The sequence below is a fragment of the Chryseobacterium mucoviscidosis genome, from assembly GCF_002177115.1.
GTDB classification, from domain to species: domain Bacteria; phylum Bacteroidota; class Bacteroidia; order Flavobacteriales; family Weeksellaceae; genus Chryseobacterium; species Chryseobacterium mucoviscidosis.
In genome coordinates, this window is record NZ_MVAG01000103.1 from 1 (window position 1) to 57,671 (window position 57,671).

Here is a 57,671-nt window from a genome sequence, read left to right on the forward strand (position 1 = left end):
GATATTTTGGAGAAAAGTTATTTGAAAGGCTGATTATTGCTAATATCACAGCTTTAGGTTAGAAAACGGATATTCAATAAAACTTAAATAAAAAGCTCCGAATTTACGTTCGGAGCTTTTTATTTAATAAGTCTGTTTAAACTTTTTATTAACCACAAAAGTCACAAAAGATGACAAATTTTTATTTAAAGCTGATCATTATAAATGAAAAAGTTCACAATAATTTTTTTAAAAATCTTTGATTTTTATTCTTTTGAGCGCTTTTATTATTATAGAAATTGGCTTTAAAATTGTCTTTTGTGGCTTTTGTGGTTAATTCTGAAATTAGTTTAAACAAATTTAATATATTCAACAGTCTTTTGTTATCATTAATGAGCATGACTGTGAAAAAGATGCATAACCAACGCCAATGAAACTCCTAAAATCACAAGCCCTATTTTTAGCCAGTCGATGTTATGGTTTTTATTGCTTTCAAAAATAATTACCGAAGAAATATGCAGGAAAATTCCTCCTACGATCGCCAGAAAGTAAGGCTGAAGATCGGGATTGAAATAATTTCCGAGCAGCATTCCCATTGGAGAAGCCAAAGCAAAAAGGGCAACAATAAGGAGCGAAGGATAAGAAGGATTGGATTTTGATTCATCTTTTCGGTTAAATAAAAATGCACCCAAAATAAACGATATCGGAAGATTATGAAAAACAATTCCCAAAAGATAAGGCGATAATTCCTGTTCTTCGTTCGCTAAAGGAATTCCTTCAATAAAAGCATGGATAAAAAGTCCCACCATTAAAGCAACAGGCAAAATATTATGTTCGCTGTGATGATGGAAATGCCCATGTTCGAAACCTTTGGTTAGAGCTTCAAGAATCATTTGCAGTAAAACTCCGGCAATCACGAAAATTCCAAGACTGTTTCCTGTTTCTGAGGTATAAACCTGCGGAAATACTTCATTCAGACAAATGGTAATCAGAAATCCGGCACTTAAAATCAACAGATTTTTTGCCAGTTTTTCTTTTTTACCGAAATGTTTTCCAAGAAATACACCTGTAATAACGCTTAACACCAGTAAAAGTACGGTAATCATTATCTTTTCTTGAATAAATTAATGCAACGCGGAGAAGTTTCTTTGTTGAAATCGTTAAGCTGGTAATCTCCCCAGATTTTTATTCTTTCGAAACCGCATTCAGTTGCATAGGAATTGATGGCGTCCAACGTATGAAGTTTTACTTTTTCGAAGAAATGATAAGGTCTTCCGTCTGCTTCAAATCGAATGTCTTTTACAATATGTCTTCCCTCAATTTTCTTTTTTATTTTAAACTCAATATCTCCGCGAATAATAATAGATTCCGGAACAATGCTTTTTCTTACATATTCCTCATTCAGATAATCCAGAACAAAATATCCGCCCGGTTTTAATACATTATAAACGGACTGAAATACTTTTTTGTCGTCATTTTCATTATCAAAATATCCGAAGCTTGTAAAAAGATTGAAAACAGCGTCCATCGGATCTGCATCAATCGGGTTTCTCATGTCGTGAACATCAAAAAGCAAGGTCTGATTCTCAAACTGCTTATCAAATTCTATACTCTGTCTGGAAAGATCAAGTCCCAAAACATCATACCCAAGCTTATTAAGAAAAACCGAATGTCTTCCCTTACCACAAGCCAGATCGATGATTTTTGAGTTCGGCGGAAGCTGCAGTTCTGCAGTAAGTTTTGTGATGAAATTTTCCGCTTCTGTATAGTCTCTGTTGCTGTACAGTACATGATAATAAGGGGTATCAAACCAAGATTCAAACCATTCCATTCTGCAAAAATAGTGTTTTTTGGGCGATTGTCTGTTGTTGCAAACCCATGGTTTTTGTAGTTGCAGTGATTTGTATAAACTATAAACTGACAACCAACCACTAAAATTGCTATTTTTGCAGAATGAATACAGAAAATATACAGATTCAGATAAAAACATTTTTCGGACTGGAGCAGATCTTGGCAGAAGAGATTAAAAAACTGGGCGGAAGGAATGTTGAGGTTAAAAACCGTGCGGTAAACTGTGAAGGAGATTTAGGCTTTTTATACAAGATCAATTACTCTGCGAGAACAGCTCTAAAAATTTTGGTTCCGATTCATGAATTTAAGGCTTTCAATCAGCACCAGTTTTACGACAGGCTTTTTAAATTCAATTGGGAAGAATTTATGGATGTGGATCAGTCTTTTGCAATTGATTCTACGGTAAATTCCGAAACATTTAAGCATTCTCAGTTTGTAACGCTGAAAATGAAAGATGCCATTGTGGATTATTTTCAGGAAAAATTCAAAAAGCGCCCGAATGTAGAAACTAAAAATCCGGATATTAAATTCCACCTTCATATCGACAGAGAATTGGTTACGATTTCTCTGGATTCTTCGGGAGATCCTTTATTTAAAAGAGGATATAGAAGAGAGCAGGGAGAAGCTCCGATTAATGAAGTTCTGGCAAGCGGAATGCTTCAACTGGCTGGTTGGGACGGAAAAGGTAATTTCCTTGATCCGATGTGCGGTTCGGGAACACTTTTAATAGAAGCGGCAATGTTTGCTTTGGATCTTCCGGCGCAGATTTTCAGAAGGAGATTTGCTTTCCAGAACTGGAAAAATTATGATGCGGATCTTTTTACCAAGATTAAAGAATTCAGAATCAACAGGGTGAAAGAATTTACCGGAAAGATCGTTGGCTACGATATTGATGCAAGAATGCTGAATGCGGCAAGAATGAACATCGAAGCAGCAGAAATGGAAGATGTAATTGAAGTGAAGAAACAGAATTTCTTTGATTCCAAAAAAGAACTTTTCCCTTTGTTAATGGTTTTCAATCCGCCTTACGACGAAAGAATTTCTATTAATGATGATGATTTTTACAAGAAAATAGGCGACACTTTCAAAACTCATTATCCGAATACATTGGCATGGCTGATTTCTTCTGATCTGGAAGCGGTGAAGAAAATCGGTCTTCGTCCGTCAAGAAAAATCAAGCTTTTCAACGGAAAACTGGAAACCAGATTTTTGCAGTATGAAATGTATGAGGGAACGAAGAAAGTTCATAAATTGGATGGAAAATAATATTAAAACCTTCCTTTTTACGGAAGGTTTTTTATTTTTGTCAAAAACTCAAACTATGAATTTCGATTTTCTAGACGTTTTTGGCGTTGTAATAGATGTTGTGGAATTATTAGGCAGCAATTCTTCAGATTCAAACTATAATGAAAAATCTAAAATAGAAAAAAAGACAAAATATTTAACGGAAAAAGTAAGTTCATTGTTTCTTTTTATTTCTGCAGTCCTACTTTTTGCTGTCTTCAAGGATCCGTTACCCTCTGAAAATTATGTTCAAACGTTGATTATTACTTTATTGATTGGTTTGGCGATATCTTTTTTGCTGTTTTTTATTCTGTATATTTTGGAAAAATACTATTTTAAAAATGTCTTTCAATGGCTGTTTTTTAGTTTTTCAGCAATTGTGATGATAATTTCAGCAGTTTTGTTTATCTATTATGATTTAGGAATATTTATATAATGTATGATCCCTTTTCAATGTTATAAACGATAGAATGATAATATGAATAAGTAAAATTATTGCAATTATAATCATGCTGGAGGATATTTCATCTTTAGCTTTTTTTTCTACGGTTTCCTTTACAGGTTTCAGGAAAACAAAATTGCCGACTTTTGTTTGTGTTGCAGATAAAAAATCGTCATAATCATAAGACATCATAGTAATGTATTCAAAGTTTTTAATCTTTTGAAAATCATATTGTTTTAAACTGTTTTCTGCCTGTTTCAGTAGTCTGTTGAATTCGAAATTTGTTTTCTTTTCATCTGTTTCAAAATCTAAATACTTTTTAAATGTTAAAGCATAATAAATATTTTTTTTCTCTGATCTAAATGGATAAAGAAATACGATCTGAATAATTTTTTTCGAACTCTTGAGTAATTTTACCTGCCTTTGAATAACCGGATTTTCTACAATTTTAAAATTTTTTATTCTTACACCGGAATTTTTCACAGTGTAGATTTCTTCAATATTATTTATTTCTTGAGTTTTTGCCCAAAAATTTGATACAATATTGCTGTAAAAAAGCAAACTCAAAAATAGGCAGGAATTTACCAAAGCAGTTACCGTATTTTTTCGTTTAGATGGAATATCAAAATGAGCAATCAGAAATTTCGTAATTAAAAGTGTTAATGCTGTAAGAATCAGTATTGTGATAATTAAAATATCTCTTTCAAATATTGGCGGAAAGCGACGGATATTGAAAAACCAGTATAGAGCTGAAATAATAGAAATATTAATGATTAATGCACAGATTAAAGTTATTACTGAATATTTAAATTCTCTAAAACCGCTCATCATATTTATGTTTAAAGATCAAAAATACTTAAAAATCAATTATTGAGGTGTAATGTTGCTATTTATCATCTAAAATAAGCGGTTAATTTCCAAAATCTTTTTGCTCATTCCTTCCCGAATAAGTAATTTTGAAAAATTTTCAGATTTGAAGCCTACCATTTCCATTATCGTTGCTATTTTTAACCGTAAAGACGAACTTTTTGAACTCCTGAATTCTCTTACTGCGCAGACAGACAAAGAGTTTGAGATCATTATCGTGGATGACGGCTCATTAATCGATTTAAAACCAACTATTTCAAAGTTCGAAAATTTTTTAACCATTAAATATTTTCGGAAAGATAATTCAGGACCCGGTTTATCCAGAAATTACGGGGCAAGAAGAGCCGAAAACGAATGGCTTGTTTTTGTAGACAGCGACGTGATTGTAGAGAACGATTACATCGAAAACATCAAAAAAGATATTCTTGAAATTCCCTGTGATGCTTTTGGCGGAGCAGATAAGGCGCATAAAGGTTTTAATTTAATGCAGAAAGCCATTTCTTATTCCATGACTTCTGTTTTTACGACCGGAGGAATCAGAGGAAGTAAAAAAGCGGTTTCAAAATTTCAGCCCAGAAGCTTTAATATGGGCGTAAAAAAAGAGGTTTTTGAAAAAGTAGGAGGTTTTTCAGAAATGAGAATAGGAGAGGATCCGGATCTTTCTATGACGCTTTGGGAAAATGGTTTTACGACTGCTTTTTTCGATGATATTGCAGTCTATCATAAACGCAGAGTAGATTTCGGAAAATTTTCAAAACAGGTGTATCAGTTTGGCTGTGCAAGACCTATTCTTAACCAAAGACATCCGAATTATGTGAAAATTTCGTTCGCATTTCCTACTTTATTTATGTTGGGCTACATCATGGGCTTTGTAGAATATTTCATTTTGGGAAAAGGCGTTATTCTTGCGTTCTACGGGCTATATACTTTTATGGTACTTTTCCATGCTTTGTGGGCGACCAAAAATATAAGCATTGCAGGAATGGCGGTAATTTCCACCTACATCCAGATGTTTTCTTACGGGTATGGCTTCTTAAAATCGTGGGTTTTACTGAATATTTTCAGGATGAAACCCGAAGATGCTTTCCCGAAACATTTTCATAAAGTTTGATTTTACCACTAAAATTTTTGATGCATTACTTTTTAGCGTAAATTTTTTGACGCAAAGATTTTTTAGCAAAGCTTTAATTTTAGTCAGCAAAGGTAAATACATTTGCTACCCAAAGCTTGAAAAATACGCTTCATCAAAGCAACTTGTTGATTCTTCTTTGCTCCCTTAAATAATGAGTATTTAAAATTAAACTTTGCGTTAAAAAAAACTATGATTTTCGATTACAGTAAATATTGCTCTGTAGGCGCGAAGCTTATCTAAAAAAAATAAAAGCTGTTGAATGAACAACAGCTTTTTTACAATAATTAGGATATGGAGATGGTTTCATGGCTGAGAACGCCTGTTTTGAGCATGCATTCTCTCATCTTTTCATACGTTCGTTCGATGTCGTGATCCAGACCTATTGAGAATCTGATCAGTCCATCGGAAATTCCCATCGCAGCACGTTCTTCCTCCGGGATTTCAGAAGAAGTGGAGCTTCCTGAGCATGAGAATAAAGTTTTATAAAAACCTAAACTTACCGCAAGATAACCTAAGTTTTCCTGCTGCATCAGTTCTATCAGTTCATTGGCTTTATCTGTGGTTCCCGCGTCTAAAGTCAGCAAACCACCGAATCCGTACTCTTTGTGCATCATCGTTTTCATCAGTTCGTGGTTTTTATGAGATTTTAATCCGGGATAAGAGACACGCAATCCGTCTTCTTCAAATCTTTGAGCAAGATACATTGCGTTATAACTGTGCTGTTTCATTCTGATGTGCAGCGTTCTGAGGTTTTTAAGAATACTTGCAGAACGAAGACTGTCCATCGTAGGTCCCAACAGCATACATGCTCCGTTATTCACGTTTTTCGTATCGTTAATGAACTCCTGAGTTCCACAGTACACTCCACCTACGGTATCGCTGCTTCCGTTGATAAATTTCGTTAAAGAATGGATCACGATATCTGCGCCCAAAAGCTTTGGCGAAATAGAGAGAGGAGAGAACGTATTGTCTACGATCAGTTTCAGATTATGTCTTTTACAGATTTCAGAGAGTTTTCTCAGGTCAGCAACTTCCAGAAGCGGATTGCTTACACTTTCACAATAGATGATTTTTGTGTTTTCAGTAATTGAGTTTTCAACAGATTCAAAATTATTGATGTCTACAAACGTCGTCTGAATATTAAATGGCGGAAGAAAATTTTTCATAAAAGCATACGTTCCGCCGTAAATTGTTCTGCTCGAAATAATATGATCTCCGCTTTTGCAGACCTGCATCAGAACCGAAGTAATCGCTCCCATTCCCGATGCGGTAACGTTTGCCGCTTCTGTATTTTCAAGTTTGGCTAAAGCCTGCGCAAGATACAGATTCATCGGAGAAGAATGTCTTGAATACAAATAGCATCCTTCTGCATTTCCTTCGAAAGTATCGAACATCGTTTTCGCAGAAAGAAAAGTATAAGTAGAACTGTCGGAAATCGATGGGTTTACTCCGCCAAATTCACCGAAATATTGCAAATCCTGTATTTCGTTGGCTGCGTTAAAGTCGTTCATATCGTTTAAGTTTTTATGCTATAAATATGAATAACCTTCAGAATTATTACAACAGAAATTTAAATTATCAGATTATAAATCTATCATATTTTTAAATGATAGAAAAAAAGTTTATTATATTTGAATTTAATAAACATTTAACTAAAATTTATCTATGAATTTTGATGAAACGGATAAAAAACTGCTCCTTTTTCTGCAGGAAGATTCCAAACAAACCACCAAAGAACTGTCTCATAAGTTAGGTTTGTCCGTTACGGCTGTTTATGAACGCATCCGGAAACTCGAAAATACGGGAGTGATTTCAAAATATGTTGCGATTCTGGACAGGCATAAAATCCAACGAAATTTCATTGTGCTTTGTCACATCAAACTCGCTCAGCACAAAAAAGAATACGTCCTTCAGTTCGAAAAAGAAGTGATGAATTTAGAAGAAGTAACCGAATGTTTTCACGTAAGCGGAGACTACGATTATATCTTAAAAATCGGCGTAAAAGATATGGAAGACTACCGCAATTTTATGCTCACAAAACTTACCACATTGCAGCATATTGCAAGTACACACAGCTCTTTCATGATCTCTGAGGTAAAAAATACAACGGCAATTGTTTTGTAGAGGAAAAAGTTTTTTTCAGGAGCTTTTTCCCGCTTTCCGCAGTCGCTATTTTCAGGGATTTGGGGTTGCGGCGGCTTAGCCGCCGCAACCCCAAATCCCTGAAAATGAGCTCAGACAAAGCTGCAATCGGGGCTAAACTGCGGTCTTAATTTCAATTGAAGACAATTAATTAAACCAGAACCCCATTCTTAGAAGCAATAGGATCAGGCAAATCCGTTTCTCCCGTCATTTGCAGAAGATCAATCTCAATCGTCCGGCAGATCGAAAGCATTGGAATATCAAACATCAGACCTTCAAAAGGATTTTCAGAATAATCTCCAACCAGCTCCATAATAATATAAATCCAGCCAATCGTAATACAGAACGGAATTGAGACCCATATTCCCCAGTCTCCCAATTTGGCAAATTCACTCACCAAACCTAACGGAAGAAGCATAATGAAAATGATATTAAAAATAAAAGCAGTACTTGCAAACTGTCTTGGCAAAGGAAACTTTTTTATTCTTTCCGCCTGTCCCTGCAATGTATAGAATTCATTGAGACAATCCTGCAATTGCTTTTGATTAAAATCAGAAATCGCACTCATATTTTTAAGCTCATTAACATCTTTCGACTGCTGAGCGATAAGGTAAGTCGCAAAATTTTTATACTGAGACTGCAATTCAGTTTCCTCTTCAGATAAATATTTATTCAGGAAAATTGGCGTTCTTCCGTAATCCGGAAAACCTGCTTTTATCAGTCGGTTACGCTTATGGTCTACATTTTTAAGCTGGTCTTCTTCCACTTTAATATGTTCCCATTCGGTAGGAATCAGGAGTTGTTCCCTTAACTGATACAGCCATGCAATATGACGGAAAACAATTTTTTTTCTGCGGTCTTCCAGATCAGATTTCCCCGCTTCTTCATTGGAAGTATGAAAAGCATATACCATCGATCCGAGCATTCTGCTGGAATTTACGATTCCGCCCCAAATTTTTCTTGCTTCCCATAATCTGTCGTAAGCCTGATTATTTTTAAAACCAACTAAAAACGCTTCCGCAGTACCAATCAATGCTACCGGAACCCAGGGAATAATCATCCAATCCCAATGAAAAAAATGAAAAAGCACAGCAATTAAAGTACACCAGATTGAAATCAGAATCACATGAAATCCTGATAAATTGAGAACCTGCCTGTAATTGACGTATTTTGTTGTAATCATATTTGTGCAATTTAATTTCGAATCAGCAAAAGACTAAGCAAAACAGATACCATATTTTTGAAACAGAATTTCAAAAACCTTTTGCTAACAATACATAAATATAAGAAATTAAGGCGCAAAAAAACCTCTAAAAAATTTAGAGGCTTACATTTTTATTTTAAACTGAATTAATATTTCAGCATTTCTTCAATTTTATTGGAAAGCTTTTCCGCATTCGGAAGCATTTCCTTTTCAAGTACCAAGTTAATAGGAACGGCAGGAACATCGAGAGAACCCATCGTTTCTACCGGTGCATCAAGATACTTAAAACAGTTTTTCGAAATTCTGTGTGCGAAAGCTTCCGCAAAAGAATTATTCAACTGCTCCTCTGTTAAAACGATACATTTTCCGTGCGCTTTTACTCTCTCAAAAACCAGTTCTTCATCCAGAGGAATTAAAGTTCTTAAATCAATCACCTCAACTCTTCCGTTGAAATTTTTCGCTGCTTCTTTTGCCCAGTAAACGCCCATTCCGTAAGTAACGATCAATAAAGTTCTTCCTTTTTCGGTTTCCTCTTTATCCGCTTCAATAATTACTTTTCCTTTTCCGAAAGGTAAAATATAATCTTCCGCAGGTTCTATGGTTTTTGCATCCTCCGTTCCCGGAACCTTGCTCCAGTACAACCCTTTATGTTCAAGCATTACCACCGGATTCGGATCGTAATAGGCAGCTTTTAATAAACCTTTGAAGTCTGCCGCGTTGCTCGGATAAGCAATTTTAATCCCTTTGATATTCGCTAAAATACTTTCAACACTTCCGCTGTGATAAGGACCGCCACCTCCGTAAGCTCCGATCGGAACACGGATGATATTGCTTACAGGGAATTTCCCCTGACTTAAATAACTCGATTTTGAAATCTCTGTAATTAACTGATTGATTCCCGGATAAATATAATCCGCAAACTGCACTTCAACAATCGGTTTTAATCCTACTGCACTCATTCCCGCTGTAGAACCGATAATATAAGCTTCCTGAATCGCGGTATTGAAAACCCTTTTGCTTCCGAATTTTTTTCCTAACGTTACCGTCTCACGGAAAACCCCGCCAATTCTTTCCCCAACATCCTGTCCGTATAACAAAGCTTCCGGATGTTTCCACATCAATTCCTGAATGGCATGAATCGCAGCATCTACCATTACAATTTTTTCTCCGCCTTCAGGTTCTCTGGTTCCAACTTCTTCCGTAATCGGAGTTGGCGCGAAAACATGATTCATTACACTTTCAGGCTTCGGATCTTCTGCATTTTTAGCCTTTTCAAAAGCTTCTTCAGCTTCAAGACGGGCCTTTTTCGTAATCTGTTTTAATAATTCTTCATCAACTCCGGATTCAATCAAATGATTTCTTAGAATATTTCCCGGATCCTTTGCTCTGTGTTTGGTTAAATCTTCCTCGTCTCTGTAAAACTCTCTTCGTACTCCGGATGTGTGGTGACCAATTAAAACTGTTTTTGCGCAAACCACTAAAGGTTTTCTTTCAGTTCTTACAAAATCCACCGCTTTTTTCATTACTTCAAAGCTTTCCACGAAATCAGTTCCGTCCACTCTCATTCTGCTTAAACCTGTAAAACCGGCTACAAAATCATAGGCATCACACGTCCTTGCTTCCTCCTTGGTTACGGAAATTCCCCACTCATTATCCTGAACAAGGAAAATAATCGGTAGCTGATGTAAAGCAGCAAACTGTAAAGCCTCACTTACTTCACCTTCCGTTACAGAATTATCTCCCAGACTGCAAACCACCACCGGATTGTTTTCAAAATCCTGCAATTCAAAATCCTGAATATATTTAATTCCCTGCGCAACTCCCGTTGTAGGAATGGTCTGCATTCCTGTCGCAGAACTCTGGTGAATAATTTTAGGTTTATTTTCGTCCCTGCTGGAAGGGTGAGAGTAGTAAGATCTACCTCCGGAAAAAGGATCGTCGGCCTTTGCTAGTAACTGAAGCATCAACTGATAAGGTTCAAAACCAATCCCGAGAAGTATACTTTCGTCCCGGTAATAAGGAGAAACCCAGTCTTCTTTTTTTAACTGATAAGCTGTTGCCAATTGAATGGCTTCATGACCTCTTGATGTACTATGAACATATTTACAGACATTTCTGTTTTCTTCATAAATATCCGCCATTGCTTTGGCAAGCATCATATGGTTATAAGCCTTGAGTAATATATCTTGAGAAACCTTTTCGTGAAGTGTATTTTCCATAGAAAGCAAAGATAAACAAAAAAACAAAACACTAACAAGCGTTAGTGTTTTGAAGATTTTTTATTATTGAAATAACATCGTGGTTATTCTTTAATTACTTTTTTAGAAACAGTATCCTTGTCTGTTTTAACCTCAATGATATATATTCCTTTGATGTAAGAAGTCAGATCAATGCTTTCTTCCTCATTTTTAATGGTTCCACTCTTAAGTTTTTTCCCGGAAAGATCGTATACATTATATGTTGATCTCTTAGGAGACTTTATTACTTTTACATAATCTTTTGTAAGAGTCGGAGCTATTATTATTCCATTATCTTTTATAATATCGCTTGTTGATAATGAGGACTGTGTTTGTCCTGTTACCATGATGGAATAGTTCTGTGGAGCCGCAACTCCCGAATCATTAACTAGTGTTCCTTTATTTGTAATCTCAATTTTGTAGCTTCTGCCAGAAATAGGATTGTCTATTACAACCTGCTCAACATTATCAACAGTATTATCTGCTTTTGTTGCAGGGGTCAAAGGACTGTTAGCATCAAGTTTCCACGGATAATACACCGTATTGGTAGTAAGATCTATAATTCTCAGATCAAGATCGTTAATCAGTTTAGATGTTCTGTTATTGAAAACATCAGATACAAATTGGTAATTAGGAGTATATTTAGGGTCGATCCAGCTGATGGTAACCTTTAAGGGTTCGCTTCCGGTTGCAGTAAGTGTTTTACTATTTTTAACTCCGCTGTTCAGCGTTTCATCTGCAAAGAAAACAGTATTGTTAGATTTGCCTACCAATAATTCCGCTCCTTTTTTAGCATTAATAAAGCCCCATCCGAACCATGGATCAGGTCCGATATTTCCGGCCTCAGATGCAGAATGAATGGTAAGTACTTTTGCTGAAGCCGCGTTTAGTAAAGCGTTATTGAATAATTGTTTATATATCTGAGTCCATAGTCCGATAATTCCCGTTACAATAGGGGCGGAAAATGATGTGCCGCTTCCTGCTGCCCATGTGTTACTACCGGTTGCGGATGTGGCTGCATATAAAACATCTGTTCCAACTGTGGAGATATCCGGTTTTATTCCGCCGTCATCTCTTGGACCAGCACTGCTATAGTCGGAATGTACAACATCAGTTGCGCTTGTGTATCGGAAATTATTGGTACTAATTATATCTGTAGCACCTACTACAATAATATTTTTTGCCAAAGATCCTGTTCCTATGCAATCATATCCTTGAGAACAATTGTTAGGCGGGATTGTATCACTGGAACTGAATGCTAATGGACCGCTTGAGGAGGAATAATATTTTGGAATGGCTGAGGAAGCACTACCTGGTCCCATATTAAAATAGTTCCCCGAGGATTTTACAATTATAAGAGAAGGGTTATTGTTTACCAGCATATCATAATTATAATCATTGGTATTATAAGTACCCTGAAGATCATAGAATGTATTTCCTGCTTTAGAACCATTGTAAACATAAGAACTGATATTGCCATTATTATCGTAATTTTCTGTCCATCCTGAATTTACCCCATATGAGTGGTTAGAAATGTTAGGTTGAGAAACCAATATTTTTTGAAAAACATTGCTTGTTGAAGTATCACCGGGTAAAGTGGTTGTACTAAACATATAGCTATCCATTGTTGAATTTACAGCAACTCCCTTAGTATTCCCTACAGCAACACCTCCGCTGGACAAATTAACACTTTTCCCGCCGATGAAACTTCCTACGCCTGTAGAATGGTCAGAATAGCTTTGTGTGCTGGCCTCTTTATTGGTAATTCTTCCTGTTGCATTATTGAAAGCTGTATGAGATTCGTATATTCTTCCGCCGTCAAATACTGTATACTTTATATTTTCTCCGTTAAAAGCACCAGTAAGGCCAGCAACTCCTCCAGACAAATTCAACTGGTCGGAATTGGAATTCATTAATTGTCTTGTATCCTGTTCCTGCAAAAAAAAAGGAATATCAAAGTTAAATCCTCCAAGATGGGATTTTAAAGAATCAATTTTTTCCTTCGTTTTTGCGTCAGGATTTTTCCCATATACCCTTTCAGCATAGGCATCGAACTTTTTTTCGTTCTCAACTTTTTGCTGTTCAAATTCTCTTTTTAAATTGTCATTGTTTTTTTGCGCATACGTTGAAAGATAAAGCAACGTACTAATCAAGATTAGATTTCTCTTCATGCCACTTAATGATTACAAATAATTAGTTGACAAATATATGTAAAACTCATTAAGTCACATAATTAATTGATAATATTTTGTATGATTATGTATAATTTTAATGAATCTTAAAATTATATAATAAATATGTTTTTTTTCTTTTTAAATGTAAATAGCCTGAAAATACAAACTCTCTTAAAATGGCTCTAAAACACACACTCCTTCAAAAAAATAAAGTAACTTTACATTCTCTTTTTAATAAAAGCTAGAAAAATTACATGTATTTAGTTTTTGACACAGAAACCACAGGTTTACCGAAGAATTTCAACGCTCCGCTTTCAGATTCAGATAACTGGCCAAGAATGGTGCAGATTGCGTGGCAGTTGCATGAAGATGACGGAACATTAATTGAAAATCAGGATTATATTATAAAACCGGAAGGGTATGATATTCCCTTCAATGCCGCGAGAATTCACGGGATCACTACAAAAATCGCCAATGACGAAGGTCGTGATCTCGAAGAAATTTTAAATGAATTTTCTAAAGTTTTAGAAAAAGTAAGAGTGGTCTCCGGACACAATGTTGAGTTTGATTATAATATTGTGGGAGCCGAATTTTACCGTAAAAATATTAAAGACAACCTTCAGGAAAAGCCGAAAGCCGATACGATGATTCTGGGAACAGATTTCTGTCAGTTGGGAGGCGGAAAAGGAGGAAGATACAAAGCTCCGAAGCTGGAAGAACTTTACGAAAAATTATACGGTCATAAATTTGATGAAGCCCATAACGCAGCAGCCGACGTAAATGCCACGGCTCAGGTTTTCTTCGAAATGATGAGAATCGGGGTCATTCCTGCGGAAGTTTTAAAAGTTTCCGAAGACCAGCTTGCGTATTTTAAAACGCTGTATCCTGATCCGATAAAGCCCTTTAATATTGTTATCAGAAGGCAGGTTGCGGATTTTCACAACAAGAAAAAACAGCAGGATATAGGAAGTATTGAAGAGATCGATCTCGGAAAATATTTCAACTTTGATAACCACAGTGTTTTCTCTACTTTAACGGCTACCACAAGCATTAACGATTTAATTAAAAAAGCAACTGATGATAATTTCCCCGCCGTCGGAATGGTGGATCTGGGAAATATGATGGGAGCTTTCAAATTTGTTTCTGCGGTAGAAGGCGCAAACGGCGACCGTGCAAAAAAGCATAAAGAATACCTCGCTAAAAAACAGGAAGCGGAAGAAAAAGGCGAAGAATTTAATGAGCCGGAACCGGTTTCAGAACCTCTGATTCCTGTGGTGGGATGTGAATTTTATATTTCAGACCGTTATGAGCAGAAGCAGTTTACCAAAGATGATCCCGACCGAAGAACGCAGGTTGTTTTACTGGCAAAAGATTTTAACGGCTATAAAAATTTAGCCAAACTATCCAGTATCGGATTTCTTAAAGGATTTTATTTTGGAGTTCCGAGGATCAGCAGGGAATTGATTGCCGAATATAAAGAAGGGGTTATTGCCCTAACTTCGGGAATTCACGGGGATATTCCGGATGCCATTTTAAATACGGGTGAACAGAAAGGGGAGGAGCTTTTCAGATGGTGGAAAGATACTTTCGGAGACGATTTTTATGTCCAGATCCAGAACCATAAACTGCCCGAAGAAGAGCATTTAAATGACGTATTATTGCATTTTGCCGATAAATATAATGTTAAAATTTTAGCGCAGAATGAAACGTTCTACACCAATAAAGACGATTCTAATATTCAGGATATTGTAAGCTGCATCAAAGATGGAGAAAAGCTTTCAACACCTGTAGGAAAAGGTTTTGGAAAAAGAAGAGGACTTGCAACCGGAGAATATTACATGAAAACGGCGGATGAAATCAAGGAAGCGTTTTTAACGTATCCGGATGCATTCGAAGCGTATGAAGAATTTTTCGCAAAGTTCAAGCCTTATACTTTAAAAAGAGACGTTCTTCTACCTAAATTCGATATTCCGGAAGAATTTATTCATCCCGAAGATGATGTCGATGGCGGAAAACGCGGGGAGATGGCTTATCTTACCTATTTAACGTACGAAGGGGCAAAAAGAAGATATGTAGAAACCGGAATTACAGATGAGATAAAAGAACGTCTGGATTTCGAACTGGAAGTTATTGCCAATACAGGATATCCCGGTTACTTCCTGATTGTTCAGGATTTCTGTAACGAAGCCCGTAAAATGGGCGTTTGGGTAGGTCCCGGTCGTGGTTCTGCGGCAGGTTCTGCAGTAGCGTACTGTATCGGAATTACGAATGTTGACCCCATTAAATATGATCTCCTTTTCGAGAGATTCCTGAATCCGGAAAGAGTTTCCATGCCCGATATCGATATCGACTTTGATGATGAAGGACGAGATAAAATCATCAAATGGGTGGTTGATAAATACGGAAAAACACAGGTTGCCCAGATTATTACCTACTCGGTTTTAGGAGGGAAATCTGCGATTAAAGATGCGGGAAGGGTTTTGGATGTTCCGATTCCGGACACGAATAATATTGCTAAATTAATTCCTTCCACACCGGGAATGAATATTGCGAAAGCTTTAGCAAAATACGATAAATTAAAACCTGAAGAACAACAGCTTGTTGACGAAATGCGTTACGTTCTCGACAGTCCGAATGATGCACGTCACGGAGTTTTGGCAAGTGCGAAAAAAATGGAAGGCTGCATCAGAAATACAGGGATTCACGCTTGTGGGGTTATCATTACGCCGGAAGACGTCAGTAATCTGGTTCCGGTAACCATTGCGGCAAAAGATGCCGATATTCTGGTTTCGCAGTTTGATAACTCGGTGGCGGAAAGTGCAGGGCTTCTGAAAATGGACTTTTTAGGGCTGAGAACTTTAACCATTATTAAAGATGCTTTAAAACTTGTAAAAGCAAGGCATGGAGTGGATATCGATCCCGATCTCATTCCGCTTGATGATGCAAAAACCTATCAGTTATTTAAAGAAGGAAGAACGGTCGGAATTTTCCAGTATGAAAGTCCCGGAATGCAAAAGTACATGAGAGAGCTGAAACCTACGGTTTTTGCCGACCTTATTGCCATGAATGCATTGTACCGTCCCGGTCCGATAAAATACATCCCGAATTTTATCAACAGGAAACACGGAATTGAAGAAATCGTCTACGATTTACCAGAAACAGAGGAATATTTAAAAGAAACCTACGGAATTACCGTATACCAGGAACAGGTAATGCTTTTATCCCAGAAACTGGCAAATTTCACGAAAGGGGAAGCAGATACGCTGAGAAAAGCTATGGGTAAAAAGCAGATCGACGTTCTTAATAAAATGTACCCGAAATTCATCGAAGGCGGAAGAAAAAATAACCTCAACGAAGAACGTTTAGAGAAAATCTGGAACGACTGGAAAGCCTTTGCAGAATATGCCTTCAACAAGTCTCACTCTACGTGTTATGCATTTATTGCGTATCAGACTGCTTATTTAAAAGCCAATTATCCGGCAGAATATATGGCGAGTGTGATGAGTAACAACATTAACAACACCGATTCCATCACCATGTTCATGGAAGACTGTAAAAGTATGGGTGTTGATGTTTTGGGACCGGATGTGAACGAATCTCAGTATAAATTCTCGGTAAACGAAAAAGGACAGATCCGTTTTGGTCTGGGAGCCATTAAAGGAATTGGTGAAGGTCCGAGTGAAGCCATTACAAGAGAAAGACAGAACGGAAGATTTAAAAATATTTATGATTTCTTCGAAAGAATTCTGCCTTCACAAATGAACAAAAGAGTGGCGGAAAGTTTGGTTTTGGCAGGAGCTTTTGATGAACTCGACAATTTCCACAGAGGTCAGTATTTTGATATTGATATGGCGGGAAGAACCAATCTGGAAAGACTGATCCGTTACGGACAAAGCTTTCAGGAAAGTAAAAATGAAATGGAACATTCTCTTTTTGCAGATTTTGCAGAGGAAGTTCAGATCGAGCAGCCCAAGCTGCCTCCGTGTCCCGAATGGCCGAATATGCATAAGCTGAATAAAGAAAAAGAAACCATCGGATTCTATCTTTCTGCGCATCCTTTAGATGAATTTAAATACCAGTTCCAGTTTATACAGGGAAGCCTTTCCAAAAAATCTGTTCTGGAAAAAGAAGATGAATCGAAAATTGTAATTGATGAGGTTCCGATTTTAGAGCAGGACGTTCCGGAAGATGTATCTGAACTTGCGGAAATTGTTTCCGATGATGTGATTGAGGGTGAAGAAGAGGAACTTATTGAAGAAGTTACTAAAAAAGCAGAACCAAAAGGTGTTTTCCATTTCCTGAATCTGGATGAGGTAGATGCTTATAAAGAACAGGCTTTTGCCAATAAGCAAGAAGAATTATTCGAAGAGAAGAAAAAAGACTGGAAAACCTTACAGAAGGAAAGAGAAAACGGCGGTGGCGGAAAAGAATATACTGTTGCCGGTCTGATTACCGAATATGTGGTAAAAGATGGCTTCAGAAGCGGAGAAAAAGTGGCTTTTGTAACGCTGGAAGACTATTCCGGTTCTTATTCTTTCCGACTGGGAGATCGTGATTATATGAAACTGAAAGAAAAACTGGAAGTTCAGCGGTTTGTAATTTTTAAGATTAAATTTGCTCAGGTAAAAGACGGAAGGGTTTTTGTGAATGTTACGGATGTTATTGAGCTTCAGGAAGCTTTTGAAAGATTTGCAAAAAGTATTTCTTTGGTGATGGATGTGATGGATTTCCGACCGGAAGATCTGAATTTTTTCAGAAAAGTTTTAGAAAGAAATCAGGGAAATCAGAAGCTGAAATTTTATCTCAAAAATGTGGAAGAAGATTCGAAGGTAGAACATCTCGAAGTACAGTCTATGAAGCATTCTGTAAATCTCAGCGGTGAACTGATTAAAGAAATTCAGCTTTTAAATAAATATGAATTTTATCTGAATTAAGTTTAAAACTCCGTGATATAAATTTAAAGTGGCTAAGAATCTATTGATCAGATTTTTAGCCATTTTTATTTTGGTGATCTTTTAAATTCATAACATAAATCCACTTTAAAATCCCACTTTTTATTTCTCTGTTAAAATCAAATGAATGTTTAATTTTTATTAAAATATTTTAGCTTTTTAACATTAAATAATGATGAATTTCTGAATTTTAATAGGTTTAATGAATAATTTTTATATTTTTACCGCCCTTAATTTTATTGATATATGAAAAAAATTCTACTCACGTGTCTTCTTGCCTTGGGATCGGCAACGTTTGCACAGGTGGGACCGCCTCAGGCAACCAATCCGAATACCAATAACGGCTACGGATTTACGCAGACTACAGGAACCTACACACCGCTTTCTGCCTCCAGAACAGTTTGGCAGTCGGGAGCCACCTTAGGAACGGATGCTGTTTCTGCAGCAATTAGTTTACCGTCAGCTTTTAAATTCAATGGTAAATCTTATAATGCTGTTTACCTTAGCAATAATGGTTTTGTAACCCTTGGAACACCAGCTTTGGCGGCCACTTACACAGGGCTTTCTACAGATACCACGACTCCTTACGAAGGTGCATTTGCCGGTTTTGCAGTCAATCTTAAAAATGCCAATACTACAACTTCTGAAATTTCCTACGAAACAGTTGGTTCTAAATTTATAGTCCAGTTTAAAGATCTTCAGGGAAGTACAGCATCTGCTGCGCAGCTTCTTAATTTTCAGATTCAGTTTGATTTAACTTCTAATAACGTAAGCATTGTCTACGGAAATTGTGTTTCCGGTACTGCAGTATTAACGGGACAGGTCGGAATAAGAGGATCGGAAGCTTCCGATACCAACAACAGAGTAGGAACAGACTGGACGGCAACTTCCATAGGAACCGGCAGTACAGATTCGGTTACTTTAGGAACTACCAATTCTACAACTGTACCTGCTTCCGGTCTTACATTTACTTATTCTCCGGGAACATGGATTGCAGCTCCTGTAAATTATGCTTCTATTCCTTTTACCGAAAGTTTCAGTACGTGGGAAAACGGAAATTCAATTGGAGATCTTCCTAATGCCGGTTATTGGAGAACCTGGCCTTCAAGAGGAGATAATTCATGGAGAGCAAGTGACATTACAGTAAGTGGTTACGCAAGTACAACAGGATGGACAAGTTTAGGCGGAAACGTTGCTGTTGCAGCACCGGGTGTAGCTCCGGCAGCAAGATTCCATTCGTACAATACGATCAATGCTTCAGGATACATGGATTTGTATATTAATTTATCCTCAGGAACAGGATCGAGGCTTTTGTCTTACGATTATCAGAATACTTCAGGAACTGATGTTTTAAAAGTTTTGGTTTCTACGGATGGCGGAAACACTTTCAATCAGGTGGGTTCTACTCAGGGGATTTCTGCTTCATGGGCTACCAAATATGCAGATTTGGGAACGAGCAGTCCGACCGCGATTGTAAGATTTATGGCTACAGGAGACAATGGAAGCAACGATATTTATATTGATAATGTAAATATTTCTGTCATTCCTTGTATGTTCCCGGATTCTGTAACTCCCGGAACAACTACGTCTACAACAGCTCCGGTAAACTGGGCGATGGCAAATCCTGCACCTGCATTTGATATTTATTACAGTACGACCAATACAGCACCTACTGCTGCAACAACGCCCAATGTTGTGGGAGCAACAGGTTTAACGTATACAATAACCAATTTAACGCCGAGTACAACTTATTATGTTTGGGTAAGATCTCGTTGTTCTGCTTCAGAGCAGAGTTCTTGGGTTTCAGGATCTTCTTTTACGACGAAAACCTTCTGTCCTACAGTTTCTGCGCCTTCTTCGGCGGCAACAGGAGTTTCCGTAACGCCTGCATTTACATGGACGGCAAATCCGGAAGCTACAGGATACAGATTATCTGTGGGAACAACTTCAGGAGGAACAGATGTTTTAAATAATTTGAATGTTGGAAATGTATCGACATATACTTTACCGACAGAATTAACTTATAACACAAAGTATTATTATACGGTTAATGCCTATAATGCTACGATTTCATCAACAGGATGTTCGGAAAGAACATTTACTACACTTTCTATCTGTCCTGCACAGTCTGCGCCTGCAGCATCTGCTATTAATGTTCCGCTTACGCCTACCTTTACATGGACGGCTTCTTCCTCGTCTGCAGTTACAGGCTACAAGCTGAGAATAGGAACAACGCCGGGCGGAAATGATGTGCTTAATAATTTTGATGTAGGAAATGTAACTACATACACATTGCCAACTTCTCTCAATTACAGTACGGTATATTATTGGTCTGTAGGAGCATATACGGCAACTCAAAGCTCTTTAAACTGTACAGAGAGAAGCTTTACAACTGTTTGCCCGGCTGTAACCTCTCTTCCTGTGTCTGAAAATTTCGATACTACAGCTACGGGAAGCAGCAGCAATACAAATGCGCCTACCTGCTGGAGATATTTAGAACCGTCGTCTTGGGCGGGATATGGCTATGTAAATACATCGTATAATTCTTCTGCTCCAAATGGCTACTATTTATATAATGATACAGCTACTACAGCAGGAGGAATGTTGGTTTCACCACAAATTACACCCCTTTCAAACGGAGCAAACAGGGTTCGTTTCATGGCTGCGGGAGGATCTTCAGGCTACACGCTTCAGGTGGGAACGTTAAGCAATCCTGCTGATGCTTCTACTTTTACACAGATCAGTGCGGTTACTTTAACATCAACTATGGCTCAGTATACGGTAAATATTCCGGCGGGAACAGATCAGTATCTTGCGTTTAGACACGGTGTAGGAGGAACTTACAGAGGTATCGGAATTGATGATATTAATATTCAGCCTATTCCAAGCTGCGATAATCCGACATTAATTACCGTAGCATCCACTTCAGCTAACGGAGCTGCGATTAGCTGGACGGCACCTTCTTCTACGGTTGGAGTAGGGTATGATGTCTATTACAGCACCACCAATACAGCACCGACAGCAACAACTGTTTTAAATGCTTCAAATTCTGTAAGTACAAGTGGAACGGGTACAACTGCTAACCTGACGGGATTAACCAGTGATACATTCTACTATGTTTGGGCAAGAGCTAAATGCAGCGCAACAGACAACAGTGCGTGGGAAGGCGGAACAAGATTCTATACAAGTAATTACTGTACTCCGGTAACTTCCAATCAGAATTCATGGATCAGCTCATTTACATCCACTACTGCCAATACCAATATGGCGTACAGTTCTGCAACGGCAAACAGTGCAGCAACTTTTGGATATAAAAATCTGATGAGCTCAAATAATATTTCCATTACAAAATCTGCGTCTAATACGGTTATTCCTATTTCTATAACTGCGGGAGGTCCTACGGTTGGGGTTGCTGTATGGGTAGATTTAAATCAGAATAATGTTTTTGATGCTTCCGAAAAACTGTTTGCAACAACAAATTATACTACAACCACAAGCGGTGCAACACTTACCATCCCTGCAAATACATCTGTAGGAACTTACAGAATGAGGGTTTTGATCAATTACAACAACAGTGCACCAACGGATCCTTGTTTAGGTTTCTCAAGGGGAGAAATTATTGATTATTCATTCATTGTAACCGCTCCGCTTGCCACAAACGAATTATCCGGTACGAAGGACGAAATTAAAGTATATCCGAATCCTTTTACGGATATTTTGAATGTATCTGATATTTCTGATGTGAAAGCCGTTTATGTGACGGATATTGCAGGAAGGTTAATTAAAACCATTGCTAATCCTGAATCATCGGTTAATCTAAATGAATTAAAGCAGGGAATGTATTTAATTACTTTAGATATGAAGGATGGATCTAAAAAGACTTTCAAAGCAATTAAAAAGTAAATTTTATTAACCATACTCAAAGCATGAATTATAGAGGCTGTCCCAATGGATAGCCTCTGTTTTTTGATAAATGTTTCATGAAAATTCTCTACTATGAAAACCTTATCGCAGCTCAAATTTTGAAGTTGCCTAAAATTTTTTTCGTAAAATATACCTGAACAGAAAAACGCTTTCAATTTTTTTATAAATTAGCCCTTTAAAATTTTAAAATAACACAATGATTACAACCGCCAATCTGGAAAAATACCGTAACGGAGATTTTCTGCAATTCGTGAACAATGTACTGGAACTTTTGCCTCAAACTACTGCCGACCAATTAAATATTGGCAGCCAAAGAACAATTTTGCAAACAGCGGCACAAAGTTTTAATAATGCTTATCTGCCTTATACGGGAAGCGATATTACACCGGAAATTCAGGCTTTGGATGCGCAGAGAGACAACGCTGTTATCGGGATCAAGATGATTTTGGAAGCATGGCAGTACCATTTCGATCCGGAGACCAAGAACAATGCCTTTGCACTTTTAGATATCCTTAACCGTTTTGGGGATCGTATCTATAAGCTTCGGTATCAGTTGGAAACTGCCACTATTAACAGCATCGTGGCAGAATGGGAAGAAAAGCACAGCGATAAAATCTCCCAGCTTCAACTTGCTGACTGGGTAAACGAGCTGAAAACTTCTAACCAGAATTTTAACAACAAGTATATTGCCCGTACCGTACAGCTTTCGGAAGTAGAAACAGGTGTATTAGCTACTGCCAGAACAGCATCTACGGAAGCTTACCGAACGCTGAAACAGCATATAGAAGCTCACGCCCTGCTTACCCCGAATGCAGAATACGATCAGTTAATGGCAAAGCTCAGCAGTCTGGTAAACCAATATAATCTTGCCGTTACCAAATACAGCAGTACGGAAGAAAGCGGGGGAGAAGATCAGAAACCTGAATCTCCGGAAACGCCTTCCTAGAGCCACCGCCGAAGGGAGGGAGGTGTCGGGAACAGCCGAAACCGTCCCGCCTAAGGGAGCAGACTTTCGGAACCCGCCGGATGTATTCCGCCAAAAGGAAAACGCCTTCGGGGAGTTCCGAAATCGTTTCGCCCAAAGGAATGTGTTTTCGGGAGCATCCGAAGATAAAATGCCTGAGGGAATGTATTGCGGTAAAAATGATGAGGGAAAATCAAGATGTACAATTGTGCGACTTAATTCTATTTATATAAATAACGCTAATGTATACTATTTATATAGACTGTCTCAAAGGGGCAGTCTATATTTTTTTATGTTAAGTTTTATATTATTGTAAATCAATTATTTGGGAGTAATTTTTAACTGTTTGATATACAGTTTCTTATGGGTTGTTATTTAATTATGATAAGTTTAATTATTCAAATGATTGTTTAATAATAATGTATTTTATTGGATGTTTTGTTGTCAAATATTAATTATTTATAAAATTTTAGTTAATTTAAATTAATTTATTATAATTTTATATTTCCTAATTTTAATTTAACTATTTATGAACAAAACCTATCTTTGGCTTTTGTTGATCTGCAGTCCCGCAGCAATAAAAGCACAGACCACGTATTATTCGAAGGCTTCTGCAACGGATTTTACAAATGTGGCTTCATGGGGAACCAATACTGACGGAACGGGAACGTCGCCCGGTTCCATTAGTAACGCAGATAATTTTGTAATACAAAATTCATCGGCAATGACGCTTCCCGGAAATGCATCTGTAAGGCAGCTTACCATAAACTCCGGAAGTTTAACAGTGGCTGCAAATACCCTTACAGTGAGTATTGCAAACGCAAATAATTCAAATCTTACCGTCAGTGGAGGAACCTTAACTGTTTCTGGTGGTAATGTGTTGATTAACGGCTATTTAAATTACACGTCTGGTAATTTTAATCAAAGTGGAGGTACAATAACCATTGATCCTAATAATGCAGGAGCTACCGCTACAAGTACTACAAGTAGCCAATATACATTAAATATTACTTCTTCCAATGGAGTAAATTGGACAGGTGGTACTTTGGTTTTAGTAGACCCGCCTGCTTCAACCTCATCTTCGCATTACTCGATTTATTATAACACGTCTGTTTCTTCAGAGGTTTCTTTAAATCATACTTTAAAATTTGGAGATGGCGTTTCAACAGATGCGGGAGGAAATGCAATAGGATTTTACGTATACAATTATGTAGGTGCCGGAAAACTAAATTTTGGCAATGTTGAAATAAATAATCCTTCTGGTACAAACAGAATCGTAAAAGAATATTCATGGAGTAATGGTATAAAGGGGAACTTAACGATTACGGCCGGAGAATTAGACCAGAATTCAATAGCGTTAACCGTTGGTGGTAACTTAGTTAATAATGGGATCCATACAGCAAGTTCCACATTGACATTTGCAATGCCTTCAGGGACATCAAGTGTTGCTAATACAGTTGCTCAAAACATATCAGGAACGGGTGTTTTTAGAAATTCAGCAACAACTTCTACAGCTAATTTTGCAAGTATAACTGTTAATAACTCAAGTGCAGGCGGTGTTACTTTTGCAAATGCCAATTCTTTATTAAGTGGCGCAAATACAGGTACTGTTTCAGGTACATTAACTTTTACAAATGGGGTGGTAAATACGGGTTCTAATACTTTTATATTAGGTGTAAGTGGTACAACTGTTGGTTCACTTTCGTATACTGCAGGAGGATTCAGTTCCGGTTCTACATTCAGCAGATGGTATGGAACAGCAGGATCGGGAACTACTATAGCTGCATCTACAATTCCAACTTCAGGAGCAGGTACTTATCCTTTTGTAATGGGAAATCCTGTAACGGGACTTTCGGTTGATCATTTTCACAGAGCAACCGCAGCTTTAACTACGGCAGGTCAAATGGCGGTTAAGTTTAATGGTGCTGCAGGTAACTCTGCAATAACTCCGTTAACCGAAGGTTCTTTAACATACGACAGACAAACGAATGCGAACTGGGTAGTAACCACTTCCGGAGGATACGCATCTTCTGCTACGCATACTATTGCGATTCAAGGCCAGGGAACATTTACGGCTACTACTCCAAATGTTACGATATTAAATAATGGAGCTTTGGCGGGCACAGCGCAGGCAGGTACAAATCAGCCTATGGGACAGAGAGCTGCGGTTCCGGCGGCAAACATAGCAGCAACATATACATTAGCTTCTGTTACATCTGAAGCACCTATAGAGTCAGCACAATCTGGTCCTTGGGAAAGTACAACTACTTGGGTAGGAGGTGTCGTACCTTCATGTAATAATGCAGCTATTCTTTCAGGACATACGGTAACGGTATCATCTGCTACAACTGCAAATCCAAGTAACGTTATCATTAATCCAGGAGGAACATTAGGAGTAACGGGCGGTTCTATAACAGTAGGTTGTACTAATAAAAATAACTACATTAACAACAATGGCACTTTATCGGTTTCCGGAGGAACATTAGCAGTAAATGGTAATATTAACAATGCTTCCGGTTCTACTTTTGCTCAAAGTGGAGGAAATATTAATGTAGATGGAAACGATGCAGGCGCCACAGCAACAAGTGTAGCTTCTGGTACTAATATAGTAAATATAGCTACCGGAAACGTTACGCTTACCGGTGGAACGCTTACCGTAACAGATCCTCATGCGGCTAACAGTACTACTTCATACGCATTCTCTTATACGGGAGGAACCGCGATTGATAATACAGCGGGATGGACTCTGAAGTTTGGTGACGGATCTTCTGCTGACGCTGGAGGAACTGCTGCAACGGCTTCAACAGTTGGTGGATTTATCTGGAACAATGCAGGAAGTAAAATCTATTTTGATAATGTAATAATAGACGGAGCTTCGGGTACAAACAGATATGTATCAAATTCCTCCACAATCGGTATTAATACATTAACCATTAATGCAAATGGGGAATTCAGAATACCAACTACGGGAGTAAGTATTGGCGGTAACTTTACCAATAATGGAACATTTACCCATACAGCTTCAACTTTAAGTTTCCAGAATTTTAAAAATAATGGAACCGTTTCAGCTTCTACAACGCCGCAGACCGTTTCAGGGACAGGTGTATTCAGAAATAATATTGTTACGGCAAGTTCTACAGCTAATTTTACTTCTGTAACTATTAATAATAGTTCTTCAACAGGGGTTACTTTTGCCAATGCAAACTCTTTATTGAGTGGGGCAAATACAGGAACTGTTTCCGGTACGTTGACATTGACAACAGGTTTCGTGAATACCGGTGCCAATACTTTCGTTTTAGGAATCTCAGCTACATCTAACGGAACTTTATCTTATAGTGCAGGTGGATTCAGTACAGGAAGTACTTTTGCGAGATGGTGGCCTACTACAACAGGTGGAGCAACTATTACAGCGAGCACAACATCTTCAGCAACGACAACAGGTGTTTATCCTTTCGCTGGAGGAACATCAACTGCTTTTGTAGCAAGAAATCTTTATCTGAACCAGACAGCGGCTGCTACTACCGGTGGTAAAATCGCTGTACAATATAATGATGTTGCGGGAACAAATACTGTAAGCATCGTAGACGGAACCTATACTGTAGATACGCAGGCAAAATCCAACTGGGTTGTTTCTCAGACAGGGATTACAGGAACGCCTACTTATTCTATGGCAATAAACGGACAAAATATTTATACTGCTGCTAACGGCAACAGCAGAATTACTTTAGCATCTGCTCCGGCTTTCGGAACACATCAAACAGGGACAAGCTATGTAAATGCGCAAAGAACCGTTCTTCCATTGGCTAATTTAGCGGATACTTACTATTTAGGTATTGCAGCTTCAGACATTCCTTTTATATCTGTAGCAAATGGTAACTGGAATGCTTCCTCAACTTGGAATAAAGGAGCTGTTCCTGCTTGTACAGATGTGGTACAAATTGCTGCAGGTACTACGGTAACGGTAAATTCTGCAGGAAATGTTTCTAAAAATGTTACCATTAATACAGGAGGAACACTGGTAAATGCATCCGGTGATCTTACGGTAGGTTGTACTCTTAAAAATAATTCATTAGTAAATAATGGAACATTAACAATTTCAGGTGGGATATTAAATGTAAATGGTAACGTAAATAATGTAAATGGATCAACATTTAATCAATCAGGTGGAGATATTATTGTTGATGGTAATGACGCAGGTGTAGCGGCTAATTCTGTTGCTTCCGGTACTAATATCTTTGGTTTTGGTACTTCAGGAACAGGTGCTACATTAAATTTAACAGGCGGTAGAATTGTTATTGTAGATCCGCATGTTGCAACTTCATCAGCAGGAGGTACTTCAAATGGACACGCTTTCGCTTATTGGGGTAATGGTTACCGTGCAGGAGTAAATCATACAGTTCAATTAGGAGACGGAGTGTCTACTGATGCAGGTGGAAACACGAGTGGTCTTCAGTATAATACTTGGCCAGGAACGGGATATTTTATTGCAGGTAATTTAGTTATTAATTTATCTGCAGGTACAAACAGATTTGTTGTGCCTCCATATACAGTAGGTGTTGAAAAAGATTTAACAGTTACTTCAGGTGAGTTAAGATTATCTGGTTCAAAAATTAACGGAAATATTGTCAATAATGGTACGCTTACTTCTACTGGTACTTTAGAATTGGCACAATGGGGATCGGATTTAGCATCTTCTACTTCTAGCGTGGCATCTACAAATACACAGACTATATCTGGTACAGGTGTATTCAGAAATTTAGCAACATCTCCTACAGCTAACTTAACTAGTTTAACTGTAAATAATGCAAGTACCGGAGGTGTTACATTGAATGCACCATTATCAGTAAGTGGAACTTTAACACTTACAGCAGGTAAAGTTAATACAACTTCAACTAATTTATTGACATTAGGAACTGCAACAGCGGCAGGAACTTTATCAGGAGGATCAGCTACGGCTTATATTACAGGTCCATTTGCCAGAACAATTGCTTCTGCGAATGCAAATACAAACTATATACTATACCCTGTAGGTAAATCTGCTTATGCTCCAGTTTCATTGGCTCCTGCAACTACAGCAGTAACTATCATGAAAGCGGAAGCATTTGATTCCAACTCTGGAACAGCAGGCTCTGGTACTCAAAACTTATCTTCTGCAAGAAGATGGGAAGCTCCGTTGGTATCTGGTACATTCTCTACAATCAATGTAAGATTAGGAGATGCTGCAATTACAAGTAGTAGTTTTCCGGTAATAGCGACAACAGCCAATGGAGTATATGATAGTTTATTTGGTACTACAGCTACTTATGCTGCAGGTACACCAAATACTACGCAATCTAACACCGCATTAGCAAGCACCAGTTATACAGGTTTCCTTTCCTATGCGGAAATGGCTCCTACATTGGGTACAGGCGAAATCTTGTATAAAGATAAAGGAATTAAAGTTTATCCTAATCCGTTTACAGATGTGCTGAATATTTCAGATATATCTAATGTGAAATCTGTGTTCATCGTAGATGTTGCAGGAAGATTGGTAAAAACTATTGCAAACCCCGCTTCGCAATTACAGTTGGGAGAGCTTAAAGAAGGATTGTATTTAGTTACTCTTGAAATGAAAGATGGTTCAAGGAAAACTGTAAAAGCAATTAAAAGATAATTTATTATCAAATAATACTTAATAATAGCGGCTGATTTATCAGTCGCTATTTCTTTTACCTAAAAACCAATAGATTTTTTAAAATAATTTATTTTATTACTTGTTGTAAATCAATGATTTGTGATTAATTTTTAACTTTCTGAAAAACAGTAATTTGCAACTAAGTGTTAAATTAGGTTTTATTTAAATATTTAAATGATTGTTTAATAAATAGTTTGATAATTGTTCATTATATTATTAAATATTAATTATTTGTCAAATTTTGGTTAATTAAATTAAAATTTATTTTTACTTTTACATCACCTAATTTTATTTTTTTACGCATGAAAAAACTTTTACTGATGTGTTTGATGTTCCTCTATGCAGGCATCATGGCGCAAACCACAGTAACAATAGGTTCGGGAGCCAGTACAGCTTCGGCTGGTACAAATGGCGATCCTATCTATCGTTCCAGTGGTACGAGTTCATTTCATCATTCAAAATCTATACAGTTGCTTACGGCAGCGGATTTGAGTGGTGCATCTGTTGTTCCTGGAGCAACCATTAACAGTATTGCCTATAATAAGAGTACGGCGTTTAATGTGTCGGGCAGTAATGCATGGACACTCAATGTCTATCTTAAAAATAGTGCTGCTACTGCTTTAGCAAGTGGTACTGCCTGGAGTACTATGATTGGAGGGGCAACTTTATTTTATAGTGCTACAATAAATAGTACTAACAATTTTCCTGCTGCTGCAGGCTGGGTAACCTTTAATAATAATACATCAAACACTTTCAGCTATACAGGAGGTGCTATTGAAGTATATATTGAATGGGTTCCTTCCGGTACCTTGGCAACTCCATTTACAGGAGGTGCATTCCAATGGTTATATGATACTACAACTACTGCTCAGGCGATGGGAACCAGTGCTTCATCTGCAATTGCAGCTACAACTACTAGTTATACCACTCAAACGAGAAGGTATCAGACACAATTAACCTACACTGCAACAGCTTGCTCTGGTACTCCTAACCCTGGGAATACATTAGCAACGGCAACAAGTACACAGTGTTCTTCCCCGTATTCTACGACGCTGAGTCTGCAGAATTCTACGGTTGGATCAGGGGTTAGTTATCAATGGTACGATAATGCAGGTGCAATTACGGGTGCTACAACATCTACTTACACAACAACTGTAAGTGCTGCTAATTCATTCTACTGTGCTGTTACATGTTCAGGTTCGGGAGTGACTACCAATTCAACTCCTGTTTCTGTTTCTGCTCCGGCTGCGGCAATATCAACTTTCCCATGGACTGAAAATTTTGATAGCATGACAACAGTTGGAAACGGAATTACTCCAAGTTGTTGGGCAACAAGTGGAGGTTTAAGCTCTTCTTATCTGTTTACAAGTCAGACTGCATCTGGAAATACTTACAATGATCCTAGGTCTGCTCCTAACTATATGACTATTTATTATCCTACTACGGCTGCATATTTATGGACTCCTTCATTTAATCTTACAGCAGGTCAGTCATATGATTTTTCATTCTATTGGGTTGGAGATGGATTAACGGGATGGCAGAATGAAGTATTGGTAAATAATGCTCAATCTTCTACAGGAGCAACAAGCCTTAGTACATTCCTTACTTCAACGCAAACAGCAACGGGAGGTTCAAATAGTACCAATTATACCAAAGTTACGGTAACATATGTACCAACAACTTCAGGGGTATATACATTTGGTGTAAAAGCTTACGTAACATCTACTGCACCATACTATATGGGGTTTGATGATTTTAAATTAGAATTAACGCCAGCTTGTACTGAGCCAACAGTACTTACTTCTTCTGCAATTACAGCTTCAGGTGCTACCGTTTCTTGGACGGCTGCTACACCAGCTCCTGCAAATGGATATAATATTTATTACAGTACAACCAACACAGCGCCTACTGCTACTACAACGCCTACCGCTAGTGTTGCAGCAGGAGTTACAACTTATGGCTTAACAGGTCTTACGGCTAACACAACTTATTACGTATGGGTTCGTTCTAATTGCGGTTCCGGATCTACAAGTTCTTGGGCAGGTCCTTTGAGCTTCACAACTGCATGTACATCTACAACTGTTCCTTATGTTCAGGATTTTGAAAGTGTAACAACACCTGCATTACCTTCTTGTACTTCTTCAGAAAATGCAGGAACAGGAAATAACTGGACAACAAGTTCTCCGGCTGGTTATGGATTTACTACTAAAGCGCTTACTTATCTGTACAATTTTAGTAATGATGCAAATGCTTGGTTCTATACTCAGGGAATCAACTTAACAGCAGGAGTTTCTTACAGAATTAAGTATACATATGGAAACAACAGTACAACGTATGTTGAAAAACTAAAGGTTGCTTATGGTACTTCAGCGAATAATGCCAGTATGACAAATGCTTTAGCAGATCACCCAAGTATTAATACTGCAACTGCAGCAACTAACTTTGTAGACTTTACACCTACTGCATCTGGAGTTTATTATTTTGGATTTAATGCATACTCAGTAAGTAATCAATATAATTTATACGTAGATGATATTAACATTAATATTACTCCTACATGTTCAGAGCCTTCAGCGGTTACAGTACCTGCTGCAACTTTAACGTATAATTCTGCTGTTGTAAACTGGACTGCACCAAATCCTGTACCTGCGAATGGTTATGATGTGTATTATAGTACAACAAATACAGCTCCGACTGCTACTACAACGCCTACAATTTCTGGCTTAACTGCTACAACAACTACATTGCCTAACTTAGCATCTGCTACAGCTTATTATTTCTGGGTGAGATCTAGTTGTAGTGCTGCAGATCAGTCAATCTGGGTTCCTGTAACGTTCACGACAAAATCTTTCTGTCCTACTGTTACTGCACCTTCTGCTGCTGCAACAAACGTTTCTGTAACACCTACATTTACCTGGACTGCTGTAACCGGAGTTTCCGGCTATAAACTTTCTATTGGTACTTCAGCTGGTGCTTCCAATATTATGAATGCTCAGGATTTAGGAAATGTAACATCGTATACACTTCCAACTGCATTAAGTTATAATACAACTTATTATTATACCTTAAATGCGTATGATGCTATGTCTACATCTCAGGGATGCTCCGAAAGAAGCTTTACAACAGCACCTCCACCGCCTGCAAACGATGAATGTTCTGGTGCTATTGCTTTAACGCCTGGTGGTACTTTTGCACAAAATGCTGTAACTGCTACAAACTCTGGTGCTACGGCTACATCTGATGCTACGGCTACACATTCTTGCCAGACAACTGGTTACAGAGATGTATGGTATTCTGTAGTGGTTCCTGCAAGTGGAAATATTACAATTGAAACTCAATCTGTTTCTGGTTCCAATGTTACAGATACTGTTTTAGGTGTTTACAGTGGAAGCTGTGGAGCACTTACACAAATTGGCTGTGATGATGATAGCTCTTCAGACGGTAACTTCTCTTTAGTAGCTCTTACAGGATTAACGCCGGGATCTACGTTGATGGTGGGTGTTTGGAATTATTCTTCCACTACAACAGGTCAGTTTAAAGTATCTGCTTATGACGCATCATTGGTTTTAGCAACAAACGAAGTAAAAGATGCTAAAAATAACATCAAAGTTTATCCTAATCCATTCTCAGATATATTGAATATTTCCGATGTAGCGAATGTGAAAAACGTATTGGTTACAGATATCGCGGGAAGATTGGTGAAAACTATTGCAAATCCTACTTCAGAACTTCATTTAGGAGAATTGAAACAAGGAATGTATTTAGTTACCCTTGAGATGAAAGATGGTTCTAAACAAACGATAAAAACTATTAAAAAATAATTTTTAATACGTTTTATAAATAATAATAGCGACTAATATTTTTAGTCGCTATTTTTTTATCAATAAACTTTAAAATTAATGTTAAAATTTAAATATTATTGTTAAATTAGTACTCAATCAACAAAATATAGATAGTTTATGACAAAATTTTTACTCTCATGCTTATTATTTTTAAGTATGACTTTTTCAGCCCAGATTACTTTGGGTTCAGGGAGTACAGATGTTGGGGTAGCTCCAATAAGTACGTATTACGGTTATTCTTATGTACAGCAGATTTTCACAAAGCAGGAAATTAACGCCAATGCAGCAGGGAATATTACAGGACTCAAGTTCTATATAGACCCTTCAATGTCAATTTCAAACTCTTCACAATGGGTAGTTTATCTAGGGCTCACCAACAAAACATCCTTCAGCTCCGATTCAGACTGGATTCCCGGAGCTCAGTTAACGCAGGTTTTTTCCGGAACTGTAAGCAATAACAACGGAGTTATCGAAGTAGTTTTTCCAACGCCTTTCGCTTACAATAATACTTCTAATCTTGTTATTGCGGCAGAGGAAAACTCTGCAGGTTATGATAATAATGATTTCGATGAGGCAACATATGTGTACAGTGGAGCGCAAAATTCTACGATTTATTATAAAGATGATTTTACAAATCCGGATCCGGCATCACCGCCTGCTACAGGAAACCTTGTAAATTATAAATCCGTTGTTACCATTGAAGGACTGGCTTCCAATCCTGTTCCTGCTTGCCCGATTGTTACCTATCCGGCAAATAATGCTACATTTATTCCTTTAACTCCTACCATCACATGGAACAATACAGCAGGAGCAACGAGCTATAAAGTTTCTATCGGAACTTCTCCAGGAGGAACGAGTATAGCGAATCAGGTTTCTGTAACAACCAATAGTTATACACCTTCAGCCACATTGGCTCCGAATACAACCCATTACGTTAAAATCGTAGCAGTAGGTTCGGGAGGAGAATCTTCAGGATGTACAGAGCAGATGTTTACTACTGCACCGCCGCCACCGGCTAATGATGAATGCGCCACAGCAATTACAATTCCTGTAAACCCGAATCTGAACTGCGGAACAGTAACTGCAGGGTATACAATTGGCGCAACAGATTCAGGAACTGCTCCAAGTCCATGTTATGGACAAGCAGATGATGATGTTTGGTTTAAATTTGTAGCCACTGCTACAACTCATAAAATATCTCTTCTTAATATTACCTCTGTAGGAAGTACAGCGGGAGATACAGATACTTATTTTCAGGTATTCAGCGGAGGTTGTGGAGCACTATCAAGCATTTTGTGTTCAGATCCGCCTTCGGGAGTTGTATCGGGTCTTACGGTAGGAGAAACATATCTGTTGAGAGTGTACAGTTATTATGGTGCAGGAAGTAACCAGAGCTTTAATATCTGCGTAGGAACTTTCCCTCCGCCACCGGCAAATGATGCTTGTTCCGGAGCATTATCTGCTACTGCTTTCCCTTACACTTACGCGCAAAACGATGGAGCGGGAGCTACCAATAACTCGGGAATTGTAAGCGTATGTTCTAATGAAATGAATGACGGAACCTGGTTTACTTTTACAGGGGACGGAAGTACATTTAATATTAATGTAACGATGCCTGCAGGAAGTGATTTTGATCCTCAGATCGGGGTGTATAGCGGAAATTGTTCTGCATTAAACTGCGAAAGTACAGTAGATGATGGTGGACAGGGAGGTGCTGAAACAGTTTCTGTTCCTACACTTGCAGGAAATACCTATTATGTAAATGTTGGTCATTACAGTGGTTGGTCAGATGAGCCGGAAGGAGCATTTACCATTAACATTACGAAAAATAATTTAGCAACTTCCGAAGTGGCAGCCAATAAAAATACCATTAAAGTATTTCCAAATCCTTTCAGGGATGTTGTTAATATTTCTGATATAGCAAAAGTAAAATCAGTTTCTGTAACAGATGTTTCAGGAAGACTGATAAGAGTTATCGAAAATCCTACTTCTGAGATTCATTTGGGAGAATTGAAACAAGGGGTATATTTTCTGATGTTGGATATGAAAGATGGGTCTAAACAGGTCGTAAAAACAATTAAAAAATAAAGAAAATTTAACCATAATAAAAGGCGGTCTGTAAGGATCGCCTTTGTTATTTTAAATGAAAAAACTTTATTTATTGGGAACAGGCTGAATTTCACCCGTCGTCATGCTATCAAAAATAGCAGGGAAAAACATAACAAGGATAAAATAAACCACGATCACAAGTGCGATCAATGAAATAAGGATAATTACTAAGCTGTTCGGTTTGTTTTTATTAGGTTCCATGATTTTTGTGGTGTTTCGTTAATAGATCATTATATTTTTACTAAGCCAATTTCTTGCCACACTGTTTGCAATACCTTGCATCATCATCAATATCTTCATTTCCGCATCGGTCGCACACTTTTTCCAGATTCTGTCTTTTGTTTCTCATCTCGGCAGTTACAATTCCGGTAGGAACAGCAATAATGGAATAACCGGCAAGCATTAAAACAACAGCAAAAAATTTCCCCATCGGAGTAATCGGGGAAACGTCGCCATAACCAACCGTTGTAACAGTAACAACCGCCCAGTAAATTGCCTGTGGAATAGTTTCAAACCCCTGTCTTCCGCCTTCCACCATAAACATCAGTGAGCCGACAATCACGGAGAAAATAATTAAAAATAAAAGGAAAATATAAATTTTTCTTGAGCTGTTTTTTAATGCCCTCACAATTACAGAGCCATCATTCATGAAGTCCATTAAGTTGAAAACCCTGAAAACTCTCAGCATTCTCAGCATTCTGAAAATCAGGAAATATTTGGTGACGGGAAAAATAAAGCTCAGATAAAAAGGAATTAATGCCAGAAAATCGATAATTCCGAAAAAACTGAAAATATAGTTTCTTTTGTTTTTCACTACGGCAATTCTCGAAAAATATTCCGCAGAAAAAAATATGGAAATAATCCATTCCATAATAATGAATGTATAATGAAACCTTTTATCAAGCTTCGGAACACTTTCCATCATGATAATAGCGGTACTGATGAGGATCAGCAACAATAAAATAATATCAAAAAGCTTTCCGAGCCTTGTGTCGGAGCGGTATATGATGCGATAAAGGTGTCTTTTCCAGAGAGCATCTTCGGGAATAAGATTGTGCTCTTTTTCCATTTTTCGATGTTTTTTTAAAATTAACAAATTATCCCTATTTTCGTACCAAACATAGACAATAAATGACAATAAGTAAGGTAATTGCCAAAATAGAAGAAAGAATTCCTTTGCAGCAGGCAGAAGATTTTGATAATGTAGGTTTGTTGTGTGGCGTTCCGGACAGAAATGTCTCCGGAATTCTGGTATGTCATGATGCATTGGAAAACGTTGTGGATGAAGCCATTGAAAAGAACTGTAATTTGATTGTATGTTTTCATCCGATCATTTTCTCGGGACTGAAATCTTTAACAGGGAAAAACTATGTAGAGAGAGCTGTTTTAAAAGCTATTGAAAATAAAATTGCCATCTATGCCATTCATACCGCTTTCGATAATGATTTTTTTGGGGTTAACCGTGGAATCTGTGATCAGTTGGGATTAAAAAATTTAAAAATTCTTCAGCCTAAAAAAAATAATCTGAAACAGCTTACGGTTTTCGTTCCGAAAGATTATTCTGAAAAAGTAAAGGAAGCATTATTTTCGGCAGGTGCAGGAAATATCGGATTTTATGACGAATGCAGTTTCAAAATCAACGGAAATGGAACGTTCCGACCGATTGAAGGTTCAAATCCGTTTTCGGGACAGCAGAACATCCGTGAGAATGCAGATGAGGATATGGTTTCTGTAATTTTTGAGGATTACAAACAGGGACAGATCGTTAATGCAATGAAAACGGCACATCCGTATGAGGAAGTTGCCCACCAGATTTACAGCCTTGAAAATACCAACCATTATTCAGGATTGGGAATGTATGGTGATCTTGATGAGCCGATGGATGAAAAAGATTTTCTGAAATTTGTAAAAGGAAAATTCAGTCTGGAGATGATCCGTCATTCAGGATTTAATAATAAAAAAATTAAAAGAGTAGGAGTTCTGGGCGGTTCGGGCGCAAGCGGAATCCGTTCTGCAATTTCCAAAAAATGTGATGCTTATCTTACGGGAGACGTAAAATATCACGATTTTTTCCTTGCCGATTCGAAAATGATGATTTGTGATATCGGGCATTTTGAATCAGAACAATTTGTAACTCAACAATTATTTGAAATATTGTCACAAAAATTTAGTACATTTGCAATCTCAAAATCTATTGAGAAAACAAACCCGGTAAATTATTTCATTTAAAATATGGCAAAAACCAACGATATTTCAGTTGAAGAGAAGTTAAGAGCTTTATACGATTTGCAGATCATTGATTCTAGATTGGACGAAATCCGAAATACAAGAGGAGAATTGCCAATCGAAGTAGAGGATCTTGAGATTGAAATCGAAGGTCTTGAAAAAAGAGCTGAAAAATTTCATGCAGAAATCAAAGATCAGGACGACCAGATCAAAACAAAGCATGAAGTAATAAACCATGCAAAAACTTTAATTGAAAAATACAAATCTCAGCAGGATAATGTAAGAAACAATAAAGAGTTTGAAGCGTTAGGAAAGGAGATTGAATATCAGGAGCTTGAAATCCAGCTTGCAGAGAAGAGAATTAAAGAATTCGGTGCTAAAATAGGTCACAAAAACGAAACGTTAAGCGAATTGAACTCAAAAATTGATGAGCTTAAAAATCACCTTAAATTCAAGAAAGAAGAATTGGAAGGTCTTATCTCTGAAACTCAGAAAGAAGAAGAATATCTTATCGAGAAATCAAAAGAATTTTCTGAGAAAATTGATGAGAGATTATTGGCTTCATACAACAGAATCCGAACAAACTCTCCAAACGGTCTTGCTGTTGTAGGATTGGAAAGAGGTGCTCCAAAAGGGTCATTCTTCACTATTCCGCCGCAAAAGCAGATGGAAATTGCGCAGAGAAAGAAAATCATCATCGATGAGCATTCAGGAAAAATCCTTGTTGACGACGAGTTGGTAATGGAAGAAAACGAAAGAATGAAATCTGTAATTAAATTTTAATTACTTACGATTTTAAAGATATAAAGCTGTTTCAATTTTGAGACAGCTTTTTTTGCTTTAAACACTAATTGCGCAAATGTTTCGCAAATAGCACAATTTAATATTGAAGTTTTTTAAAGTAAAAGAGCTTTATTCCTTTAGGAGCGGAATCTTTGTAGAAATAAGAGCAAGTCTATCAATCAATCCGCAGGGTTGATATCTATAATAGGATAAATGTTCTAAAGATAGCGTTCCTACGGAACGCCGAATTTCCTTCTAATATGATGTCTACACAGATAAAACTCTATAGAGTTTAAAAAAAATAAATATAAACCACATGATATTTGTGATTACAAAGAAAAAGAATATTTAAAAACATTTATTCAATGGAAAACTTAAATAGCTTTATTTTGAAATAATTAGATAGAGTCATTCGTGAAAATATTTGTGGAATTCGTGTTAAAAATAAGGCGAAAAAATTATTTTTTTGCATCCATATTGTCTGCAGACTTATAATAAAATTTGAGTTCTTTGCACAGCGCAATAATGGCAGCCTTTCCTTTGGGCGTAAAACCGGTAAAAGAATATTCGTCATCAGTTCCTTTGTTGAAAAACCTATGACGTCGAGCTGGAATATCAATTTCTGAAGTAGAACCATTGCAATCCAGACAAATACTCATCTGGTTGATTTTTTTATTGTCCTTAAAAAACACCAAACCTAAATGCGGATTAAAACACGCTGCAGAAGCTTCTCCATAACTGGATTTTTTCGCTAAAGCCTTTAAAATTTTATCAGCCTGTTCCTGTGACAGAAACTGCTGTTTTTCTATGATGGGAATGAAGTTTCCCTGTTTATCAATCGGTGCATCGTACATTTCTTCATCACCCCTGAAATCGTATGCTATAATTTTGTCATAATCAAGCGTACTGAAAGGAATTCCATTACTTTTGTTAGGCTTGATACTTGGTGAAGATTTCACATAATCCATAAGTTCCGTTCTGCAGATTCCTTTAATTTTTGGTATATCAGAAACAATTTGAGCAGAATCTTTTTTGGAAGATATCTTTGTGCTGTCGGTATGTTTTTCACAGGATGAAAATAAAATTACCGATCCAAAAATGATGAATCGGTTAATTTTGTTTTTCTTTATTTTCGATAAGAATTTATTCCTTATGCTCATACATCTTATTGTAAAGATCGATGAATTTCTCTTTAATCGCTTTTCTTTTCAGCTTTAAAGTTGGCGTTAAAAGACCGGCATCAATGCTCCAGATTTCCGGGGTAAGCTCAATTTTTTTGATCTGTTCCCAGTTTCCTAAATGTTGGTTGATATCGTCAATCTCTTTTTTAATTCTTTCTTTTAATTCCGCACTTTTGGCAATTTCCTGTGGAGTGGAACCTACATTCAGATTGTTTCTGGATGCCCAGCTTTTTGCAAATTCAAAATCTGGCTGTACCAATGCGCAAGGCATTTTTTCGCCGTCTCCGACAACCATGATCTGCTCGATAAACTTTGAAGCTTTTGCTAAATTTTCTATGGTCTGCGGCGCAATATATTTTCCTCCCGAAGTCTTGAACATCTCCTTTTTACGGTCGGTGATCTGTAAAAACCCGTCGTTGTCGATATGTCCGATGTCACCCGTTCTGAAATAGCCATCTTCTGTAAAGACTTCTTTCGTCATTTCTTCATTTTTAAAATAGCCTTTAAAAATAGAAGGACCTTTTACTGTAATTTCTCCGTCTGCCTGAATTTTAACACTCAGATTGTCAAGAGGTAAACCTACGGTTCCGATTTTCATTTTGCTGAAAGAATTTACCGAAATTACAGGTGAAGTTTCCGTTAATCCATATCCTTCCAGAATAGGAATTCCTGCATTCTGGAACATTAAATTCAGTCTTGTAGATAAAGCTGCAGAACCGGAAACCAAAGTAATGATTTCACCGCCTAAACCTTCTCTCCACTTTTTAAACACCAGTTTGTCGGCAATAATTTCCTTTAATCCGGATGGTTTTGAAACACTTTTCTTTTTAGAAATCAGATCCAGTGCCCAGAAAAAGATCTTCTGTTTCAGTCCTCCCGCGGAAGAACCTGTGGCGTAGATTTTATCATACACTTTTTCCACAAGTCTCGGTACCACGCTCATGTAATGAGGTTTTACTTCTTTTACGTTTTCTCCCATCTTTTCGATGCTTTCCGCGAAATAAATCGAAAAACCGTTGTACTGGAAAAGATAGAAAAGCATTCTTTCGAAAATATGGCAGATCGGAAGGAAACTCAGAACCCTTGTATCTTTATAATCCAGACTTTTCTTTTTAGGAATTCTCGGGATTGCCCCTAATACATTCGAAACAATATTATGGTGAGTCAGCATTACTCCTTTCGGTTTTCCTGTGGTTCCCGAAGTGTAAATAATCGTTGCCAGATCTTCAGGATTAATAGCATTTGAAAGATCTTCCACTTCAATCTGCGTAGAATCATCTTCGCCAAGATCCAGTATTTCTTTCCAGTTAGCAGCTCCCGAAACATTATCGAAAGTAAAAACGCCCTGTAATGAAGGAATGTTATGTTTTACTTTTACTACCTTGTTCAAAAGATCCTTATCAGACACAAAACAGTACTTAATTTCTGCATTGGTAAAGATAAATTCATAATCTTCGGGAGAAATACTCGGATAAACGGGAACAGAAACCACCCCGATCTGCGAAAGTCCGAGATCCATAATCGCCCATTCTGTTCGGGAATTAGTGGTGATTAAAGCGATTTTGTCACCAGGTTTTATGCCAAGTTTTAAAAGTCCTCTTGATATCTTATTGGCTTCATTGATAAACTCTTGCGTGGAAGTTTTCTTCCATTCACCATGGTATTTGGTTACAAACATATCCGACTTCGGATACGTTTTCAATGCATATTGAGGAATATCAAATAATCTTTTGATTGTCATGATTTTTTAAGTAATTGTTAAAGGATTTTAAATATAAGCATTTTTTTTAATTGTGGAAATTGGAAGTGATTATTTAGAAATTAATAAAATGTATGCCATAATATATTTAATAATTCAAACTTAATATATATATGATGAAAATTTAAAAATTGAGATATTTCGTTGTTTTTATCTAATTTATGATTCTATTTTCAGATTTGCCCAAAAAGTGTAAATTAGCGACCATCTAATTATTCAATGTTATGGACTTTAATTTATCAGAAGAACAGCTGATGATTCAGCAGGCAGCAAGAGATTTTGCGCAAAGCGAGCTTTTACCGGAAGTAATCGAAAGAGACCGCGACCAGAAGTTTCCTGCAGAACAGGTAAAGAAAATGGGGGAAATGGGACTTATGGGGATGATGGTGGATCCTAAATACGGCGGTGCCGGAATGGACAGCGTTTCTTACGTTCTTGCAATGGAAGAAATTGCAAAAATAGATGCTTCTGCGGCTGTGGTAATGTCTGTAAACAACTCATTGGTTTGTGCAGGTCTTGAGAAATTTGCTTCTGAAGAGCAGAAAGTAAAATATCTTACCCCTTTGGCAAGCGGACAGGTAATCGGAGCTTTTGCTTTGTCTGAGCCTGAAGCAGGTTCTGATGCAACTTCCCAGAAAACAACTGCGGAAGATAAAGGAGATTATTACCTTTTAAACGGGATCAAAAACTGGATCACAAACGGTGGAACAGCATCTTACTATATTGTAATTGCACAGACAGATCCTGAGAAAAAGCATAAAGGAATCAACGCTTTCATCGTAGAAAGAGGTTGGGAAGGTTTCGAGATCGGTCCGAAAGAAGATAAACTGGGAATCAGAGGAAGCGATACACATTCTTTGATCTTCAATAACGTAAAAGTACCGAAGGAAAACAGAATCGGGGAGGACGGTTTCGGATTCAATTTCGCGATGGCTGTTCTGAACGGTGGTAGAATCGGGATTGCTTCTCAGGCTTTAGGAATTGCTTCCGGAGCTTACGAACTGGCTTTGAAATATGCTAAAACAAGAAAAGCGTTTAAAACAGAAATCATCAATCATCAGGCGATTGCTTTCAAATTGGCAGATATGGCAACTCAGATCACAGCAGCAAGAATGCTTTGCTTCAAGGCGGCTGTAGAAAAAGACGCTGGAAAAGATATCTCTGAAAGCGGAGCAATGGCAAAATTATACGCTTCTCAGGTGGCAATGGATACTACGATTGAAGCTGTACAGATCCACGGTGGATACGGATATGTGAAAGAATATCACGTAGAAAGAATGATGAGAGATGCCAAAATCACTCAGATCTACGAAGGAACTTCTGAAATCCAGAAGATCGTTATTTCAAGAAGCATTGCAAAGTAATTGCTTAATTATATATGAAATAGTAAAAGGCTTCCGAATTTGGAAGCCTTTTTACATTCACACGAACCACAAAATATAATATATAAAATTTTTTGTCTGCTTTATTTATCTTTTTGATTGGATTTTTTTATTAAGGTTAAATCAGTGCTCTTTTTATCAGATATGATGACATATCAAAAATATCAATAAGAATTATTAGATAAGAGATTATATGATTAAAATAATATTAAAATTAAAATCCATCACAAAGGATGGACTTTCGAAATTAATGGGCATCATGATTGGTTGTGTTTTTACCCCTCTTTTTATAAAAATAATATCCGATTCCGGCAATTAAAAACAATGGCCAAAGCGGCAGAATAAACAGGAAAATAGAAGTAATGACACTCCATCCTGAAGAAACGGCGGCTAAAGACTTTTCACCAAAAGTTTCCGGAGCTTTATGAGCGTTATCCAAAAGAGAGATCCTGATATCACAAAGCGTGTTGTTATAATAGTCACTTCCTTTTACTTCTATGTTTTTACTTTCAATATCGCCGATATTGTTGCTTAAATCATCGATCAGTTGATCAAAATTCTGCAGAGGAACTTTAATCTGAAGATAATATGCTTTTTGATCCACCATTTCTGAAGATCTGTCATCGGAAGGTTCTGCTGCAACATAAGTGAGCTCTTCCTTAGTAACGGCACCATTATTTTTAACAGTTTCCTGTCGTATAATTTCCCTTACAATTTCCGCATTGTCTGCATTCATGGTTAAATAGCCCGATTTTACCATTTTATTTTTCAGAACATTCAGTTCGTAATTTTCACTTTTTGGTTTGTCTTTATAAACGATTTTGGTTTCTTTAATCACTTTCGGAGCGGGAACATTCACCACAATTTTTTCTTCTTTTTTAGCCGAATCCTTTTTCTCCGTTTTCGATTCCAGTTTTACGGAAGAAATTTTCTCAGATAAAGAATCTACCATTTTGGAAGTATTTTCAATCTTGTCTTTCACTTCATTTTTAGCGTTTTCAAAATCTTTAATTTTTACATTGGCAGAATCCAGTGCAACATTGGCTTTTTCGCTTACGTCATTAATTTTTTCAGAGGTCGCAGAAATCGTACTGTCTGCTGATTGTACTGCATCTTCAATTTTAGATGTTGCCGCTTCTCCTTTTTTACACATGATAAACGTGCTTGATACAGCAACGAGTAAGATGAACTTTTTCATAACATTAATTTTTTCGATGAGGTAAAATTAGGAGGGAAGTTTTTGTAAAGATTGTAAAGGAATTGTTTTGCTTATGTAAATTGATAAGGAGTTGAATTTTAGTATTTTGTAAAATAAAAAAATACTGTTTTACAAAGTTTTTTTAATCTTTGATTTCTTTTTCTTAATTAAATCTTATCTGAATTTAATTTTCAGCACTGTCATTTTGAACGAAACAAAGTAAAGTCGAAAAATCTCAGATACCCTCAAGATACTTCACGTATAAAAGTTTCATTTAATTTCATAAAAAAATCCGCAGAAAAACTTCCGCGGATAATCTATTTAAAACAAATTATCTTTCAATTAAGCATTCTTAAACTCACTGATGAAATGCAGTTTCACATTCGGGAACTTCTCCTGCGTCATATGAATCGTGAAAGAAGAATCGGCAAGGAAAACCAACTGGTTGTATTTGTCTCTCGCTAAAAATCTCTGTTTCAGTCTTGCAAATTCCTTGAATTCATCCGATTTTTCATCCGCTTCAACCCAACACGCTTTGTGCATAGAAAGAGGTTCGTAAGTACATTTTGCCCCATATTCATGCTCCAGACGATACTGGATAACCTCATACTGAAGCGCACCCACTGTTCCGATGATCTTTCTGCCGTTCATTTCAAGGGTAAATAACTGTGCAACCCCTTCATCCATCAATTGATCGATCCCTTTTGCCAGTTGTTTTGCTTTCAACGGATCGTTGTTGTTAATATATCTGAAATGTTCAGGAGAGAAGCTCGGAATTCCTTTGAAATTCAGTTTTTCACCGCCTGTTAACGTATCTCCGATTCTGAAACTTCCCGTATCATGAAGACCTACAATATCTCCCGGGAAACTTTCATCAACCACCTCTTTTTTATCTGCGAAGAAAGCATTTGGTGAAGAGAACTTCATTTTTTTGCCCTCTCTTACCAAAAGATAATTTTCATTTCTCTTGAAAGTTCCCGAAACAATTTTCACGAAAGCCAGTCTATCCCTGTGTTTCGGATCCATATTCGCATGGATCTTGAAAACGAATCCTGTAAAACCATTTTCTTCAGGCTTTACAATACGCGTATCACTTTCCTTCGGTTGTGGCATCGGTGCAATATCAATAAAAGCATCCAGCAACTCACGAACCCCGAAATTATTCAAAGCCGAACCAAAGAAAACAGGCTGCAAATCCCCCTTCATATAATCTTCACGGTTGAATTCAGGATAAACCGACTGAACCAGATCCAGTTCATCTCTTAAAGTAGCGGCAGCTTTTTCGCCAATCACTTCATCAATTGAAGGATCATTAATATTGTCAAACTTTATCGCTTCACCCACCTTCTGTTTCTTCTCTTCCAAAAACAACTGGATATTGTTTTCCCAGATATTGTAAATTCCCTGAAAGTCAGCTCCCATACCAATTGGCAAAGAAAGCGGACAAACCGTTAATCCCAGTTTCTGTTCCACCTCATCCAGCAAATCGAAAGCATCCTTACCTTCACGGTCAAGCTTATTAATGAAAACCAGCATCGGAATGTTTCTCATTCTACAAACCTGAACAAGCTTTTCCGTCTGTTCCTCAACCCCTTTTGCAACGTCAATCACAACGATTACAGAATCAACCGCCGTTAAAGTTCTGTACGTATCCTCTGCAAAATCCTTGTGACCGGGAGTATCCAGAATGTTGATTTTGTGGTTTCTGTATTCAAAAGCCAATACCGAAGTTGCCACGGAGATTCCTCTCTGTCTTTCAATTTCCATGAAATCGGAGGTCGCTCCCTTTTTTATTTTGTTGGATTTTACCGCACCTGCTTCCTGAATTGCACCTCCGAAAAGCAAAAGCTTTTCCGTAAGAGTGGTTTTTCCGGCATCGGGGTGAGAGATAATTCCGAAGGTTTTTCTTTTTTCTATTTCTTTGATTAAGTCTGACATATCGTATTTTGAAGTTGCAAAAATCGGGAATTTTGTCGAATCCTGAAAATTTTGTTTGAACACAAATTTTTACACGAAAAAGCATGAATTTTATTTAACCGCAAACTCACAAAAGATTATAACACATTCGTAACAAATTTGTTTGAACTAATTTCAGAATTAACCACAAAAGGCACAAAAGACGATGGTAAAGCGAATTTCCAGAATAATCAAAGCAATCAAAAGAATAAAAATCAAAGATTTTTAAAAACTATTGCGAACTTTTTCATTTATAATGATCAACTTTAAATAAAAGTCTAGTCATCTTTTGTCCCTTTTGCGGTTAAATAAAAAGTTTAAACAGAATCAACTTAAGATTAAATTCTTTACACGTAACAGGACACATTAGTTTAAAAATCTTTGATTTTTTATTTTGAAGTTGTTTGAAGTAAGAGAGTTTGCTCCTTTAGGAGCAGAATCTGTGTAGAAATAAGAATAAATCCGCAAATCAATCCGTAGGATTGATATCTATAAATATGAGAAATTTTTTAAAGATAGCGTTCCTACGGAACGCAAAATGCATTGTGAATAAGGTGTCTACACAGATAAAACTCTATAGAGTTTTCTACCGTTTTACTTTAAACAACTTTTTTTGTTTGCTTTTGCCAAACTAAAAATAGGCTAAAAAAAAATCAAATTCGTGGAATTTGTGAAAACCATTTGTGTTATTCGTGTTTAAAAGATCTACGATGAGTTTAAATTTTATTGGAAAAACGCTAAGGCGCAAGATTTAAATAAGAGTTTTCCAGTCTTAAGACGCAAGGATAAAATCAAAGATTTTATTTTATAATTCTGATGATCAATTTTATCAAAGATAAAATCCTTGCGCCTTAAAAATTTAAGACTAGTAAAAATCCTGCGTCTTTGCGAAAACCAACCTGAGTCGTGTTAATTCTTGTAAAAATTAGTGCTATTTGTGTTTAAGCTTAAGCAAATAAGCCAGTCCCAATCCCACAAAAACCATCGCCGCACTGAAAGGAAAAATATAGCTCATCCCGTAAAGATCGGCAATTCCGCCAATCAGCGGTCCTGCAACACCAAGAGAAAGATCAATAAAAAGACCATATCCCGCCAAAGCGGAACCCTGATTGGATGAAGGCACACTTTTAATCGCCACCACACCCAAAGCCGGAAAAATTAATGAAAACCCAAGTCCCGTAACGCCGGCTCCCACAAGAGCCATTTGTGAATTCGTGGCAAACGAAATAATTAAAAGCCCGATAGTTTCCACCAAAAGACAGGCAATAGCGACCTTAATTCCTCCGTAATTATTGATTACATTATTGAAAACGAGTCGTCCTGCAACAAACAGTACCCCGAAAACACTCAGACATAAAGCGCCGTTATTCCAATGAAAGTAATTGTAATACAGGGTAATAAAAGTTGAAATACTCGCAAAACCAAGTCCTCCTAAAGCCAGACAAACGCCGAAAGGAGCCACTTTTCCCAAAACTTTCCAGAACGGCTGCGATTCCTTTATATTCGTATTGGTTTTATTGTCTTTGGTTTTTGCGAAAAGAAATCCTAAAATTCCAAGAATAATCGAAAGAATTCCGATTCCGTATAAGCTGAATTCATGCTCAATCGTTACGCCCAGAGAAGCTCCGATTGCCAATGCGCCGTAACAGGCAACGCCGTTGTAGGAAATAATTTTTGCCGTATGCTTTTCTCCGACTGCCATAATTGCCCAGTTGATGGGACTTGCACCGATCATTCCTTCCGCGCAGCCTGTAAGAAGACGTGTGATAATCAAAAATATTAAACTTAACCACGGAGAAAATTTAAAATAATAAGCAATGATCAGGAAAATTCCGGTCAGCGAAAAACTGATCATGCTGAATAAAACGGCTGGTTTCGGGCCTTTTCCATCAATGATTTTTCCGGAATAAGCTCTCAGGAAAAATGTAGAAACATATTGCAGACTGATGACCAAACCTGCAATCACCAGACTGAACCCAAGACTTTTATTAATGAAAATAGGAAGAACCGAAAGCGATAATCCGATAACGAAATACCCTATAAAGGTAAAACTTACATAACTGATTAAAGACAGATTAACATTCTCCGACTTTTTTACCAAACCCTGCATGTGAAAATATTAAGCTGCAAAGTTACTTCATTAAAACAGTATGAAAGAGAAATTTAACTTAAAATCTGTTTAACCTTTTTTATTTAACCGCAAAAGTTATAGAAGATAAGCTGAAATTTTATTCAAAATTTAATAACGATAAATGAAAAAGGCAACAACAGCTTTAAAAATCTTCGATTTTTAGTCTTTTGAGAATTTTGATTATTCTAATTATTGCGGAATAATGTTCTTTTGCAACTTTTGTGGTTAATTTTGAAATTTGTTTAAACATTTTAAAAAACATAAATGTAACCATGTATTTTAAGGTTAAACTTCTCTGCGATTCTCTTTTCTCATAATTTGAATTATCTTTGTTTCTCAATAAATTCTTAGATTCTATGGAAAAAAGTAAATATCCGAATTTCAAGTTTACATGGATTGGCGGTCTTGTTTTACTGGCAGGATTGTTTTTCGGAACAATGGTGGTTTCGTCTTTTAATGTTTTCTGGATGTTTACTTTCAAAGAAAATCTACAGTACAGAGACTGGTTTTTTATGATTACCAATGCCGCAGGATTTCTTACGGCTATTGCTTTTTTTGATTTTTTCATCGTGAGAAGAACAACAGGAATGAAGCTGAATTTCAATTTTTCTCCCACTAATTTTTCTACTTATCTCCTGATTTTTCCAATGATGATCGGGATGATGTTTATTGCAGAATTTATTACCGCCCAGATTCCTACAACGGGACCTTTTTTCGGGAAATATTACGATTTTTTTACCCAGATGATGGAAAAACTTACCGATGATCCGGTTGTGATGATCATTACTGCCGTTATCTGTGCGCCTATTTTTGAAGAAATTATTTTCAGGGGAATTATCCAGAAAGGATTGATGAATAAAGGCGTTGAACCAAAAATGGCAATTGTTTTTGCTTCCGTAATCTTTGGTGCGGTTCACGGAAATCCGTGGCAGTTTGTGGGAGCAGTTCTGTTAGGATGCGTTCTGGGATTGGTATATTACAAAACAAAATCTCTGCTTTTACCAATGCTTTTGCATGGTTTTAATAATTTATGTTCCACCTTATTAATCACTTATGTAAAAACGGAAAGCTTCGCAGATGCTTTTAAAGTTTCAGAATGGATCATACTGATGACAGGAATTGCACTTTTCTCCTTGTTTTATTTTCTTTTTATGAAAAAATATAAAGTGCATTATTCTGAAATTTAAATCTAAACACGAATGGCACTAAATTTTTACACACTAATTTCACTAATATCATTGGTGTTATTCATGATGATGATTTGAGGCTTAAACAAAATAGAAATTAAATAAATGAAATTGAATATGGAATTACTGGTAGCAACGCACAACATACATAAGAAAGAAGAAATTCAGCAGATTTTAGGCGATGAATTTGTCGTTAAAAGTCTTGCCGATTACGATCTTCATGAAGAAATCGTAGAAGACGGAGATTCTTTCAATGCCAATGCGTTAATTAAGGCGAAATACTGCTTCGAAAAAACAGGAATTCCAAGTTTGGGCGATGACAGCGGACTGGTTGTAGAATCTCTGGACGGAAGACCCGGGATTTTTTCCGCGCGTTATGCAGGAAATCATGATTTTGCCAAAAATATCGAAAAAGTTTTGGGCGAAATGGAAGGTATTGAAAACAGAAAAGCGTATTTCATTACTGTTTTATGCTATTACGACGAAAACGGAGCCAAATATTTCGACGGAAGGGTTCACGGAAATTTACTGAAAGAAAATAAAGGTTTCAAAGGGTTCGGCTACGATCCGATCTTCGTTCCGGAAGGGTACGACATGACTTTTGCAGAAATGGAACCGCAGGATAAAAATAAAATCAGCCACAGAAAACAGGCTTTGGATCTATTTTTGGATTTCCTGAAAGGGAAAGAATAGTTTGAGGTTGAGGCTAAGATGTATGGTGAAAACAGAAACCGGAATTTAGATATTTAAATTGGTTTCCACTACGTAATTTTAATCTCAGCCTAAATCTTAGTCTTAACCTAAATCCGTACATTTGTCACCTTAATAAACCATCGATTTGAGTACTTATTTAACGATATTAGGCTTTAATTCAGCAATTCCTACGGTGAATTCTTCTCCTACCGCGCAGTTTCTGGAGATGGAAGAACGGTCTTTCCTCATCGATTGTGGGGAAGGAACGCAGGTACAGTTGAGAAAAGCCAAAGCGAAATTTTCGAAGATCAATCATATTTTTATTTCTCATCTTCACGGAGATCACTGTTTTGGTTTACCAGGGCTTATTGCTTCCTTCAGACTTTTAGGAAGAGAAACGCCGCTTCACGTTTACGGTCCGAAAGGAATTAAGAAAATGCTGGAAACTATTTTCACGATTACAGAAACGCACCGTGGTTTTGAAGTGGTTTATCATGAACTGGATAAAGATTATTCAGAGAAAATTTACGAAGACAACAGGGTAGAAGTGTACACCATTCCTCTGGATCACAGAATATACTGCAACGGTTATCTGTTTAAAGAAAAACCGAAAGACAGGCATCTGAACATGAAGGAAATAGCGAAGTACAGCGAAATAGAAACCTGCGATTATCACAATATAAAAGCCGGAAAAGATTTTGTTTTAAGCGATGGATACGTTCTTAAAAATGAAATTCTTACCGTAGAACCTGCATCTTCTGTATCTTACGCCTTTTGCAGCGATACAAGATATCTGGAAAGTGTAATCCCGATCATTAAAAATGTAACCGTGCTTTATCATGAATCTACATTTCTTCACGATTTGAAGGAAATGGCAGATTATACAGGGCATACAACTGCTCTGGAAGCTGCAACGGTAGCCAGAAAAGCAGAAGTCGGAAAACTGATCTTAGGACATTTTTCCAATCGGTACGGAGATCTTACCGTATTTACCGATGAAGCAAGAACTGTTTTTCCCAATACTTTCTTACCGAAGGCACTGGAACCTGTAAAAATTTAAAAATAATGTTGAAGTTTGAAGAACTGAAAATCTTCTTAGATGAAAAAGCAGACCAGTACAATGATCCTGAATTTATAGAAAATGATCCGATCCAGATTCCGCATCGTTTTTCTCTGAAACAGGATATTGAAATTGCAGGATTTCTGGCGGCGACAATTTCGTGGGGAAACAGAAAAGCGATCATTAAATCGGCAGAAAAAATGCTCGATATTATGGGAAATTCACCCTATGATTTTGTTTTGAATCATTCGGAAAAAGATTTGAAATTTCTTGAAGGCAAAAGTGTCCACAGAACGTTTAACGGAGAAGATTTTGCTTATTTTATTAAGCAGTTTAACAGAATTTATACGGAGAATGAAAGTCTGGAAGATTTATTCAGGATAAATGATTCTGAGATTAATTTTTCTCATGCCATTGAACGTTTCAGAACACAGTTTTTGGGAATGGAAAAGCACAGAACGCACAAACATGTAAGTTCGCCGTATAAAAATTCTTCCACCAAAAGAATCATTATGTTTCTGCGCTGGATGGTGCGTAACGACAGGCGTGGCGTAGATTTTGGTCTTTGGGAAAATACAGATCCGAAACATCTGTCGATTCCTTTGGATGTACATACCGGAAATATTTCAAGAAAACTGGGGCTGATTACGAGAACGCAGAACGACTGGAAAACGGTGGAAGAATTAGATCTTATCATCCGTACATTTGATGAAAAAGATCCTGCAAAATACGATTTTGCACTGTTTGGATTAGGAGTTACCAAGGAATTAATTTAAAATTGAAACGCAATGAAAAAGAACGAAGAAAAAATTGAAGTATTAGAAAGAATTGCCAACGGAATTACATGGTGGATCGGTTCTATTCCGTCGCTCATTGCGCATACCCTGTTTTTTTTGATTTCTTTTCTTCTGCCGGTTCTTCATATTGTAGAATTTGATAAAATGCTGCTGATTCTTACCACAGTGGTTTCTTTAGAGGCAATTTATCTTGCCATTTTCATCCAGATGTCGGTGAATAAAAGTCATGAAAAGATTGAAGACATTCAGGAAGATATCGAGGAAATTAGTGAGGATATTGAAGATATTCAGGAAGATATTGAAGAGATCAGCGAAGACATTGAGGAAATCAGCGAGGATATCGAAGAAATTAATGAAGATATTGAGGATATTCAGGAAGATATTGAAGAAATTAATGAGGAAGAAGATGAAGAAGACCATAATGAGCGCGCCAAAAATGTAATGCTGAAAAGCAATGTAAGTTCCAACAAAAATGAAATTAAAGCACTGAAAGATAAGATCTCAGAATTGCAAAATATGATTGACGAACTGAAAAAAGATTAGTTAATCAACAGATAAAATTGTTGAAATAGTAAAATTCCACACAAAAAGACTGATAATTTTATCAGTCTTTTTTATTAATTCAGATAGAATATCTGTTATTTCTATAATTTTAAAATATTTTAGGTTATTTGTAGTATAACGCTTGTTTTTTGTTCTGATTTTAAGTAATAATTTAGTATTTTTGAACAAACAACAACAAAATGTTAAATTATAGATTAAAAAACTACTATTTCCTTTTAGTGTTGCTTCTGGTTTCGGGTTCCGTTTTTGCCCAAAAAGCATCAAGAAAACCAATCAAAGAAAAGCATACTAATTCGAGTTTAAAGTCAGGTGCATTTATAGATGTTAATGTCGCTTCCTATGCGCCATCATCTTATAATATAGAACAGCTTGTTAAAAATATCCTTATTACAGGCGGTTCAAGTTGTGCTGTTGCCAATGTTACCAACGTCACTGTTTCTCCCAATCAGCCCGCAACAGACCCCGAAAGAGCTTGGGGATATTTTCATAAAGGAACTACCGCTTTTCCGTTTACGGATGGTGTTGTATTGGTAACTGGAAAAGCCCGAAGAGCAGGAAATGTTTTGGAAACAGGATTAGGTGACACTGTTCCCGGATCCACCGTTAGTGATCCGGATCTTGTTACGGCAATTAATCCTTTGGCTCCTTTAAAAGATGCCGTTTTTATTGAATTCGACTTCGTTCCCAACAATACTCAGGTAAAATTCAATTATATTTTTGCTTCAGAAGAATATACCTCAGATTTCCCTTGTGGAGTTTATTCTGATGGTTTTGCTTTATTACTGAAAAAAGTAGGGGATCCTACTTATACCAATATGGCAATTTTACCCGGAACAGCGGGACCGGTAAGCGTTACCAACATTGTTCCTTCCGGTAATGGGTTCTCATGCGGACCTATTAACGAAGCTTACTTCGGAGGAATGAACACTTCAAATATCGAAACGAATTTCAATGGAAGAACAATTCCTTTAACGGCAACTGCAACGGTAATTCCGGGACAGACCTATCATTTTAAAATGGTTTTGGCTGATGCTTCCGACAGTGGTTTTGATTCTGCCGTTTTTCTTCAGGGAGGATCTTTTGATATCGGAATGACCATTGTAGACGGCAGCGGAAATCCTTTAACGACGGTGAATATGTGTGATAATACGCCGCAAACTCTTACTGCACAGATTGCTGCTGTTCCGGGAATGACTTTCCAATGGTACAAAGACGGTGTTGCAATTGCAGGGGCAACCAATGCGACCTATATCGCTACATCACCCGGTGTGTATGAGGTAAGAACATTTGTGGGCGGAACCAACTGCCAGACAGCTACCGTTACCATTGTAGGCGGAACAACGCCACCTGCACAGAATGCTACTTTAAAACTCTGTACAACACCATCTTTGGCAACATTTAATTTAAATGATGCAACGCCGCAGATTACAACTTCCACTACGGCTATTGTTCGTTATTATGTGAATCAGGCAGATGCTGTTGCTCAGAATGCAAACTATCTTACGGCGGCGCAAATGGCAAGTTATAACGGAACAGACGGACAGGTTTTGTATGTCGTGGTTTCCAACGGAGCTTTCTGTAGCAAAACAGTAACTTTAACTTTAAGAAAAGAAGCAACGCCTGTTGCACAGCTTACGGCAACAAAAGTAAGAATCTGCTTAGGCGAATCTACAACTTTAACAGCTTCTAACGGAGCAACCTATCAATGGACGAATTTATCGGGAACCGGAGCTACACAAACAGTTTCTCCAACCCAGACTACAACATATTCTGTTTATGCGATCGGAACACAGGGATGTAAATCTTTACAGCCTGCATCCGTTACTATAGAAGTTGTTCCGGCTATTAAATCAACACTTTCCGGTGGAATGATCTGTCAGGGAGATGTTATTAATTTAGACGCAGGAGCAGGCCCGAACTATACATATCTGTGGAGTAATGGAGCAACATCTCAGACGATTTCTGTAGGAACTCCGGGAACATACAGTGTAACCATTACCAATGGAGTGTGTTCAAAGGTCTTTACAACACAGGTTATTCAGGCGGTTATTCCGGAAGTTATTAATGTTAACTATAATGAAAACGGAACCATGATTATTACGGCAAGTAACCCAAGCAACGGTGTTTTGGAATATTCTGTTGATAATGGTTTAACATGGCAAAATTCAAATACATTTACCAATGTGCCGAGAAATACAGTTATTGCCATTAGAGTGAGAGTGAAGAATACAAGCTGTGTAGGCTTCCTTGAATATTTCACATTTGTAATGCAGAACGTTATTACGCCAAACGGAGATAACATTAATGATATCATTGATTTCCGAATCGTGAATAAAAACAAAGACTTTAAAGCCTCTATTTTTGACCGTTACGGAAGAGAGGTTTACAGAGAAAGCAGCTTACAGCCTTATTGGGACGGATATTTCCAAGGTAAACGACTGAATACCTCATCATACTGGTATCAGGTAAGTTTTGAAGATCCTGCAAGTAAAAAGCCTGTCGTAAAAACAGGATGGATCTTATTGAAAAATTTTGAATAATTTAATCAAAATAGAAAGACCAACAATTTGTTGGTCTTTTTTTCGTTTTAGAGATAATTGAAATTACTTTTTTTACAGGATATTTAATTATATAAGTGATAATGTAATTAGTACCGAATTGAAATTCAATTGAAAAAAATAGTATTTTTGTTTAAAATAATATAAAATGTTAAATAGGAGGACAAAAAATTTATTTTTGGCTTTGCTTTTGGTTTTTGTAGGGAATTTCGTTAATGCACAGAAAGGCAGAGACGGAAAAGGAGTTGTGAGCAGACAAACCCCTGAAAACATGAAAGCCGGAGCTTTTATAGATGTAAATACAGCCGCTTATCCGGAATCTTCATACAGTATCACACAATTGGTAAAAGATGTCCTCATTAGTGGAGGATCTGCATGTTCTGCTGCGAATGTAACGAATGTATCTGTTTCTCCAAATTTAGCAGTGACAGACCAAAACAGAAGCTGGGGATATTTTAATAAAGCAACCACCAATTTCCCTTTTGCAAAAGGAATTGTTCTTACAACAGGATATGCGAGAAAAGCTGGAAATGATCTTCAGGGAACTTTAAGTGACGGTTTAGGTTCCGGAGGAGATGCAGATTTGGCAGCAGCTCTTGGAGTTCCAAACAATCAGCTTAACGATGCGACTTACATAGAATTCGATTTTGTTCCGGCTTCTACTAAAGTTACTTTCAGATATTTATTCGCTTCAAAAGAATATCAGACAAACTTCCCATGTACCATCAGCGATGGTTTTGCTCTTTTATTAAGAAAAGTAGGGGATCCTTATACCAATCTTGCTGTTTTACCGGGAGGAGCAGGTCCTGTAAGTGTAACGAATATTCACCCTTCCACACAATATCAGACGGGTGCTCCATTGGCTTGCGGAGCTGCAAACGTATCGTATTTCGGAGGATATAATATTCCTCAGATCGAAACGAACTTTAACGGACGTACTGTTCCGTTAACGGCAACAGCAACAGTAATTCCGGGGCAGACTTATCATTTCAAAATGGTTTTGGCAGATTATCAGGATGCTAATTTCGATTCTGCGGTATTTCTTGAAGCAGGATCTTTCGATATTGGTGTGCAGTTATTAGATCCGGCGGGAGTTACACTTCCTTCCTCCATCAACGTCTGTGATAATACTCCGCAGACATTCACTGCGTCAGTTCAGGGAGGTGGAGCTACTTATCAATGGTATTTGGGAACAAACCCTATTCCGGGAGCAACCAATGCTTCTTACACGGCAACTCAGCCGGGAGTATATTCAGTTCAGGTATTTTTACCCGGAAACACCTGTCCGGGAACAGCTTCCATTACTATTGTCGGGGGAACTTCGCCCACGGTTCAGAATGCAACACTCACATCCTGTTACACACAGGGTAATGCTACTTTCAACTTAACGTCGGCACAACCTTCAATCAGTACAACACCGGGAGCTACATTTGCTTATTATGTGAATCAGGCAGATGCGGTTGCAGGAAACGGAAATACGATTGCGAATCCGACCGCCTTTTCAAGTCCGGGACAGACGGTGTATGTTTCAGTTAAAAACGGATTTTGTTCCAAAGTTGCTGAATTACAACTGATAAAAGCGCCTCAGATTACGGCAACTATTGCTACACCGGGAGTTTTAACATGTACAAATTCACAGGTTACGTTAAATGCTTCGAGTTCAGTATATCCTACAGGTTCTACATTTAGCTGGACAACTACCAACGGAAATATTGTTTCAGGAGCAAATACCTTAAATCCTGTTGTAAATACCGCGGGAACGTATACTTTAACCATATCTAATATATACCAGCCGGGAAATGTTAGCTGTACCGGAACAGCGAATGTAACCGTTACAGGAGACAGCGCGCCGCCAACTACAGGATTAACGGCTTCAAAAATTTTAATCTGTTCAGGAGAATCGGTAACTTTAACGGCTTCCGGCGGGGCTACTTACAATTGGGTTGGTCTTCCGGGAAATGGAGCGACACAAACTGTTTCTCCTACGACGACCACGACGTATACGGTTACTGCGGTGGGAGCGAACGGATGTGTTTCTGCTACTCCTGCAACGATTACGATACAGGTGACTCAGCCAATTACCGTTCAGAATGCTACTTTATTAAAATGTTATCAGAACGGAGGAATTAATTATAATTTAACGGAAGCACAGCCACAGATTACAACAGCACCAGGAGTTACTTTTGCCTATTATCTGAATGTTGCGGATGCCAATGCCGGAAATACGAATACAATTGCCAATCCTGCATCTTTTAACAGTGCTGGAGGACAGACTATTTATGTTTTGGTGACAAACGGAGGGTGTAAAAATGTGGTCACATTACAGCTTTTGTCTACTCCTCAAACAACTTTAACCATTAATCCGCCTCAGCAGATTACCTGTACCACTCCTCAGGTTACATTGAATGCTTCTGCTTCTGTAATTCCTGCAGGATCTACCATTACATGGACCGCAACCGGTGGAGGAAATATTGTTTCTGGAGCTAATACATTAACTCCGGTGGTAAACGCGGGTGGAGTATATACTTTAACGGTAACCAATATCAACCAGCCCGGAAATGTAAACTGTACGTATACTTTAAACGTTACGGTAACACAAAATACAACCGCTCCGACAGCGACTGTAACTTCTACGGTATTACAGATATGTTCAGGAGAATCTGTTACTTTAACGGCTTCCGGCGGTGCAACCTATAACTGGACAGGACTTATAGGAAATGGAAATACACAGGTAGTTTCGCCTACTTCTACAACTACCTACACTGTTTTTGCTGTGGGTACTAATGGATGTGTTTCAGCGACTCCTGCTACCATTACAATAATCGTGGCTCCTCCTGTAGCAGTTTTAACTGCTTCTCAAATGAAAATATGTGCAGGTGAATCTGTAACTTTAACAGCAACCGGCGGAGTTACTTACGAATGGGTAGGTTTACCGGGCAACGGAAGTACACAGATTGTATCTCCAACAGCTACAACTACCTATTCTGTCTTTGCTTTAGGTGGAAACGGATGTAAAGTGGCTAATCCTACTTCAATTACCATTCAGGTTGTCCCTGCAATTGTTTCTACTCTGAAAGATGTTAATGTTTGTGCGGGAGATTCAGGAATTTTAGATGCAGGCTCAGGAACAAATTATACGTATGTATGGAATACAGGAGCAACAACACAAACCATTTCTGTAAGTACACCGGGAACTTATACGGTAACGATAAGTAATGGGGTTTGTTCTAAGGTATTTTCTGCACAGCTTATCAATCCTACATTGCCGCAGTTTACAAATATTTCCTACGAGAACCATATTTTAACACTGTCTACGACAAATCCGACAGGCGGAACTCTGGAATATTCTGCTGATAATGGTTTTAGCTGGCAGACTTCCAATGTATTTACTAATATTTTGGATAATACGAATTATAATC

General features: G+C 37.4%; 34 protein-coding genes (1 of these 34 running past the window's edge). 20 read left to right on the forward strand and 14 right to left on the reverse strand.

Features of this window, described 5'->3' with window-relative positions; translation table 11 throughout:
• Positions 1 to 368: 368 nt before the first annotated feature.
• Both B0E34_RS06595 and B0E34_RS06600 read right to left on the reverse strand, forming a co-directional pair.
• Positions 369 to 1,082 (reverse strand): ZIP family metal transporter, encoded by a 714-nt coding sequence (locus B0E34_RS06595; protein ID WP_087708134.1) that lies wholly within the window; start codon positions 1,080 to 1,082, stop codon positions 369 to 371.
• 2 nt (positions 1,083 to 1,084) lie between these two features.
• A complete protein-coding gene (locus B0E34_RS06600; RefSeq protein WP_087708020.1) occupies positions 1,085 to 1,810 on the reverse strand; it encodes an SAM-dependent methyltransferase in 726 nt (241 codons plus the stop codon).
• A gap of 122 nt (positions 1,811 to 1,932) precedes the next feature.
• On the opposite strand from B0E34_RS06600, the gene B0E34_RS06605 reads away from it, so the two are divergent.
• Positions 1,933 to 3,096, forward strand: a complete 1,164-nt coding sequence (locus B0E34_RS06605) for a THUMP domain-containing class I SAM-dependent RNA methyltransferase (protein ID WP_087708022.1) — start codon at positions 1,933 to 1,935, stop codon at positions 3,094 to 3,096.
• Positions 3,086 to 3,550: a branched-chain amino acid ABC transporter substrate-binding protein gene (locus B0E34_RS06610; protein ID WP_228423031.1), complete on the forward strand. Its 465-nt coding sequence runs from the start codon at positions 3,086 to 3,088 to the stop codon at positions 3,548 to 3,550. The genes B0E34_RS06605 and B0E34_RS06610 overlap by 11 nt, the downstream gene beginning before the upstream one ends.
• On the opposite strand, the gene B0E34_RS06615 is transcribed toward B0E34_RS06610, so the two are convergent.
• A complete protein-coding gene (locus B0E34_RS06615) occupies positions 3,533 to 4,384 on the reverse strand; it encodes a hypothetical protein (protein ID WP_165762958.1) in 852 nt (283 codons plus the stop codon). The genes B0E34_RS06610 and B0E34_RS06615 overlap by 18 nt on opposite strands.
• 145 nt (positions 4,385 to 4,529) lie before the next feature.
• Between B0E34_RS06615 and B0E34_RS06620 the strand changes: the two genes are divergently transcribed.
• Positions 4,530 to 5,534: a glycosyltransferase family 2 protein gene (locus B0E34_RS06620; RefSeq protein ID WP_087708138.1), complete on the forward strand. Its 1,005-nt coding sequence runs from the start codon at positions 4,530 to 4,532 to the stop codon at positions 5,532 to 5,534.
• A 305-nt stretch (positions 5,535 to 5,839) separates the two neighbouring features.
• Here B0E34_RS06620 and B0E34_RS06625 read toward each other — a convergent pair whose 3' ends face one another.
• Complete coding sequence (locus tag B0E34_RS06625) at positions 5,840 to 7,066, reverse strand: aminotransferase class I/II-fold pyridoxal phosphate-dependent enzyme (RefSeq protein ID WP_087708026.1); 1,227 nt, start codon at positions 7,064 to 7,066, stop codon at positions 5,840 to 5,842.
• Between the two features lie 154 nt (positions 7,067 to 7,220).
• Here B0E34_RS06625 and B0E34_RS06630 point away from each other — a divergent pair, with 154 nt between their 5' ends.
• Entirely contained in the window at positions 7,221 to 7,679 is a 459-nt protein-coding gene (locus B0E34_RS06630; RefSeq protein ID WP_087708027.1) for an Lrp/AsnC family transcriptional regulator, read from the forward strand.
• A 169-nt stretch (positions 7,680 to 7,848) separates the two neighbouring features.
• Here the strand turns inward: B0E34_RS06630 and B0E34_RS06635 are convergent, their stop codons facing one another.
• From B0E34_RS06635 to B0E34_RS06645, 3 genes are all read right to left on the reverse strand, one after another.
• On the reverse strand, positions 7,849 to 8,880 hold the full coding sequence (locus tag B0E34_RS06635; protein ID WP_087708029.1) for a bestrophin family protein: 1,032 nt from the start codon (positions 8,878 to 8,880) through the stop codon (positions 7,849 to 7,851).
• Between the two features lie 167 nt (positions 8,881 to 9,047).
• Positions 9,048 to 11,120 carry an alpha-ketoacid dehydrogenase subunit alpha/beta gene (locus B0E34_RS06640; protein ID WP_087708031.1) on the reverse strand — a complete coding sequence of 691 codons (2,073 nt, stop codon included), beginning with the start codon at positions 11,118 to 11,120 and terminating at the stop codon, positions 9,048 to 9,050.
• 83 nt (positions 11,121 to 11,203) lie between these two features.
• Positions 11,204 to 13,309: a S8 family peptidase gene (locus tag B0E34_RS06645; RefSeq protein ID WP_087708033.1), complete on the reverse strand. Its 2,106-nt coding sequence runs from the start codon at positions 13,307 to 13,309 to the stop codon at positions 11,204 to 11,206.
• 257 nt (positions 13,310 to 13,566) lie between these two features.
• On the opposite strand from B0E34_RS06645, the gene dnaE reads away from it, so the two are divergent.
• The 6 genes from dnaE (at position 13,567) to B0E34_RS06675 (ending at position 34,756) form a co-directional block, all read left to right on the forward strand.
• Positions 13,567 to 18,246, forward strand: a complete 4,680-nt coding sequence (dnaE, locus tag B0E34_RS06650; protein WP_087708035.1) for a DNA polymerase III subunit alpha — start codon at positions 13,567 to 13,569, stop codon at positions 18,244 to 18,246.
• Positions 18,247 to 18,510: 264 nt separating this feature from the next.
• Positions 18,511 to 22,167 carry an NIDO-like domain-containing protein gene (locus tag B0E34_RS06655; RefSeq protein WP_087708037.1) on the forward strand — a complete coding sequence of 1,219 codons (3,657 nt, stop codon included), beginning with the start codon at positions 18,511 to 18,513 and terminating at the stop codon, positions 22,165 to 22,167.
• A 217-nt stretch (positions 22,168 to 22,384) separates the two neighbouring features.
• The gene (locus tag B0E34_RS06660; RefSeq protein ID WP_087708039.1) at positions 22,385 to 23,134 is read left to right on the forward strand and encodes a DUF6261 family protein; all 750 of its coding nucleotides are present in this window, start codon (positions 22,385 to 22,387) and stop codon (positions 23,132 to 23,134) included.
• Positions 23,135 to 23,681: 547 nt separating this feature from the next.
• Positions 23,682 to 28,805 carry a T9SS type A sorting domain-containing protein gene (locus B0E34_RS06665; protein ID WP_087708041.1) on the forward strand — a complete coding sequence of 1,708 codons (5,124 nt, stop codon included), beginning with the start codon at positions 23,682 to 23,684 and terminating at the stop codon, positions 28,803 to 28,805.
• A gap of 323 nt (positions 28,806 to 29,128) precedes the next feature.
• A complete protein-coding gene (locus B0E34_RS06670) occupies positions 29,129 to 32,647 on the forward strand; it encodes a fibronectin type III domain-containing protein (protein WP_087708043.1) in 3,519 nt (1,172 codons plus the stop codon).
• 138 nt (positions 32,648 to 32,785) lie between these two features.
• The gene (locus tag B0E34_RS06675; protein ID WP_087708045.1) at positions 32,786 to 34,756 is read left to right on the forward strand and encodes a T9SS type A sorting domain-containing protein; all 1,971 of its coding nucleotides are present in this window, start codon (positions 32,786 to 32,788) and stop codon (positions 34,754 to 34,756) included.
• Between the two features lie 66 nt (positions 34,757 to 34,822).
• Here B0E34_RS06675 and B0E34_RS21280 read toward each other — a convergent pair whose 3' ends face one another.
• Positions 34,823 to 34,978, reverse strand: a complete 156-nt coding sequence (locus B0E34_RS21280) for a hypothetical protein (protein WP_165762959.1) — start codon at positions 34,976 to 34,978, stop codon at positions 34,823 to 34,825.
• 40 nt (positions 34,979 to 35,018) lie between these two features.
• Complete coding sequence (locus B0E34_RS06680; protein WP_087708047.1) at positions 35,019 to 35,846, reverse strand: ion transporter; 828 nt, start codon at positions 35,844 to 35,846, stop codon at positions 35,019 to 35,021.
• A 62-nt stretch (positions 35,847 to 35,908) separates the two neighbouring features.
• Here B0E34_RS06680 and B0E34_RS06685 point away from each other — a divergent pair, with 62 nt between their 5' ends.
• Together B0E34_RS06685 and B0E34_RS06690 are read left to right on the forward strand one after the other, a co-directional pair.
• Positions 35,909 to 37,006, forward strand: a complete 1,098-nt coding sequence (locus tag B0E34_RS06685) for a Nif3-like dinuclear metal center hexameric protein (protein WP_087708048.1) — start codon at positions 35,909 to 35,911, stop codon at positions 37,004 to 37,006.
• A 3-nt stretch (positions 37,007 to 37,009) separates the two neighbouring features.
• Positions 37,010 to 37,786 (forward strand): zinc ribbon domain-containing protein, encoded by a 777-nt coding sequence (locus tag B0E34_RS06690; protein WP_076392508.1) that lies wholly within the window; start codon positions 37,010 to 37,012, stop codon positions 37,784 to 37,786.
• Positions 37,787 to 38,244: 458 nt separating this feature from the next.
• Here the strand turns inward: B0E34_RS06690 and B0E34_RS06695 are convergent, their stop codons facing one another.
• A complete protein-coding gene (locus tag B0E34_RS06695) occupies positions 38,245 to 38,946 on the reverse strand; it encodes a hypothetical protein (RefSeq protein WP_087708050.1) in 702 nt (233 codons plus the stop codon).
• Positions 38,930 to 40,708 carry an AMP-dependent synthetase/ligase gene (locus B0E34_RS06700; RefSeq protein ID WP_087708052.1) on the reverse strand — a complete coding sequence of 593 codons (1,779 nt, stop codon included), beginning with the start codon at positions 40,706 to 40,708 and terminating at the stop codon, positions 38,930 to 38,932. The genes B0E34_RS06695 and B0E34_RS06700 overlap by 17 nt, the downstream gene beginning before the upstream one ends.
• Positions 40,709 to 40,950: 242 nt before the next feature.
• Between B0E34_RS06700 and B0E34_RS06705 the strand changes: the two genes are divergently transcribed.
• Positions 40,951 to 42,090: an acyl-CoA dehydrogenase family protein gene (locus tag B0E34_RS06705; RefSeq protein WP_076392514.1), complete on the forward strand. Its 1,140-nt coding sequence runs from the start codon at positions 40,951 to 40,953 to the stop codon at positions 42,088 to 42,090.
• Positions 42,091 to 42,355: 265 nt separating this feature from the next.
• On the opposite strand, the gene B0E34_RS06710 is transcribed toward B0E34_RS06705, so the two are convergent.
• The 3 genes from B0E34_RS06710 to B0E34_RS06720 all read right to left on the reverse strand — a co-directional run bounded on the left by B0E34_RS06710 (position 42,356) and on the right by B0E34_RS06720 (position 47,372).
• Positions 42,356 to 43,306: a DUF4349 domain-containing protein gene (locus B0E34_RS06710; protein WP_087708054.1), complete on the reverse strand. Its 951-nt coding sequence runs from the start codon at positions 43,304 to 43,306 to the stop codon at positions 42,356 to 42,358.
• A gap of 342 nt (positions 43,307 to 43,648) precedes the next feature.
• Positions 43,649 to 45,244: a peptide chain release factor 3 gene (locus B0E34_RS06715; RefSeq protein WP_087708140.1), complete on the reverse strand. Its 1,596-nt coding sequence runs from the start codon at positions 45,242 to 45,244 to the stop codon at positions 43,649 to 43,651.
• A gap of 949 nt (positions 45,245 to 46,193) precedes the next feature.
• A complete protein-coding gene (locus tag B0E34_RS06720; RefSeq protein WP_087708056.1) occupies positions 46,194 to 47,372 on the reverse strand; it encodes an MFS transporter in 1,179 nt (392 codons plus the stop codon).
• Positions 47,373 to 47,749: 377 nt separating this feature from the next.
• Here B0E34_RS06720 and B0E34_RS06730 point away from each other — a divergent pair, with 377 nt between their 5' ends.
• From B0E34_RS06730 to B0E34_RS06760, 7 genes are all read left to right on the forward strand, one after another.
• Positions 47,750 to 48,580: a CPBP family intramembrane glutamic endopeptidase gene (locus B0E34_RS06730; protein ID WP_087708060.1), complete on the forward strand. Its 831-nt coding sequence runs from the start codon at positions 47,750 to 47,752 to the stop codon at positions 48,578 to 48,580.
• 117 nt (positions 48,581 to 48,697) lie between these two features.
• Positions 48,698 to 49,273, forward strand: a complete 576-nt coding sequence (rdgB, locus tag B0E34_RS06735; RefSeq protein WP_370688420.1) for an RdgB/HAM1 family non-canonical purine NTP pyrophosphatase — start codon at positions 48,698 to 48,700, stop codon at positions 49,271 to 49,273.
• 145 nt (positions 49,274 to 49,418) lie between these two features.
• Positions 49,419 to 50,333: a ribonuclease Z gene (locus B0E34_RS06740; RefSeq protein WP_087708062.1), complete on the forward strand. Its 915-nt coding sequence runs from the start codon at positions 49,419 to 49,421 to the stop codon at positions 50,331 to 50,333.
• Positions 50,334 to 50,338: 5 nt separating this feature from the next.
• Complete coding sequence (locus tag B0E34_RS06745; protein WP_165762960.1) at positions 50,339 to 51,109, forward strand: TIGR02757 family protein; 771 nt, start codon at positions 50,339 to 50,341, stop codon at positions 51,107 to 51,109.
• Between the two features lie 12 nt (positions 51,110 to 51,121).
• Positions 51,122 to 51,673: a DUF1003 domain-containing protein gene (locus B0E34_RS06750; protein ID WP_087708064.1), complete on the forward strand. Its 552-nt coding sequence runs from the start codon at positions 51,122 to 51,124 to the stop codon at positions 51,671 to 51,673.
• A 200-nt stretch (positions 51,674 to 51,873) separates the two neighbouring features.
• On the forward strand, positions 51,874 to 54,234 hold the full coding sequence (locus tag B0E34_RS06755; protein ID WP_087708066.1) for a choice-of-anchor L domain-containing protein: 2,361 nt from the start codon (positions 51,874 to 51,876) through the stop codon (positions 54,232 to 54,234).
• Between the two features lie 166 nt (positions 54,235 to 54,400).
• Positions 54,401 to 57,671: the 5' portion of a choice-of-anchor L domain-containing protein gene (locus tag B0E34_RS06760; RefSeq protein WP_087708067.1), read on the forward strand. The gene runs 335 nt beyond the window's last position; 3,271 of the gene's 3,606 nt are visible here — the first part of the coding sequence; the start codon lies at positions 54,401 to 54,403; the stop codon falls past the right edge of the window.

Excerpts from the sequence above, each read along its gene's own strand:
- B0E34_RS21280 (WP_165762959.1), bottom strand. The coding sequence starts at position 34,978 with ATGGAACCTAATAAAAACAAACCGAACAGCTTAGTAATTATCCTTATT.
- B0E34_RS06660 (WP_087708039.1), top strand. The coding sequence starts at position 22,385 with ATGATTACAACCGCCAATCTGGAAAAATACCGTAACGGAGATTTTCTG.
- B0E34_RS06705 (WP_076392514.1), top strand. The coding sequence starts at position 40,951 with ATGGACTTTAATTTATCAGAAGAACAGCTGATGATTCAGCAGGCAGCA.
- B0E34_RS06720 (WP_087708056.1), bottom strand. The coding sequence starts at position 47,372 with ATGCAGGGTTTGGTAAAAAAGTCGGAGAATGTTAATCTGTCTTTAATC.
- B0E34_RS06670 (WP_087708043.1), top strand. The coding sequence starts at position 29,129 with ATGAAAAAACTTTTACTGATGTGTTTGATGTTCCTCTATGCAGGCATC.
- B0E34_RS06665 (WP_087708041.1), top strand. The coding sequence starts at position 23,682 with ATGAACAAAACCTATCTTTGGCTTTTGTTGATCTGCAGTCCCGCAGCA.
- B0E34_RS06645 (WP_087708033.1), bottom strand. The coding sequence starts at position 13,309 with ATGAAGAGAAATCTAATCTTGATTAGTACGTTGCTTTATCTTTCAACG.
- B0E34_RS06675 (WP_087708045.1), top strand. The coding sequence starts at position 32,786 with ATGACAAAATTTTTACTCTCATGCTTATTATTTTTAAGTATGACTTTT.
- B0E34_RS06600 (WP_087708020.1), bottom strand. The coding sequence starts at position 1,810 with ATGGAATGGTTTGAATCTTGGTTTGATACCCCTTATTATCATGTACTG.
- B0E34_RS06630 (WP_087708027.1), top strand. The coding sequence starts at position 7,221 with ATGAATTTTGATGAAACGGATAAAAAACTGCTCCTTTTTCTGCAGGAA.
- B0E34_RS06610 (WP_228423031.1), top strand. The coding sequence starts at position 3,086 with ATGGAAAATAATATTAAAACCTTCCTTTTTACGGAAGGTTTTTTATTT.
- dnaE (WP_087708035.1), top strand. The coding sequence starts at position 13,567 with ATGTATTTAGTTTTTGACACAGAAACCACAGGTTTACCGAAGAATTTC.
- B0E34_RS06745 (WP_165762960.1), top strand. The coding sequence starts at position 50,339 with ATGTTGAAGTTTGAAGAACTGAAAATCTTCTTAGATGAAAAAGCAGAC.
- B0E34_RS06700 (WP_087708052.1), bottom strand. The coding sequence starts at position 40,708 with ATGACAATCAAAAGATTATTTGATATTCCTCAATATGCATTGAAAACG.
- B0E34_RS06655 (WP_087708037.1), top strand. The coding sequence starts at position 18,511 with ATGAAAAAAATTCTACTCACGTGTCTTCTTGCCTTGGGATCGGCAACG.
- B0E34_RS06695 (WP_087708050.1), bottom strand. The coding sequence starts at position 38,946 with ATGAGCATAAGGAATAAATTCTTATCGAAAATAAAGAAAAACAAAATT.
- B0E34_RS06605 (WP_087708022.1), top strand. The coding sequence starts at position 1,933 with ATGAATACAGAAAATATACAGATTCAGATAAAAACATTTTTCGGACTG.
- B0E34_RS06640 (WP_087708031.1), bottom strand. The coding sequence starts at position 11,120 with ATGGAAAATACACTTCACGAAAAGGTTTCTCAAGATATATTACTCAAG.
- B0E34_RS06625 (WP_087708026.1), bottom strand. The coding sequence starts at position 7,066 with ATGAACGACTTTAACGCAGCCAACGAAATACAGGATTTGCAATATTTC.
- B0E34_RS06715 (WP_087708140.1), bottom strand. The coding sequence starts at position 45,244 with ATGTCAGACTTAATCAAAGAAATAGAAAAAAGAAAAACCTTCGGAATT.
- B0E34_RS06635 (WP_087708029.1), bottom strand. The coding sequence starts at position 8,880 with ATGATTACAACAAAATACGTCAATTACAGGCAGGTTCTCAATTTATCA.
- B0E34_RS06690 (WP_076392508.1), top strand. The coding sequence starts at position 37,010 with ATGGCAAAAACCAACGATATTTCAGTTGAAGAGAAGTTAAGAGCTTTA.
- B0E34_RS06710 (WP_087708054.1), bottom strand. The coding sequence starts at position 43,306 with ATGAAAAAGTTCATCTTACTCGTTGCTGTATCAAGCACGTTTATCATG.
- B0E34_RS06680 (WP_087708047.1), bottom strand. The coding sequence starts at position 35,846 with ATGGAAAAAGAGCACAATCTTATTCCCGAAGATGCTCTCTGGAAAAGA.
- rdgB (WP_370688420.1), top strand. The coding sequence starts at position 48,698 with ATGGAATTACTGGTAGCAACGCACAACATACATAAGAAAGAAGAAATT.
- B0E34_RS06615 (WP_165762958.1), bottom strand. The coding sequence starts at position 4,384 with ATGAGCGGTTTTAGAGAATTTAAATATTCAGTAATAACTTTAATCTGT.
- B0E34_RS06750 (WP_087708064.1), top strand. The coding sequence starts at position 51,122 with ATGAAAAAGAACGAAGAAAAAATTGAAGTATTAGAAAGAATTGCCAAC.
- B0E34_RS06685 (WP_087708048.1), top strand. The coding sequence starts at position 35,909 with ATGACAATAAGTAAGGTAATTGCCAAAATAGAAGAAAGAATTCCTTTG.
- B0E34_RS06755 (WP_087708066.1), top strand. The coding sequence starts at position 51,874 with ATGTTAAATTATAGATTAAAAAACTACTATTTCCTTTTAGTGTTGCTT.
- B0E34_RS06730 (WP_087708060.1), top strand. The coding sequence starts at position 47,750 with ATGGAAAAAAGTAAATATCCGAATTTCAAGTTTACATGGATTGGCGGT.